This window comes from Sphingomonas sp. SP2 (assembly GCF_058313385.1).
The window spans coordinates 275765-330856 of record NZ_JBZFLD010000002.1 but is presented as its reverse complement, the minus strand read 5'-3'; the positions used below and the strand labels follow the sequence as shown (position 1 = coordinate 330856).

Below are 55092 nucleotides of genomic sequence, written 5' to 3'. Positions count from 1 at the left end.
CAAGGAAGCGCTCCAGATCGCCGAGGCCGCGCTCAACAGCGGTGGCAAGCTGTCGGGCATCACCACCGGTTTCACCGAGGTCAATGCGCGGATGGGCGGCATGCACCGCTCCGACCTCATCATCCTCGCCGGGCGTCCGGGCATGGGCAAGACCTCGCTCGCGACCAACATCGCCTTCAATGCCGCCCGCCGGCTGCTCCAGGATCTCGCCGACGGCATCCCGGCCGAACGGTCGGCGGGCGCAGCGACGGCCTTCTTCAGCCTCGAAATGTCGGCCGACCAGCTGGCGACGCGTATCCTGGCCGAGCAGAGCAACATCCCCGGCACGCAGATCCGTACCGGCAACATGAACATCAACGAATTCCGCGATTTCGCGCGCGTCGCGGGCGAGCTCAACAGCCTCCCGCTCTACATCGACGACACCCCCGGCCTGTCGATCGCCGCGCTCCGCACCCGCGCCCGCCGCCTCAAGCGGCAGAAGAATATCGGGCTGATCATCGTCGACTATCTCCAGCTCCTTTCGGGCACGAGCAAGGGCGGCGACGGCAATCGCGTGCAGGAAATCTCGGAGATCAGCCGCGGCCTCAAGCAGCTCGCCAAGGAACTTCACGTTCCCGTTGTCGCGCTGTCGCAGCTCAGCCGTGCGGTCGAGCAGCGCGAGGACAAGCGCCCGCAGCTGTCCGACCTTCGCGAGTCCGGCTCGATCGAGCAGGACGCCGACATGGTCTGGTTCATCTATCGCGGCGACTATTATCTCGCCGCCAAGCAGCCCGCCGACGACCATCCCGACTTTGCCGAATGGCAGGAAGAGATGAGCCGGATCTACGGCATCGCCGAACTGATCGTCGCCAAGCAGCGCCACGGCGCGACTGGCAAGGTCAAGCTCAAGTTCGACTCGCGGATCACCAAGTTCACCGATCTCGTGGAAGAAGGCTACGCGCCCGAATTCCATTAAAATGGTCGGTTGAGAGCCCGGGGAGGGGCGCGGGCCGGAGCGGCGACGCTTCGGCCCGCCTGCTTTTCAACGCCGGGCGATTGCCGCAAGGGGAGGGGCCATGGCCATGTCCGCCCCCTCGAGCGCCCTCGACGTCGCGATCATCATGTTCGACTTCGGACCGACCGGCGTGGTCCGCAACGCCCTGCGCATCGCGCGAGCGTGCAGCACCGCGGGGCTGCGGGTGGCTTTGTGGGTCGCGCAGGATGCGGGGAGCATGCGCAGCGACGTGCCGCCGGGGGTTGTGGTCGAAGCCTTCGGGACACCGCTCGGCGCCAATTATTCGCGTGGGCAGCGGCGGCGGCAGGGCAAGGCCGCGGTGCCGCGCCTTGCCGCGCTGGTCGGGCGTGAGCGCCCGCGCGTCATCCTCTCGGCAGGCAATCATTTCCATAGCGCCGCAGCGTCGGCGAAGGTCGCGGCCGACGTGCCCGGCAAGCTCCTGCTCCGGATCAGCACGGGTCTGCCGCGGCCAGAGGGTTACAACGGATACGAATGGCTCCGCTACTGGAACAAGCGCCGCAAGGCGATCCGGCGGCAAGCCAAGGCCGACCTCATGATCGCGGTCAGCCGTCAGGTCGCCGAGGAACTGCACGGCGACATGGGCGTCACGCCGGACAGGATCGTCACCATCCCCAACGGCATCGACCTTTCGGCCATCGCCGCGCGCGGGGCCGAGCCCTTCGCGCACCCCTGGTTCGAGCCCCGGCAGCCGCCGGTGATCCTCGGGGTTGGACGGATCGACCGCTACAAGAATTTCGAGCTTCTGATCGCCGCCTTCGCCAGGCTTCGCGCCGAGCGACCGCTCCGCCTGATGATCGTTGGCGAGGAGCGCAACGCCTGGCGCCACCGGCTCGAGGCGCTCGCCCGGAGGCTTGGGGTTGCCGGGGACGTCCGGTTCGAAGGATTTCAGCCCAATCCGCATGCCTATTTCCGCCGCGCCGCCGCCTATGTCTGCTGCTCGCGCTACGAAGGGATGAGCAACGCCATGCTCGAAGCCATGGCCAATGGCTGCCCGGTGGTGGCGACCCGCACGGTGACGGGAGCGGCCGAATTGCTCGACGACGGACGGCTCGGCCCGATCGCCGAGCCCGATGCGAATGCACTCGCGCGGGCGATCGCCGCCCGGATCGATGCGCCGCGCGATAGCCAGGCATTGCTCGACCAGGCCGGCCGCTATTCGCTCGACCGGACCCTCGCGACCTATGTCGACCTGTTGAAGCGGCTCGCGGCCTAGTCCTCGAGCAAGTTGGGGTCGCGCAGCCCCTCGTTGATCGCCGCGCGCGCGATCTCGGCTTCGCTGCTGGTCACCGGATAGGCGCAATAATCGGCCGCGTAGAAAGCGCTCGGGCGGTGGTTGCCGCTGAGGCCTACGCCGCCGAACGGCGCGTCCGAGGGCGCGCCATTGGTCGGCTTGTTCCAGTTGATGACGCCCGCCCGGACTTCGCCCCAGAAGTGGTCATATTGCTCGGGCGAGCCACCGACGAGGCTCGCCGCAAGACCGAAGCGCGTGTTGTTCGCCTCGGCGATCGCCGCGTCGAAATCGGGCACCCGGATGAGCTGGAGCACGGGGCCGAACAATTCCTCGTCGGGCCGGTCCTCGATGTCGGTGACGTCGATCAGCGCCGGCGTCAGATAGGGCCGCTCGGCATGCGGGCGATCGAGCCGGCGGATCACCCGCCCGCCCTTCATCATGAGGTCGAGGAACTGCGCCTGGAGATGATCGGCGGCATCATTGTCGATGACCGGACCGAGGAACGGCTGCGGGTCGGCGAGCGGCGCATCGACGATAAGACGGTCCATCAGCTTGACGATCTCGGCCACCAGTCTGTCGGTCGCACCCCCGTCGCGGACGATGAGGCGGCGCGCTGCCGTGCAGCGCTGACCGGCCGAAAGGAAGGCCGACTGGACCGCAATGGTCGCCGCCGCGGTCACGTCCTTGGCGTCCCAGATCACCAGCGGATTGTTGCCGCCGAGCTCGAGCGCGAGGATCTTGTGCGGCGTGTCGGCGAATTGACGATGGAGCGCCTGGCCGGCCCGCGCCGAGCCGGTGAAGAGCAGTCCGTCGATGCCTTCCTGCGCGGCAAGCGCCCGGCCTTCGTCGGGGCCGCCGATCAGCAGCCGGATGTTTCCCTCGGGCACCCCGGCCTCGCGATAGAGGTCGACCAGCATCGCGCCGGTCGCCGGAGTCTTTTCCGACGGCTTGAACACCACGCTGTTGCCGGCGAGCAGGGCGGGGACGATGTGCCCGTTCGGGAGGTGCGCCGGAAAGTTATAGGGGCCGAGCACCGCCAGCACGCCGTGCGGCTTGTGCCGGACCGCGACCTTTGACCCCAGCGCGCCCTCATGCTTCCGCTGCGGCGTGCGCTGCATGTAGGCATTAATCGAGATATCGACCTTGTTGACCACCGCGCCGACCTCGGTCCGCGCTTCCCACAAAGGTTTTCCCGTCTCCCGCGCGATCAGCTCGGCAAGCTCGTTCTCGCGCGAGCGGACGACATTGGCGAAGCGCCGCAGCGTCTCGGCCCGATAGGTCACGCTCTGCGCGGCCCAGGAGGGGAAGGCGGCCCGCGCCGCGGCGACCTCGGCTTCGGCATCGCCGGTAGTGCCCGACCAGAGCTCGGCCCCGGTCGCGGGTTCGATCGAAATCAGCTGCATGTTGCTCCCTTGGCCTCGCGATGGGCCCGACCCGTGCGCTCCGTCAAGCCTCGGCCATGGCCGCGCCCATCCGGCGGATTGCTGCCACCTTGCCCTCGAACGGACCCCAGTCGTCGCGCTCGGCGATGGCGGCCCAGATCGCCTCGACTTCCTCGATATGGAGCGAGCAGGGCTCGGCATCGCGCCAGTAGGCATGGTCGCGCCGTCCGCGCCGTCCGCCGATGGCCTGCTCGACCGCGTCGAACGCTTCGCCTTGGTAGGGATCGCCATCGGGACGCGCCCCGCCGCGCCAGTCGAAGAAGAAGCGGTCGATACCGACCTCCTGCGCGCCGAGCGCCGCGACGACCGCCCGGGCGAGCGTCCGGTCCTCGTCGGCTCCAGCCGCAGCCAGCCCCAGCCGCCGCGTCACCGCCGCCGCCAGCGCCGCGTGGAAGGCGGGCGCGAAGCCCTGCAGTCGCTCGCTCAGACCTGAATGATCGTCGGTCACGAGCGCAAGGCAGCCCGCGAGCTGTGCGAGGTTCCACTGGATCGCCTCGGGCTGGCGGCCGAAGGCATAAAGCCCCGAATGATCGAAATAGGCCGCGGTGAAGCCCGGATCCCAGGTTGGCGTGAAGCGCCACGGGCCGTAATCGAAGCTCTCGCCGGTAACGTTGATATTGTCGGTGTTGAGCACCCCATGGACGAAACCCGCCGCGAGATAGGCCGCCGCGAGCCGCGCGGTCCGTTCGGTCACCAGTTCCATGAAGCGATGCACCCCGGCCTCCGCCGGCTCGCCGAACAGATGCTCGAGGCAATAGGCCACCAGCCGCTCGATATTCCCGCCCTGTTCGAAGAAAGCGAGCCGCTGGAAGGTGCCGATCCGGACATGGCTATGATTGAGCCGGGTCAGCACCGCCGAGCGGGTGGGGGAGGGCTCGTCGTTGCGCTCGAGGCTCTCGCCCGTCTCGAACAAGGCAAAGCTCCGGCTGGTCGGAACGCCCAGCGCCTCGAGCATCTCGGTCGCAAGCACCTCGCGCACGCCGCCCTTCAGCGTCAGCCGACCATCGCCAAAGCGGCTGTAGGGCGTCTGGCCCGACCCCTTGGTGCCAAGGTCCATCAGCCGCCCCTGCACCTCACGAAGCTGCGCGAACAGGAAACCGCGCCCGTCGCCGAGATCGGGATTATAGGAGCGGAACTGGTGCCCATGATAGCGTAACGCGAGCGGCTGCGGCAGATTGCCAGGCAAAGGCTCGAAGCGGCAGAAATGCGCCACCCAGTCGGTCTCCTCGAGCCCGACCTCGACCGCTGCCCGATGGTTGAGGAAGCGCGGGGTGCAGGCCGGAAAGGCGGCCGGCGCGACCGGATCGTAGAAATCCTCCCCGAGCTCGAGGATCCGCGGATCGGGGCGATAGGGTTGCGAAAGCGTCATCTTGTCCAGATAGAGGGGCCCAACCAACAGGGGAGAGGCCGGTGGCGTCGTTCGAGGACCGTAGTTACAACAGCGCCGACGGCCTCCGGCTCCATTATCGCGATTATGCGGGCGGCGACCATGACCAGCCGCCGATCCTCTGTCTGCCGGGCCTGACCCGCAACGCCCGCGACTTCGAGCCTGTGGCCGACCGCTTCGCCGGGGAGTGGCGGGTGATCGCGGTCGATTTCCGTGGCCGCGGGCAGAGCGCGCCCGATCCCGATCCCTCGCGCTATATGCCCGCGACCTACGCCCGGGACGTGCTGAAACTGCTCGACCAGCTCGGCATCGCCGACGCGGTGTTCGTCGGGACGTCGCTCGGCGGGCTCGTCACCATGCTGATCGGCGCGATGGAGGAGGAGCGGATCGCGGGCGCGCTCCTCAACGACATCGGCCCCGAAGTGTCCCCGCTCGGCATCGAGCGGATCCGCACCTATGTCGGCAAGGCCGCTTACTGGCCCGATTTTGCCGCCGCGGGCGCCGCCTTCGCCGAGCGCGCCGGCGACGTCTATCCGCGCTGGAACGCCGCCGACTGGGAGCGCTTCGCCCGCCGCTGCTGCCGCGAGGAGAATGGGCAGGTCGGCCTCGACTATGACATGGCGATCGCCGAGCCCTTCGCCGCGGCCAACGAGGCGACCCAGCCCAACCTCTGGCCGTGGCTGGCGCACCTCAAGGGCAAGCCCGTCACCGTCCTGCGGGGCGAACTGAGCGATCTCTTCAGCGCCGAGGTAGCCGACCGGATGATCGCCGAGCTCGGCGACAATGCCGAGCTGGTGACCGTGCCCGAGGTCGGCCATGCGCCGAGCTTCGACGAACCCGAAAGCATCGCCGCGGTCGAGCGGCTGCTGGCCAAGGTCCGCGGCTAGGAAGCGATCCGCTTCAGTTTGTCGAGGGCGACGTCATTGCCCTCCTCGAGCGCGATGGTCGAGACGAACTTCCCGTCGCGACCGAACAGCAGCACTTGGCTCGAATGGTCCATGGTGTAGCCGTCGGGCGCGCCCTTGTCGGCGACCTTCTGCTGGTAGACCGCATGCTGCTTCGCCACCGCCGCGACCTGCTCGGGCGTGCCAGTCAGGCCGATGATCGGGGTGCCGAACAGCTGGACATAGTCCGCGATGACCTTGGGCGTGTCGCGCGCCGGATCGACCGAGACGAAGACGATCCGGAAGGCGTCGTCGCCCTTGCCGAGGTCCTTGCGCAGCTTGGCCAGCCGACCAAGCGTATTGGGGCAGACGTCGGGGCAATTGGTGAAGCCGAAGAAGAGCGCATAGGGCTTGCCCGCCAGCTGCGCCGCGCTGCTGAAGGGCTTGCCGTCGGTGCCGGTGAGGGTGAAGGGCCCGCCAAGCGTGAAGCTCGGGCTGCCCGGCTGCGTTCGGCTCCACTGCGGGGCCGGCCGCGCCAGCAGGAAAGCGAAGGCAATGAGCGCCGCCGCGACCAGCCCCCACAGCAGCCAGCGCAGCTTGGTGACCGTACTCTTGCGCGGCGCCTCAGTGTCCATGATGGCCCGCTCCCGAGGGATTGCCGCTGCCGGGCGGAGTGACGGGCAGGCTCACCGAGACCGCCCCGGCCTTCTCGAACCGAAGCGTCAGCGGGAGCCTGGTGCCGGGACGAAGCGGCGCCTTCAATCCCACCAGCATGATATGAATTCCACCCGGCGCCATCGTCAGCATCTTGCCCTCCGCAATGGCGAGCGGACCGGCAGAGCGCATCCGCGACACGCCGCCGACATTGCTGCTGGTGTGGATGGTGGTCGAGCGGGCGGCGCTGCTGCTTGCCCCGATCAGCCGATCCGCGCCGGGGCCGGCATTGTGAATGGAGACATAGGCCGCGCTGCTCGCGATTCCGGCGCTCACATAGCCCGAAACATGGTGCGTGGGCGCCTTGGCGGCGGCCGGGACCGCAAGGGCGCCGAGGGCGAGGATGACAGGCAGGAATTTCATGACCGGCCATCTAGTTAGCCGGAAGGAAGGGGTCCAGTCCCGCTCAGTCCTCGGGCGCGACGGTGACCTCGATCCCGTCGAGCGCGTCGCTCAGCCGGATCTGGCAGGAAAGGCGGCTATTCTCCTCGCGGGCGCCGCTGGTCGAGAGGAGATCGTCCTCGTCGTCACTCATCGGCGGGAGCGCCCCGGTCCATTCCTCACCCACGTAGACATGGCAGGTCGCGCAGGAGCAGCAGCCGCCGCACAGCGCGAGGATCTCCTCGATCCCTCCGGCGCGGAGGTTCTCCATCAGCGAGCGGCCGCTGGTGCCCTCGATCGCCTTGGAGCGTCCGTCGCGGGTCGTCACGTTGATGATCGGCATGTCACTCCACCAGGCTCTTGAGGGGGCGTTCAGGGTCGGTGAGCCAGTCGGTCGGTACGATCGTCCCGCGCTCGATCAGCAGCCGCCCCTGCACATAGTCGCGGACCATGTTGACGCAATCGAGCGCGATCACCTTGCCCTTCCGGCGGTAGAGGATGCTGAAGCGGCCGCTGGCGGGGTCGCCGCGGACCAGTTCCTCATCGTGGTCGTGGCTGAGGCCGACCGTCTGGAGCTTGAGGTCATACTGGTTCGACCAGAACCAGGGCATGGCCGCATAGGGAGCAGGGACGCCGGCGATGGCTTTCGCCACAGTGGCCGCCTGGTCATTGGCATGCTGGACCGACTCGATCCGGATCGGGCGGTCGGGTCCGAACCGGTTGCGGTGGAGCGCGACGTCGCCCGCCGCCCAGACGTGGGGCAGGCTGGTCCGGCCATATTCATCGACCATGACCCCGTCACCGCCCTCAGCCCCGGCGTCGAGGAGGGGACCTGCCTCGGGCTCGATCCCGATTCCTGCGATGCTGAGGTCGAACTCCTCCGCCGCTGGCGCAGACTGACCGAGTCGGATGTCGACGCCTTCGGCGCGGTGACGGGTGACGAGGAAGTCGGACAATGCGCCGCCCGAGCAACGCGCGAGCAGGCGAGGTTCGCGCTCGGCGAGGGTCACCTTCTTGCCCTGCCGGACCAGCACCGCTGCCGCTTCGAGCCCGATCCAGCCGCCACCGATGATCAGCACACGCCCGGCAGCGCCAAGCTCGGCCTTCAGCGCGTCGACGTCGGCCAGAGTCCTTACCGCATGGGCGCCGGGCAGGCGCCGTGCCCGCCCGCCCGCGGTCCAGACGAGTTCGCCATAGCCAAGTTCGAGGCCCGATCCGCAGGTCGCGCGACGACGTTCGGGATCGATGGCGACAACCCGCTCGCCCGGGATGAGCGTCACGTCCTTGTCCGCCCAGAAACCTGCCGGGCGGAAGCGGAAATCGTCGCGCGCCTTGGTCCCGGCGAGATAGTCTTTGCTGAGCGGCGGCCGCTCGTAGGGAAGCTCGCGCTCCTCGCCGAGAAGAGCGATACCGCCCGCAAAACCCGCCTGCCGCAGGTGCAGTGCGGCCGACACGCCGGCATGGCCGGTGCCGACGATCAGGACATCGTAGCTGGTCAGTTGAGCGCCTCGACGATGGTCACGTTGGCGATCCCGCCGCCCTCGCACATGGTCTGGAGGCCATAGCGGCTGCCATGCTTGCGGAGTGCGTGAATGAGGGTCGTCATGAGCTTGGTTCCGCTCGCGCCGAGCGGATGGCCGAGGCTGATCGCGCCGCCGTTCACGTTGAGCCGCGCCGGGTCGCCGCCGATCTCCCGGAGCCAGGCGAGCGGAACCGGTGCGAAGGCCTCGTTCACCTCATAGAGGTCGATGTCCTCGATTCTGCGCCCCGACCGCTCGAGCGCACGGCGGGTGGCGGGGATGGGCTCCATCAGCATGATGACCGGATCGCCCGCGGTGACCGTCAGATGGTCGATCCGCGCCAGTGGGGTCAGGCCATGGTCCTTGAGCGCTTGTTCGCTCACCACCATGACCCCGCTCGCTCCGTCGCAGATCTGGCTGGCGTTGCCGGCGGTGATGACCCCGTCGGGCTTCAGCGTCTTGAGGCTGCCGAGGCCTTCCATCGAGGCGTCGTAGCGAATGCCCTCGTCGCGGACATGGCTGTGCTCGTTGCCGTCGGCGTCGGTGATGGTCAGCGGGACGATCTCGTCCGCAAAGTCGCCCCGCTCGGTCGCGGCGGCGGCGCGGCGGTGGCTTTCGAGGGCGAAGGCGTCCAGCGCCTCGCGGCTCATCTGGTAATTTTGCGCGATCATCTCGGCGCCGGTGAACTGGCTGAACTCGGTGACCCCGTAGCGGTCCCTGATCGACTGCGGCCAGGGCCCGGTGCCGATCCCCGCCTGGAGCGGGAGCATCACCGCGAGGCCCATGGGTACCCGGGTCATGCTCTCGACGCCGGCGGCGATGACCACGTCCTGGGTGCCGCTCATCACCGCCTGGGCGGCGAAGTGGATCGACTGCTGCGACGAGCCGCACTGGCGGTCGATCGAGACGGCGGGGACGCTGTCGGGGAGCGAACTGGCCATCACCATGTTGCGGCCGATGTGGAAGCTCTGTTCGCCGACCTGGCCGACGCAGCCGGCGATCACGTCCTCGACCGCGGCGGGGTCGATCCCGGAGCGCGCGACGAGGCTGTCGAGGACCCTGGCGCCGAGGTCGGCCGGGTGCCAGTCCCTGAGGGCGCCGCCCTTCTTCCCTCCGGCGGTCCGGGCGGCGGCGACGATATAGGCGGCGGGCATGGGGCGTCTCTCCGATACTGGCTCGGCCCGCACCGTGCCAAGGAAAGCCGCCCCGCGAAAGCCTCTAGACGGCCTCGACCGTCTCGACCTCCGGGACATAATGGCGGATCAGATTCTCGACCCCGCGCTTCAGCGTCACCGCCGAGGAGGGGCAGCCGGCGCAGGCGCCCTGCATGGCGAGGAACAGCCGGCCTTCGCGATAGCCGCGATAGACGATGTCGCCGCCGTCCTGCGCGACCGCCGGGCGGACCCGCGTCTCGAGCAATTCCTTGATCTGGGCGACGATCTCGGCGTCGGCGGGATCCTCGTCGAAGCTCGCTTCCTCGTCGGCGGCGACATGGAAGCCCGCGGCCGAGCCCGGCGCGAACAAGGGCGCGCCCGAGACGAAATGGTCGAGCAGGATCTGGACCACGTCGATCTCGAGCCCGGCCCAGTCGACGTCGGGATTGGCGGTGACCGAGACGAAGTCGCGGCCGAAGAAGACGCCCTCGACCTCGCCGGTCGCGAACAGAGCGGCGGCGAGCGGGCTCGCCTCGGCGCTGGCGGCGTCGGGGAAGTCGCGGCTGCCCGCTTCCATCACCGTCTGGCCGGGGAGGAACTTGCGGGTCGAGGGATTGGGCGTGCGCTCGGTCTGGATCAGCATGGTGGGCTATGTGGTGGGAAGGCGAGCGGCGCGCAACCCGGCGGGAAAGCGCAACAGGGGGTTACTGGGCCCCGGCCTGCGCCGGGGAGCCGGGTGGGAGCGAGGGCGAAGTTGACGAAGTTGACACACTCCGCACCTCGGTCGGGGCTTCCTCGAGGCCGCGGCGGGTGAGCCAGCGGTCGAGCTCGTCGACCGGCGCGAAGTTCAGCGGATCGCGCACCCGCAGCAGATAGAGGCCGAGCATGTCGTGGTGGACGGTGCGGGTCGCGACCACCTCGCCCTGGTAGACGACGGGCACCTGGTGGCCGTGGACGGCGCGGTCGAACAGGGTGTCGGCAAGAATTGCGCAGCTGCTCTTCAGCGCCTCGGCGACCGCGGCGGCGAAGGCGGGGGCGCGGGGCATCAACTTGTAGACCGACTGGCGCGACACGCCCGCGGCGCGCGCGGCGGCCTGGATCGAGCCGCATTCGCCGAGCCGCTCGAGGAACAGCACCCGCCGCTCGGCGGTCCAGCCGTCGATCCGCTGGCCGGGCGGCGTCTCGGCGATCACCGCCGCATGTTCGCCCTCGTAGATGCTCGCGCCCATGTCCTCGGGATCGTGGCGGATGTCCTGCGCGGCGAGGAGGTCGCGGGCCTCGGCCTTGCGGCAGCGGCTCTGCGCGGCGGCGATGGCGCGGGCGCGGGCGGCGGCTTCCTCGGCCTCGATCCGGCTGCGCTTGGCGTTGGAGGCGGCAAGCTCGGCCGCGATCCGCTCGGGATCGTCGGGCGGGACATGGGGGAGGGGCGTTCGGTCGGGATGGCCGTCGCCATAGGGCCACCAGCGATCGTCATAGTCGAGCCGGTAGCGATGCCCGCCCGGCCCCACCGCGACATCGCCGACGTCGGCGTCGAGCGGAAAGCGGAAGGGGACAGGCGAAGCGGCCGGCGCGGCGGGTGTCTGTGGCATCGACCAGGGTAGGACATTTGAAATCCTACTAGTCAAGGAGGCGGAGCGCGGAGCGCAGCGGCGGGCTTGCGTCAGCAAGGCCGAGGCAGCGCGAGGAGCCGCGGAGCCGGCCGGCCGACAGGTGGGCGCCAGCCCAGCCTGATCGACGTCACGGATTTACTCCGTGACGGCCCGTTCGCTCTAAACCTTATCCCTGCGCTTCCCGCTGAAACACCGCATCCCCGCCGACGCGGGCGGCGAGATTGCTGAGCCAGACCAGCACCGCGACGGCGATGACGGTGGCGATGATCGCTTAAGTGTAGAGGCCGGCGAGGCTGTCGCCGAGGCTAAGGTAGGCGAGCGTCGCCCTGATCGCCTCATTCCACACCAGCGCCGCAACCAGCCCGAGCGAGGTGGAGGCAAGGGCGATCATAGTCTGAATGGCGGCGCGGGGGTTTACGCGAGTTTTTGTCAGATTGATGGAGTGCAATAGATACGCAGCAGACGAGTATCTGATTTGCTCTTGCACATTACCATACGATTTTGGGCGCCGATGTGCTACGTAAGGCCTCCAAGGCTGACTCTCCCCGCTGAAGAACTTTAGAAGTGCCTCTTCCACCCACCTGCTTGAGCAGAGTCAGTGTACCCATCACTCTCTGCTGCTCAGCCTGAAAATACTCAGGCATCTGTGCAATTGCATGAAACCAACCGCGGCATCCGTTCAAGTATTTGCGTGGAAGAGCAACCGACTCGTCCGCAAGTATTAGGCCCGTCACTTCCTTGATCTGATTTCGACCCATAAACTTTGTCTTATCATCATTTAGCTCAAGGCCGACGCTTGCAAGCTTCAAGCGAATATCATCTACTAGGTGTTCAGGTATGCGTTTATGCGATGAGAATGTAAGGTCATCTGCGTAGCGCGTGTATTTGCAGCCTAGTGATTCGGCGTGCTCACGCATTGCAATATCGAAATCGCGAAGAACCCAATTACTTATCTTAGGGCTTGTCGGTGCGCCCTGCGGCAAGCGACCATCAAGAGTGCAGACCTCGGCTAGGAAGTTCGCTACGGTGGTCTCGTAACCAAGCGACTGAAAAACTGATACCACGCGCAGTCTGTCTATCGATGGAAAAAACTCCCTCACATCAACGTTGAGCACGTGTACGCTGCCATGATGTTGGCGCGCATTCTCAATGAAGTTCTTTCCGCGAGCAAATCCGTAAACGAATTCGAGTTCGTCCTTACAGTTTAGAACTGTATCAAGTATCCACCACTGCGCAACCTTCATGAATGTCCTAGGCGCGTCAATAGTACGAATGCCACCCGACCTTTTCTTTACATCGAAAGAGCGGTAATGCTTTTCTTTACGAGCGACAAAACTTCTTACAAGCAGTGGGCTTACGCTAAGATAATCAGCGAGATCGTACGGTGACCTGATTCTTGGGCAATGAACGGGCACTTCGGCGGCGGGGACGATGTTTTGCGAAGTGGCAACGCGGTATGCGTTTTCAATATGCCTTATGAAAGCGGGATGTGTGATGAGTGGGTAGGTGCGGAGCAGCACTATTTACCAACTTTCCAGTTGCTTTGAGCGCGCATCTGGCTCGGCGACCATCTGGGGCTGCGTCCACAGATGGTCGCCGAGCCAGATGCGTGCCTGTTTACGCCAGACCATAGAGCCTACGATCACTGCGACAGTGACCTATCGCGTGTGCTGCTCCGCATCCGTAGATTGCTACGCCTTGTCTCTTTGAGCAAGTACATTCGGCGAGCCTCGATCAGATAAGCGATCCCTGATGTATTTGCTTGAGTCTCCCCAGCAGCGCTCAAGATGTAGCGTTGACCCTCGTAATCGTTAACAAGGCCAGCATCAAGTAGAGTCTGCAACTCGTTGCGAACGTCTTTCTTCAACTGATCGTAATTCGGATTTGTTGGAAGAATCCTACGGACACCCTCAACTACATCAGCAAGTTTACCGGGCTGTACCAGTTTAATAGCTAACACCACAATGGCGTGTCGGTTAAGGGGTGGAGCCACTCATCACCTTTTGAATGAAAGCCCGCTGCGTGTACGTCTCGATGAAGCTTACGAGGGCAGGCTTAGCTGTCTCAAAGTCATTGTAATCGACCCAACGGATAATGGCTCCGAACGTCGAAGCGAGCGCAAACACACTCGGGTTCACATAGCTTGTTTCATGCTCGTAAGCGTTGTGCCCAAGAATCAGCATCTTGGAGGCGACATCTTTATGATGGGCCCATGCACCCAGTTCACAAAACGATCCGGGACTATCGGGTATGATAACGATACAGTGACAACTGCGAGCAACTAGATAGGTTTCTGTCACGACAGCACTTGGCGTAAGTGGGATGGTCTTATCTGCCATCTCAATCACACCTCTGTGTTCACCAAGTACAACTGAGTGACCTTGACTCTCTATGTAGTCTTTAACGGATAATCGGAGCCTACTCGATGCTCGCTGCTTCGACCACTCTTCTTCAGTCCATGACTTGCTGATGAGCGGGCCGGCAACGAATACTCGAAGCCGTTGTGCTGTCTTCTCTGCAGCGAAAGCCCAATCAGCTTCAGCAATAGGTCGAGTATATGTTTGGGTCACAGCGCTGTGGCCGCGAGATAGGCCAATGAGCAGCCGCACCGGAAATCGTTAAAAGATGACACGCTTCGAACAAATCCGAAACTCTCTAACTGGTCAAGTGAAAGGCTCGCGAAAAGCCTGCCAGACCTGTCCTTGCTACTCCACCCCCTCCACCACTTTCTTCCGCCGCCCGCGCTTGGGGGGGTCGATCGCGGTGAGGGTCAGGGCGGGGCTCTCGGCACCGGCGTCCGTGCGGGGGCGGTCGAGGAGGGGCTTCAGATAGTGGCCGGTGAAGCTGCGGGGTTCCTGGACGACGGTCTCGGGGGTGCCGACGGCGACGATCTCGCCGCCCTTGACGCCGCCCTCGGGGCCGAGGTCGATCAGCCAGTCGGCGGTCTTGATGACGTCGAGATTGTGCTCGATCACGACCACGGTGTTGCCCTGCTCGACGAGGGCGTGGAGGACCTCGAGGAGCTTGCGGACGTCCTCGAAGTGGAGGCCCGTGGTGGGCTCGTCGAGGATGTAGAGGGTGTTGCCGGTGGCGCGGCGGCTGAGCTCCTTGGCGAGCTTCACGCGCTGGGCTTCGCCGCCTGACAGGGTCGTCGCCTGCTGGCCGACCTTGATGTAGCCGAGGCCGACCTCGGCCAGCATCGCCATCTTGTCGCGGATGCCGGGGACCGCCTTGAAGAATTCGACCGCGTCCTCGACCGTCATGTCGAGCACGTCGGCGATGCTCTTGCCCTTGAAGGTGACCTCGAGAGTCTCGCGATTGTAGCGCTTGCCGTGGCAGACGTCGCAGGTGACGTAGACGTCGGGGAGGAAGTGCATCTCGATCTTGAGGAGGCCGTCGCCGGTGCAGGCCTCGCAGCGGCCGCCCTTGACGTTGAAGGAGAAGCGGCCGGGCTTGTAGCCGCGGGCCTGGGCCTCGGGGAGGCCAGCGAACCAGTCGCGGATCTGGGTGAAGGCGCCGGTGTAGGTGGCGGGGTTGGAGCGCGGGGTGCGGCCGATCGGCGACTGGTCGATGTCGATGACCTTGTCGAGCTGCTCGAGCCCGGTGACCTTGTCGTGCTTGCCGGCGAGGATGCGGGCGCCGTTGAGGCTACGCGCGGCGGCGGCGTAGAGGGTGTCGATGGTGAAGCTCGACTTGCCCGAGCCCGAGACGCCGGTGATGCAGGTGAAGGTGCCGAGCGGGACCGAGGCGGTGACTCCGCGGAGGTTGTTCTCGCGGGCGTTCACCACGGTGAGCTTCTTGCCCGAGCCCTTGCGGCGCTTGGCCGGCAGGGGGATGGCGCGACGGCCCGAGAGATAGTCGGCGGTGAGGCTGTCCTCGCGCTCGAGCAGGCCGGCGAGGTCGCCCGAATAGAGGACTTCGCCGCCGTGGACGCCGGCGCCGGGGCCCATGTCGATGACATGGTCGGCGGTGCGGATCGCGTCCTCGTCATGCTCGACGACGAGGACGGTGTTGCCGAGCGACTTCAGCCGCTGGAGGGTCTCGAGGAGCCGGTCATTGTCCTTCTGGTGGAGGCCGATCGAGGGCTCGTCGAGGACGTAGAGGACGCCGGACAGGCCGCTGCCGATCTGCGAGGCGAGGCGGATGCGCTGGCTTTCGCCGCCCGAGAGCGTGCCGCTGGTGCGGTCGAGGTGGAGATAGTCGAGGCCGACATTGTGGAGGAAGCCGAGGCGCTCGTTGATCTCCTTGAGGATCGCGCGGGCGATCTCCTGGTGCTGGGGGGTGAGCTTGGGCTCCAAGGCGCCGAACCAGGCGTAGGCGTCGGCGACCGAGCGGCGGACGGCGATGGAGATGTCCTCACCGGCGATCTTGACCGCGAGGGCCTCGGGCTTGAGGCGCGCGCCGTGGCAGGTCTCGCAGGGATGCGCGGCCTGGTAGCGGGAGAGCTCCTCCTTCATCCACGCGCTCTCGGTCTGGGCGAGGCGGCGGTTCAAATTGCCGATGACGCCCTCGAATGCCTTCTTGACCTCATAGCTCTTGCGGCCGTCGACGAAGCGCAGGGTGATCGCCTTGCCGCCGGTGCCGTGGAGGATGGCATGCTGGTGGGCGGGATCGAGGTCCTTCCACGCGGTCTGCAGCTCGAAGCCATAATGGCGGGCGAGGCTGGAGAGGACCTGCATGTAGTAAGGCGAGGGGGGCTGCGACTTGGCCCAGGGCACGACCGCGCCCTTGGCGAGGCTGAGGTCATGGTTGGGAACGACGAGGTCCTCGTCGAACTCCATCCGCTCGCCGAGGCCGTCGCAGGCGGGGCAGGCGCCCTGCGGCGCGTTGAACGAGAAGAGCCGCGGCTCGATCTCGGCGATGGTGAAGCCCGAGACGGGGCAGGCGAACTTCTCGGAGAAGGTGATGCGGCCCGGGGGCGCGTTGGTCGCGAGGACCGCGCGGTCGGCGGCCTTGTGGAGGACCTCGGCGACGCCGGTGTTCTCGGCGCCCGGGGGGTCGGCGGGCGGATCGGCGGGGTCGAGATAGGCGAGGCCCTCGGCGAGCTTCAGCGCGGTCTCGAAGCTGTCGGCGAGGCGAGTCTGGAGGCCGTCGCGCACCACGATGCGGTCGACCACCACCTCGATGTCATGCTTGTACTTCTTGTCGAGGGCGGGGGCCTCGTCGATCTCGTAGAAGGTGCCGTCGATGCGGACGCGGGTGAAGCCCGCCTTCTGCCACTCGAGCATCTCCTTGCGGTATTCGCCCTTGCGGCCGCGGACGACGGGGGCGAGCAGATAGTGGCGGCTGCCCTCGGGGAGGGTCATGACGCGGTCGACCATCTGGCTGACCTGCTGCGCCTGGATGGGTTCGCCGGTGGCGGGCGAATAGGGAATGCCGACCCGCGCCCAGAGGAGGCGCATATAGTCGTAGATTTCGGTCACGGTGGCGACGGTCGAGCGCGGATTGCGGCTGGTCGTCTTCTGCTCGATCGAGATGGCGGGCGAGAGGCCGTCGATATGCTCGACATCGGGCTTCTGCATCATCTCGAGGAACTGGCGGGCATAGGCCGAGAGCGACTCCACGTAGCGGCGCTGGCCTTCCGCATAGATGGTGTCGAAGGCGAGGCTCGACTTGCCCGAGCCCGAGAGGCCGGTGATCACCGTCAGCTGGTCGCGGGGAATCGCGACGTCCACGCCCTTGAGGTTATGTTCGCGCGCGCCCTTGACGGTGATGTGAGTCAGCATGGAGGGAGTTTGTTCCGTTTTCGTTCTAGAGGCAATCCCTGTCCCGGCAAGGCGCGGGTCGAGCGGGACGGCGTGAAGGGGCGAGATGGGAACGAACGCGCGCGAAGGCAAGGCGGCTCCATGGTCGTGCCGGCCGTCGCAGCCTTGCGCTAAGCTACGGAGAGCGCGGGCTTTTCGCGGATGAGGTCGGCCGCCTTCTCGGCAATCATGATGGTCGGGGCATTGGTATTACCGCTGACCAGGCGGGGCATGATCGAGGCATCGACGACGCGCAGGGCCTCGAGACCCACGACCCGGAGTTGGGGATCGACCACGGCGCCCGCGCCGCGGCCCATCGCGCAGGTCCCGACCGGATGGTAGATGGTCGTCCCGCTGGCCCGGGCGAAGGCGAGGAGGTCGGCGTCGCTCCGGATGTCCGGACCGGGGCTCGTCTCATGGTCGATGTAGGCGGCGACGGGATCGGTGGCGGCGAGCCGGCGGCCGAACTTCAATCCGGCGACGATCACGTCGCGGTCGAGCGGATCGGCGAGATAATTGGGGCGGATCGCCGGATGCTCGGCCGGGTCGGCGGAGCGGAGGTGGACCGAGCCACGCGATTCCGGGCGCAGCTGGCAAGGCGCGATGGTGAGCCCCGGCTCCTTCTCGAGCTCCATCACCTGCTCGTTGGCGAGCTTGTCCGAATCCATCGTCGCCGGGAGGATGTGGAACTGGAGGTCGGGCCCGGCGAGGTCGGGGCGCGAGCGGGTGAAGATGCCGACATGCGCCGCCGACAGAGTGAGGAGGCCGCGGCGGTGGAGGAGGTAGCGGCCGACCTCGCGCAGCAGCCGGGGGCCGCGGGCGAGTTCATTGACTGACAGGGTGCCGCGTTTCAGCCGATAGGTCTCGCCGACGACAAAATGGTCCTGGAGGTTCTCGCCGACCCCGGCCAGCGGGTGGACGACGGGGATCCCGAGCTGCTGGAGGCGCTCGGGCTGGCCGATGCCCGACAGTTCGAGCAGCTGGGGCGAATTGATTGCGCCGCCGCAGACGATCACCTCGCGCCGGGCGCGGACGGTGCGGGGCGTGCCGCGATGGTCATATCCGACGCCGGTCGCGCGGCCGTCGGCGACCATGATCCGACGGGCGAGCGCATGGGTGACGACCGCGAGATTGGGGCGGCCCATGGCGGGGTGCAGGTAGGCGACCGCGGCCGAGCAGCGCTTGCCGTCGCGGATGTTAACCTGGAACCAGCTCACCCCTTCCTGCTCGGGCCCGTTGCAGTCGCGCCTGGGCAGGCCGAGCGCCTCGGCGGCGCGGATCACGGCTTCGCTGACGGGGTGGCTGTCGGCAGGGTCGGCGACGTGGAGCGGGCCGCCCGTGGCATGGTCGTCCGACGCGCCATTGGCCTGGTGCTGGGCGCGGCGGAAATAGGGGAGGACGTCGTCGAAACCCCAGCCCTCGCAGCCGAGCTGGCGCCAGCCGTCATAGTCGGCGCGCTGCCCGCGCACGTAGAGCATGGCGTTGATCGAGGAGGAGCCGCCGAGGACCTTGCCGCGCGGCCAGACATGCTGGCGGCCGTCGGTGCCGGGGTCGGGCTCGGTCTGGTAGAGCCAGTTGACCCTGGGGTCCTTCAGCGTCTGCGAATAGCCGATCGGGACATGGATCCAGAGGTTGGAGAGGAACTGCCCCTTCTCCTTGCCGGGGCGGTCGTCGCCGCCGGCTTCGAGGAGGACGACCCGGGTGGCGGGGGCCTCGCTGAGGCGGGCGGCAAGGACGCAGCCGGCCGAACCGCCGCCGACAATGACATAATCGGCCTCGAGCGGCGGGGTCACGCCGGGCGCGTCGCGTCGCGCACCCAGCAGGCGGTGTCGAGCGGCTGGGTGTAGGGGAGCATGTGGCCGCCTTCGACCATGGTCAGGCGGGCACCGGGGATCTGGCTGACGGTGAGCGCGCCATGGACCTCGGGATCGAGCAGGGCGTCGCCGCGCGGGCTGAGGATCCGGACCGGAAGGTCGAGCGAGGCGAAACGGGTGACCATCTCCTCGGCGTCGCGGCGGGCGAGCTGGAGGTCGGCGCAGGCCGCGGCGACATTGCCCGGGCGAAGCGCGAGCGCCCCGCCGCCGGCGGTGAGATAGTCGGCCGGGACCCGCTCGGGCGCGAACACCGCGGCGAGCACCTTGTCCTGTGTCGCCATGCCGAGCGGGACCGCGATGGTCCGCGCAACGAGGCCGGCGACGGGAAGCGGGACCATCAGCCCGCGGAACACGTCGGGCACGTCATGGACGGGCTGGGTCGCCGGGGCGATGAGGGCGAGGCCGGCGATCTTTTCGGGGTGGCGCTCGGCGATCTGGAGCGCCAGTGCCCCGCCGAGCGAATGGCCGACGATCCACGGCCGGTCGAGGCCGAGCGTGTCGATCAGCGCGGCCATGGCATCGGCCTGGTCGGCGAGATGCTGCGAGCCCGATGGCAAGGGCGGGGAATAGCCCGAGCCGGGGCGGTCGACCCGGACCACGCGATGGTCGCGGGCGAGATCGTCGACCATCGACTGGGCGAAGCTGCGGAGCTGGGCACTGAGGCCATGGATGAGGAGGAGGGACGGGCCCGAGCCCTGCTCGGTGACATGGAGCAAGGTGCCGCCGGCCTCGACCAGCCGGCCGTCCATCGGCACCATCTCCTCGGCCCGGCGGGCGGCGCGCTGGCTGTACCAGCCGGCCCCGAGGAGCCCTGCAGCGAGGGATGCGCCGGCGATCGCCCAATGTCTCATGCCATGCTCCGCTTGAGGATGTTCCAGTAACCGACCGGGCTCAGCCGCTCGATGAGGGCGCCGATCTTCGCGTCGCTGCCGACGAGGATCCGCGGCCGCTCGCGGGCGATGCCCTCGACGATGATCTCGCCGGCCTTGATCGGGGACATGCGGAGGAACTTCTGGAAGCGCTCCTTCTCGCTCGCGATCAGCGCGGCCTCGGCATTGGTGACGTGGCGCGGGGGGCGGGCGTTGCGGGCGATGTCGGTGGCGATCCCGCCGGGGTGGACGAGGCTGACCCCGACGGTCGAGCCGGCCTCCTCGAGCTCGCGGCGGAGCGATTCCGAAAAGCCGCGGACGGCGAACTTGGCGGCGGAATAAGCGGTCTGGCCGGGCGGAGCGATCAGTCCGAACAGGCTCGAGACGTTGACGATCCGCGCTTCGTCGCTGGCCTTGAGGTGGGGGAGGAAGAGGCGGGTCAGGTGGACGACGGCGTGGAAGTTGACCTCCATCAGCCAGTCGAAGTCGGCCTCGTCGACCTGCTCGAACGTGCCGCCGATCGCGACCCCGGCATTGTTGACGAGGAGGTCGATGCGGCCGTGGCGGTCGAGGATCTCGCCCGGAAGCGCGGCGCAGGCGGCGCGGTCGGTGACGTCGAGCTGGTGGGTCGAGACGCTGACCCCGCGGATCATCGCGGCGGTGTCGGCGAGGCCGGCGGCATTGCGGTCGGCGAGCGCGAGTTGGCAGCCGCGGCGCGACAGGGCAAGCGCGATCCCGCGGCCGATCCCGCCGCCGGCGCCGGTGACGAGGGCGAGGCGGCCGTCGAGCCTCATGCCTTGGCCTCGGCAAAGGTGCGGGCGGGGGGCTGGCGCACCGGGCGGCCGGAGAAATGCATCACCCCGTCCTCGAGCTTGCCATATTTGAGCGCGGCGAGGTCGCGGACGTAATTCTGGTGGAGCTTCCACGGCGCGCGGTCCCCCTGCACCGGCAGGATGTCGGCGGCGCGCTGGACATAGCCCGAGCTGAAATCGAGGAAGGCGACGGGCTTCACGTCGGGCTGGACCTCGGGGACGGCGGTGGTCCGGCCGGTCGCGGCGAGGTGATTGAGCAGGCGGCAGAGGTAGAGCGAGGTGAGGTCGGCCTTCAGCGTCCAGGAGGCGTTGGTGTAGCCGAAGCTGTAGCTGAGGTTGGGGACCCCGCCGAACATCATCCCCTTGTAGGTCATCGCCCCGCTGAGGCGCCGGGGGGCGCCGCCGACCGAGAAGGCGACGTCGCTCAGCAGCTGGAGCTTGAGCCCGGTCGCGGCGACGATGATGTCGGCGTCGAGCGTGGCGCCGCTTTCGAGGAGGATGCCGTGGGGGAGGATCCGGGCGATGCGGTCGGTGACGATCGAGATACGCTCGTCGCGGATGCCGGCGAAGAGATCGGCGTCGGGGACGAGGCAGAGGCGCTGGTCCCAGGGATTGTAGCTGGGGGTGAAGTGGGTCTCGACCGGATAGCCCTGCGGCAATTCCTTGAGCAGGCCCTTGCGCAGCATCTTCTTCATGAAGCCGGGGCGCCGCCGGGCGAGCTGGAAGAAGGCCTGCTGCATCAGGACGTTGCGCCAGCGGACCACGCCGTAGCTGGCGCGCGGGCCGAGCAGGCGGCGAAGGCGGTTGGCGGCTTTGTCGACCGCCGGGCGGCTGACCATGTAGGTCGGCGAGCGCTGGAGCATGGTCACATGGGCAGCGCCGGCCTTGGCCATTTCGGGAACGATGGTGACCGCGGTCGCGCCGCTGCCGATCACCACCACGCGCTTGCCGGCATAACCGAGCCCCTCGGGCCAGAATTGCGCGTGGAACAGCGGGCCGGCGAACTCCTCGCGGCCGGGAAAGTCGGGGAGGTGGGCCTCGCCGTAATTGTAGTAGCCGGTGCCCATGTGGAGCCAGCGGCAGGTGAGCGTTCGGATCGTGCCTCCATGCTCGACCGTCACGGTCCAGCGCGCCTTGTCCCGGTCGAAGTCGGCGGCGACCAGCCGGTGGCCGAACCGGATGTGGGGGCGGATGCCATATTTGTCGGCGACGCGATTGACGTAGGCGAGGATCGAGGGGCCGTCGGCGATCGCCTTGCAGTCGGTCCACGGCTCGAAGCTGTAGCCGAGCGTATACATGTCGCTGTCGGAGCGGATCCCGGGATAGCGGAACAGGTCCCAGGTCCCGCCGATCGCGTCGCGCGCCTCGAGGATCGCGTAGCTGTGATCGGGGCAATGATGCTGGAGATGCCAGGCGGTGCCGATGCCCGACAGGCCGGCGCCGATCACCAGCACGTCGACGTCGACGGGGGTGGCGGAAGCGGCGGGAGCGGCGTGATCCATCGCCCGCCATGCTGCCCTTGACAGTCGCTCGCCTGCAAGCGGAAACTCACCCCCGCTGAAGTGCCGTCCCGCCTTGTTCCGGCGGGTGCGCGCGACGGGGGAGACACTGATGAAATCCATGAGCCTGCTGCTGGCCGGAGCGTCGCTCTCGGCCGTGATCCTTGCTGCGCCCGCTTCCGGCCAGACCGTGCCCGACCCGGTCCCGGGCGACGGCAAGATCCAGACCGGTGCCGGCGCGGAAAACGGAGGGGATGCCGAGAGCGGCACGAGCCAGGCCGGAAGCAGCGCCGATGGCGACATCGTCATCACCGCGCAGCGCCGTGCCGAGGCGCTTCAGTCGGTTCCCATCTCGGTCTCGGCCTTCACCGCCGAGACCTTGCAGCGGCAGCAGATCAGCAATGCGACCGACCTCCAGCTGAGCCTGCCCAACGTCACCTTCACCAAGACCAATTTCACCTCGTCGAGCTTCACCATCCGCGGCATCGGCGACCTTTGCGTCGGGTTCAGCTGCGACCGCGCCACCGGCATCCATTTCAACGACATGCCGCTGGTCGAGAACCGCCTGTTCGAGACCGAATATTTCGACCTTGAGCGGCTCGAGGTGCTGCGCGGCCCGCAAGGCACCCTCTACGGGCGCAACGCGACCTCGGGCGTGGTCAACTTCATCACCGCCCGGCCCAAGCTCGGCGAGTTCAGCGGCAATGCCACAGTCGAGTTCGGCAATTACGACAGCAACCGCCTGACCGGCGCGATCAACGTGCCGCTGACCGACGTCGCGGCGCTGCGGCTCGCCGGCTATTCTTTGGTCCGCGGCGGCTTCACCAAGAATCTGTTCGACGGGAGCCGGATCGACGGTCGCGACGTCTGGGCGGTGCGCGGCTCGCTCCGGATCCGGCCGAGCAGCAGCACGACCCTGGACCTCGTCGGCTATCGCTTTGTCGAGGACGACGACCGAAGCCGCGTGCAGAAGCAATTGTGTTCGCGCGATCCGACCGGGATCCTCGGCTGCCGACCCGACCAGCTCGGCTACGACACGCTGAACGGCAATGCGACGCTCGCCGGGATCCTCTCGTCGCGGCAGTTCTTCGCGCTCAACGATCCCTCGCTCGCACCGCTCGGGCTGACCAACCTCTACGGCGCCGATCCCTTCTTCGGCGGCGTGGTCAATCCGGCGGACCTCCGGACCGTCAACACCGACTACAACCCGACCTACAAGGCGAGCGAGACGATCCTCCAGGCGCGGCTCGAGCAGGACCTTGGGGAGAAGTTTAGCCTGACGGTGATCGGCGGCTATTCGAAGTCCAAGGTCGACAGCCGCACCGACTATACGCTGGCGGCGGAAAATTCCGCGGCGGGCAATCCGGGCCTCCTCGCGCTCGCCTTCCAGGCCAGCGTTCCCGGCGCCTTCTTCCCGGGCGGAAGCAATCCCTTCACCGCGATCGCGCAGCGGCTGATTCCCAACGGTCCGTTCGGGCCGGTCTGCACGTCGGAGACCAACCTCAATTACAGCGGCATCTATGGCGGCTTCACCAACCGCTGCACCGCCGGCGGGACCGAATATGATCGCTCGCAGTCGGTCTATCGGCAGAAGTCGATCGAGGCCCATTTCGACAGCAATTTCGACGGGCCGTTCAACTTCATCGTAGGCGGTATCTACACCGATGGCCGCTTCACCAATTCCAACTATTATGTCGCGTCCTTCGGCCTCGACTATGCGGCCGGCGTGCTGGGCGCGGCGAGCACGCTCGGGCAACGCGCGACCAACCCGCTCTTCCCGCAAGTCTATCTCGCGCCGCCCTTCTTCAACTCGGAGGTGAAGGACTTCCGGCTGAAGAGCAGCGGCCTGTTCGGCGACGCGACCTACGAGCTCAACGACCGGCTGAAGTTCACCGCGGGGCTGCGCTGGAGCCGCGACGAGAAAAGGCAGGTGGCGCGGGCGCCGATCCTGTCCTTCCCCGCAATCCTCGGCGTCGCTGATGCCAACAGCTCGCCCTTCCTCCTCACCTACGACGCCGACCCGACCACCGCAGGCAACCAGGATTATGACATCGGCAAGGTCAGCTTCTCGCGCCTGACCGGGCGGGCGGTGGTCGACTATCAGCTGGGCCGCAACAGCCTCGTCTACGCGAGCTATTCGCGCGGCTACAAGGCGGGCGGCCTCAACCCGCCGGTCGACCCCAGCTTCAACATCTCGCCGACCTTCGCGCCCGAGGCGATCAACGCCTACGAGATCGGGACCAAGAACACCTTCCTCGACGGAATGCTCAGGCTCAATGCCTCGGCCTTCTTCTACGACTACAAGGGGCTGCAGCTCAGCCGGATCGTCGGGCGGACCTCGGTCAACGACAATACGGACGCGCAGATTTGGGGCGTCGAGGTCGAGGGCGTGATCCGGCCGACCCGGGACTTCGCGCTCAATTTCTCGGGCTCCTACCTCAAGAGCAAGATCAAGGGGCTGAGCCTGGTCGACCCGCGCGATCCGTCGGGCGGGCGGGCCGATGCGGTGATCATCAAGGACCTCACCAACGCGTCCAACTGCGCAGTCGTGCCGACCACCACGCTGCCGCCGGGCACGGCCGCCGCTTATGTGGGCGCGGTCAACGGGAGCATCGGACTGCAGGCGCCGGTGCCCGTGCCGGGGACCAATGCGACCGGCGCCTACGGCGTCTGCGCGGCGCTTGCGGCGACCGCCGCCAACCCGCCTTCGACGCTGCGCGCGGCCTTCGGGGTGCCGACCGGGCCGCTGCCGTTCGCGGTGACCACTGGGGCCGAGCGCGATCTTACCGGCAACGAGCTGCCGCAATCGCCCAACTGGAAGTTCGCGGCGGGCGCGCAATATACCTTCCACCTCGGACGCTGGACGCTCGTTCCGCGCGCCGACGTCGCCTACACCGGCAGCTTCTATGCGCGCAGCTTCAACACGCCGATCGACAAGATCGACGGCTTCACGGTGGTGAACGCGCAGGTCCAGCTCAATTCGCCGGGCGACCGGTGGAACGTGCGGGCGTTCGTGCAGAACCTCACCAACAGCGACGCGATCACCGGCCTCTACGTCGGGGACCAGTCGTCGGGGCTCTACACCAACGCCTTCACGCTCGAGCCGCGCCGCTACGGCGTGTCGGTGGGGTTCAGCTTCTAGGCTTGAGGTCGAGGCCCGCGGTGTCGACGAAGTCGACGCCGTGGGCATGCGGCTTGGCGTGCCCGTCCTTGCGCAGATAATGGCGGTCGAGCGCGGCGAGGAGACCCTGCGCCTTCTCCCCGCCGACGGCGCGGCGCCGCCGGGGTTTCCCGGGCTCAGCGCTGGAAGAGGATATCGACCCGGCGGTTCTGGATCTCGCGCACGCCGTCGGCGGTGGGGACGAGCGGGTCCTCCTCTCCGGTGCTGCGCAAAGTGATCGCGGTGCGGGCGATGCCGCGGGCGGCAAGCGCGGCGGCGACGGCTTCGGCGCGCTTGAGGCCCATCATTCGGTTGACCGCGGGGCTTCCGGGCCGGTCGCTATGGCCGACGAGTTCGATGCGGATGCCGCCAGCGGCGGACTTGGCGGCATCGTCGAGCACCGGCTCCCAGTCGCGCCTGATCTCGGTCCCGCCGCTGTCGAAGAAGACCATCAGCGGGGGCGGGGCGGCGAGCGCCTGGGCGGCAGCCAGGATCAGGATCATCGCGTCGTCTTAGTCCTTCGGCGGGGAAAGGAAAACGGCCGGGAAGTTTCCTCCCCGGCCGCTCTCTTGCCCGTCAGATCGCTCAGCCGCGCTCGGGAGTGGGCGCGGGCGGCGGCGGCGGGGGCGGCGGCAGCGGGCAGCTGTCGGTCGTCAGGATGACCGAGCCGTCGGGGCAGGTCTGGGTCTGCGGCGGGGCCGGCGGCATCGGCGGGGCCGGCGGCATCGGCGGCGGCGGCGGCGGCGGCGGCGCAGCCGGCTCGGCGAAGTTGTAGATCACGCTGAACAGCAGCGAGTGCGACTTGAAGCGGCTGCGGGTATCGTAGGTGATGCCCGAGCTGTTCAGCGCGGTGATGACATTGTCGAAGTCGAGCTTGCTCGAGCGGAAGTAGCGATATTTGAGGCCGATATCGAGCTGCGGGGTGATGGCGTAGCGGATGCCCGCGACCGCCTGCAGCGCGAGGCCGCTGTCCTTGCCCTCGATGTCGTAGGTGGCGGTGCCGGGGACGATGTTGTTCATCTTGACCCGCGCCCAGCCCGCGCCCGGACCGGCGTAGAAGCTGACGCCGTCATCGTCGCCGAAGTCGAGCAGCAGATTGGCCATCGCCGACGTGACGCCGACATTCCCCTTGCCGTCGACTTCGGTGACCGCGCCGCCGGTGGCGGTGCGAAGGCCGATGCTGTCGACGCTGGCGCGCTTGTAGCCGAGTTCGCCCTCGAGGCGGATGATGCCGAAGTCGTAACCGAGGATCAGGTCGAGATCGAGGCCGGGCTTCTTGAAGTCCATGAGGACGCCGTCGTCGACCAGCGTCGTGCCGACCGGCGCAGTGGTCCGGGTGATGGCGACATTGTGGTCGAGGTCCTTGGCGAAGAGGGCGCCGCCCTCGGCACCGAAATAGCCGCTGCGATCGCGGGCGGCGGCCGGTGCGGCGAGCAATGCTGCCGCGGCACAGCCAAGCAGGATCTTGCGCATGATGGTCGAAACTCCCCTGTCTCATCCGGCGCGAATCCCGGAAAACGGGCCGCGCGGTGGGAGTTAATCTGCCAGATAACGGCGGTTAATGCCAGAAGCGAAACGGATTGGACGATGCGGGCCGCGGTTCAGGCGGCGCTGGCGGCTTCCTCGCAGGCGGCGGCGGCGCGGGCGGCGAACTGGCTGGCGAGCTTGGCATGCCATTCGCGCGCGGCGGCGGTCATCGAGCGCTGCGCCGCCATCCGCTCCTCGGCGGCCCGGCGGGCATAATAGCGGGTGTTCGACTCCACCGATCGGCTCCACTTGCCTGTCACACGTAGGGCGGAGCCTGCGGTCGAAAGGTGGAAGAAGGGTTAATATCCACAGCGTCCCGCTCCGGCACAACTGCGTGGCCACAGGGTGACAGTCGGGCAACGAACACGAATTATCGCTGAAACCGAACGACTCGTCGCTCGTTACAGGGCGTGAACAATCATTGAAGAGAGAGCGAAGGGGACAGCCATGCTGACTTCGAGCCACATGACGGGAAGCTACAATCCGGCGCTGCGCGGCTATCACGCCGTCTATCGGGAGAGCGCGATCAACCATTGCCCCGGCTGCGGCCGGACCCACTGGCTGATCGGCCGCCTGATGGCCGAGTGCGGCTTCTGCGGAACCGCGCTCCCGCTGTCGGAAAGCTATTCGCGGAGCGCCGCCGCGCCGATGTTCCGCCACGGCCGCGGGATGCTGTCCAAGGCAGCCTGATCCCCTCGCGGGAGCGGCTATTTTCTGCTAACAACGGCCCATGCACTGGGCAGCGATGACGATCATCGCGCTATGGAGCGCGCCGGGCCCGTTCACACTGGCGAACGGGACCGACGATCGCCTGCAGCAACTCGAGATCAAGGTCTCCGACGGCCACGCCGCGGCATGGCGCGCGCTTCATCCCGACACGCTCGCGCCGGGTGCGCGCGGCGACATGGCCGGCCCGCCCGAGCAGACCTGCGCGTTCGACATCAGGGCCGTGGTGAAGGGGGCGCCGACGACCTGGTCGTCGGTCAATCTTTGCGACGTGAAGACCGTGACATTGCACCGCCGCCCTGACGGAACGCTCTGGGTCGATTACGACTGAGCATCCGCGCCCGCCGCACCGGCGGCTGGACCGGCGCGCGAACAGGGGCGGGGGCCGCAAGCGCGGGCGCCGGGCGGACGGCATCGAGGAGCTTCGCCCCGGCCAGGAAGACGACCCCGACGCAGGCCGCGAAGAACAGCCAGCCGATCGTCCCCGGATAGATTTCGAGATAATGCTTGCCGCGCTCGACTGCGCCCAGCGCAATCGCCCAGGTCACCGCCCAGGCTTCCCACCGCGTCTTGACGACGAAGAGGCGTCCGAAGCGCGTGAGCAGGGAGGGCTTGGCCATCGACATATGGTTAAGCAACACGCGTGCCATTGGCGGAGTTCCGCCATTTCGGCGTTAACCATTGTCGTTATCTGTCAATTTACCCGACTCCCGGGCGCAATCGTCACTTTCGCGCGGGCCGGGCAGCGCCTAAGTGGTGCCTCGAGACATGTCCCAGCCGCCATCGCCCCCGTTCGACAAGCAGAAGATCGTCGCCGAGAACCGGCGCGCCCGCTACGATTATTTCGTCGAGGAAAGGTTCGAGGCGGGAATTGCGCTTCAGGGCACCGAGGTGAAGGCACTGCGCAACGGCGAGGGCTCGATCGCGGAAAGCTACGCTACCGTCGAGGGCGAGGAAGTGGTGCTGATCAACAGCCACATCCCCGAATATAAGAACGGCAGCTGGATGAACCACGAGCCGCGCCGCAAGCGGCATCTGCTGCTGCGCAAGCGCGAGATCGGCAAGCTGATGGGCGCGATCCAGCGCCAGGGCCTGACGCTGGTTCCGCTGTCGATCTATTTCAACGGCAATGGCAAGGCCAAGGTCGAGCTTGCCCTCGCGCGCGGCAAGAAGAGCCACGACAAGCGCGACACGATCAAGGAACGCGACTGGAAGCGGGAGCAGGGCCGCCTGCTGCGCGCCCATGGGTGAGCCCGCGGCGAGGCCGGCCCGTGACTAGGCCCGGCTTCTTCCAGCGTCTCGCCGACAAGGCCACGCCGACCCGCGAGGAAGTGCTCGAGAGCCGCTGGCTGAAGCCGTTCGGCAAGCGCGTCCGCCGTTCCGAACTGTGGCGCTTCACCCGCCGCTCGGTCCCCGCGGGGGTGTTCGCCGGGCTGTTCATCGGCATCTTCCTGATGGTCCCCGGGCTGCAGATCGTGGGGGCGGCGCTGATGTGCATGCCGCTGCGCGGCAACATCCCGATCGCCGCGGCGATGACCTTCCTCAGCAATCCCGCGACCACGCCCTTCTTCCTGATCGCCGCCATCGCGCTCGGCAACAAGCTCGGCTTCCATGCCGACCTCGCGGCCTTTGAGCGACTCTATTCGAGCGGGGCGGGCGTGTCGCGCTGGGCCCAGTGGTTGCTCTCCGACGCGGCCCCGGCGATGATCACCGGCCTGTTCCTGATTTCGATTGTCTGCGCGTTCGTCGGCTATGGTGTGTCGATCGTCGTCTGGCGCTGGTGGGTCCACCGCAAATGGCGCAGGCGGACGCGTCCGGAATTGTTTGTCCATCCATCCTGAATGCGAAGGTCCGATCAGCGTATGAAGAAGGTCATTCTCACCCTCGTTGCCACCACTGCGCTTGCGGGTTGCGCCACCACCACCGCCCCGGTCGAAGTCGCCGGTCCGCCCAACGAACCGGTCCAGACCGCCGAGGCCGCGCCTGCCGCGCCCAAGCCGCAGATCGGCGACTTTGGCTTCGACAAGGCCGGCATGGACAGCACCGTCCTCCCGGGTGACAATTTCTATTCCTTCGCCAACGGCACCTGGGCGAAGAACACGCCGATCCCGGCCGACAAGTCGAACTACGGCATGTTCACCGCGCTCGACGACCTCAGCAAGGAGCGCACCAAGACGCTGATCGAGGAAGCGGCCAAGGATCCCAACAGCCGCATCGGCCAGACCTATGCGAGCTTCCTCGACCAGGCCGCGATCGAGGCCAAGGGCCTCGCCCCGATCCAGCCCTGGCTGAACCAGATCAAGGGCCTGTCGAACCGCTCGGCGCTTCCGGCGCTCTACGCCGAAGCCGCCAAGAACGGCGTCAGCACCCCGTTCGCGACCTATGTCGGCCAGGACGACAAGAATCCCGACAATTACATCCTCTCGCTCTACCAGAGCGGGATCGGCATGCCCGACCGCGATTATTATCTGTCGGCCGATCCCAAGATCGCCGAGGTCCGTGCCAAATATCTCCAGCACCTGACCAACGTGCTGACGCTGGCGGGCGAGCCCAATGCGGCTTCGCGCGCCAAGGCCGTGCTCGCGCACGAGACCGAGATCGCCAGGGTCCACTGGAACAAGGTCGACAGCCGCGACGCGACCAAGACCTACAACAAGCTGACCCTCGCGCAGCTCAAGTCGCGGGCGCCGGGCTTCGATTTCGCGACCATGTTCCGTGATGTCGGCGCGGGCGCGAGCAACGATCTCCTCGTCGCGCAGCCGACCGCGGTCACGGGCATCGCCCGGATCGTCAGCCGCGCGCCGCTGGGCGTGATCAAGGATCAGCTGATGATCCGCTCGCTCGACGCCTTCGCGCCGGTGCTCCCGAGCGCCTTCGACAAGGAACAGTTCGCCTTCTACGGCACCGCGCTCAGCGGCACGCCCGAGCAGGAAGCCCGCTGGAAGCGCGGAGTCGACTTCACCGTCGGCACGCTCCAGGACGATGTCAGCAAGCTCTACGTCGCCCGCTACTTCCCGCCCGAGACCAAGGCCGCGGCCGACCAGCTCGTGAAGAATGTGGTGGAATCGATGGGCCGGCGGATCGACTCGCTGACCTGGATGGCGCCCGCCACCAAGCAGCGCGCCCGCGCCAAGCTCGCCAACTTCACCACCAAGATCGGCTATCCCGACCAGTGGCGTGACATGAGCGGGCTCGAGGTCGTCGCCGGCGACGCCTTCGGCAACATGCTCCGGTCGAACCGCTTCGACCAGGCCTACAACATGAACAAGCTCGGCAAGCCGATCTATCGCTGGGAATGGGGCATGACCCCGATGACGGTGAACGCCTATGCCAATTTCGGCATGCACGAGATCGTCTTCCCGGCCGCGATCCTGCAGCCGCCCTTCTTCGATCCCAATGCCGATCCGGCGGTCAATTACGGCGGCATCGGCGCGGTGATCGGCCACGAGATCAGCCACCACTTCGACGACCAGGGCTCGAAGTATGATGAGAACGGCCGCCTGTCGGACTGGTGGACCCCGTCGGACCTCGCCGCCTTCAACGCGGCGACGGCCAAGCTCGCCGCCCAGTATGACGCCTATGAGGTGTTCCCGGGCGCGCGGGTCAACGGCAAGTTCACCATGGGCGAGAATATCGGCGACCTCGCCGGTGTGACCGTCGCCTACGACGCCTACAAGCACAGCCTCAACGGGGCCGAGGCGCCGGTGATCGACGGCACCACCGGCGATCAGCGCTTCTATCTCGGCTGGGCGCAGGTGTGGCGGCGCAACTATCGCGAGGCGAACCTTCGCCAGCGCCTGCTGACCGATCCGCACAGCCCGTCCGAGCAGCGCGTGTTCGTCGTCCGCAACTTCGACAGCTGGTACAACAGCTTCAACGTCCAGCCCGGGCAGAAGCTGTACCTCGCGCCGGCCGACCGGGTCCGCGTCTGGTAGGCTGATGCTGCACGCCCGGCTCGCTGCGATCGACGCTGATCCCGTCCCTCGGGGCGAGCCGTGGCTGCTTCCCGTCCTCCTCGGCCTGACGCTCCTGAGCGTCGGGGTGATCGCCGTCGCGGCCGGCTATCCCTGGCTTGCGCTGCCGCTCGGCGCGGGCGTGCTGGTGGCCGCGGTGATCGGCTGGCGACGCCGGGCCCCCGAGGCGCTGGCCGAAGCCGCACCGGCGGGCGAAACCGACTTCTCGCTGGTCGCGGCGGGGCTCGGCCTCTGCCTCGATCCGGCGGCGCTGACCGATGGGGAGGGGCGGCTGCTTGCGGTCAATCCGGCCTATCGCCAGCGCTTTCCCGCACTTCCCGGCCCGCATGCGGTCGATCCCGATCTCGAGGTGGGCGCCGCACTCGCGGTGGCACGCGACCAGGCCTGGCGCGACGGGCAGGGGGCGGTGTCGGGCCTCGTCACCGCCGACGGGCCGCTGGCGGTCGAGATCGCCCGCGTCGGCCACGGCCGCGACCTTCTCCTCTGGCGCTTTCCCCGGCCGCGGCGCTCGGGGCTGACCGTACTCGTCCGCCGGCTCGAGGGGCTCGAAGGCGAGATTCTCGGCCAGGCCGGGGTGCTTGCCGCGGCGGTCGACGGCGACGGGCGTATCGCGGCGACCAATGCCATGTTCGAGCGCCGCACCCGCTGCCGCGAGCGGGGACGCGAACGGATCGAGGATCTGCTCGAAGGGGCCGGTGACGGTCTGGTCCGGCTGGTCGCCGAGGGGCCGGAAGGGCCGATCCTGCGGATGCTCCACATTCCCGCCGAGCCGGGTTCGGGCGATCCCGCCGGCATCACCATGCTGTTCGCGACCGGGGAAGCGCCGAGCCTCGGCGAGCCGGCCAGCCTCCAGGCGCTGCTCGACCTTCTTCCGCTCGGCCTCGCGCTGGTCGACCGAGACGGGCGCTTCCTGACCAGCAATCATGCCTTCCGCAGCGCCGCGGCCCTGGGCGAGGGGCCGCTTCCGGCCTTTCCGAGCGACCTTGTGGTCAAGGAGGACAAGGCGGCCGTGGCCGATGCGGTGCGCCGCAACAGCCGCGGCCCGGCCATGTCGGGCGACCTTGCGGTCCGCCTGTCGCACCAGCCGGGCGAACCCGTCGCGCTGACCATCGCGGGCCTTCGCAACCTCGGCGAGGCGAGCGTGCTCCTCCTGCTCAAGGACAATAGCGAGGAAGCCAAGCTGAAGCGGCAGGTCGCGCAGGCGACCAAGATGCAGGCGGTTGGGCAGCTGGCGGGCGGCGTCGCGCACGACTTCAACAACATCCTCACCGCGATCATCGGCCACTGCGACCTGATGCTGATGCGCCATACGCCGGGCGACAGCGATTATGACGACATCCAGCAGATCAAGTCGAACTCCAACCGCGCGGCCGGCCTGACCCGGCAATTGCTTGCTTTCTCGCGCCAGCAGACGCTGCGGCCGCAAGTGCTGCAGCTGCCCGACGTAATCAGCGAAGTGTCGCATCTCCTGAAGCGCCTCCTTGGCGAGACGGTGACGCTGCAGGTGAAGCATGGCCGCGACCTCGGCGCGGTGCGGGCCGATCCGGGCCAGCTCGAGCAGGTGATCGTCAATCTCGCGGTCAATGCCCGCGACGCCATGGCCGGCGTCGGCGGGGGTAAGCTCACCATCCAGACCTATGCGGTGCGGGCCGACCAGGTGGCCGAGCTCGGCTCCGACATCCTGCCGGTCGCCGATTATACGGCGCTCAGCATTTCCGACACCGGCTGCGGGATCCCGCCGGCGGTGCTCGGCAAGGTGTTCGAGCCCTTCTTCACCACCAAGGAGGTGGGCAAGGGGACGGGGCTCGGGCTGTCGACCGTCTACGGCATCGTCAAGCAGTCGGGCGGCTTCATCTTCGCCGCCAGCAAGGTGGGCGAGGGGACGACCTTCGTCATCTATCTCCCGGTCCACCAGGAGGAGGATGGCGCGCGGGCCAAGGCCGCGGTGGTTGCGCCCAAGCCGGCCGAGGAGACCTGGGGCACCGGCACCGTGCTGCTCGTCGAGGACGAGCCGATGGTCCGGACTGTCGCCGAGCGCGCGCTGACCCGCCAGGGCTATACGGTGCTCACCGCCGAAAATGGCGAGGAAGCGCTCGACATCGTCAATCGCGGCGAGCCGATCGACCTCCTCATCTCCGACGTGGTGATGCCCGTGATGGACGGGCCGACGATGGTCCGCGAAGCCCGCAAGACGCGCCCCGAACTGCCCATCCTCTTCATGTCGGGCTATGCCGAGGAACAGCTCCGAAGATCGATCGACATCGACAATGTTGCCTTTCTTCCCAAGCCTTTCTCGGTGCAGGAGCTCTCCGAGGCAGCGCATAAAGTGTTGGCATCGCGCCGAATTTAGTTGCGCAGCCGTGCCGGTGCCGTAATAGCCCGGGCAGTGAGCCACGGTCGTGACATCCTCGTCGTCGAAGACGAACCCCTCATCGCCATGATGCTCGAGGACTTCCTCGAGACTCTTGGCCATCGCATCCACGCGAGCTGCGACAACCTTCCCGACGCGCTCGCGCGCTGCGAGGAAGGCGGGTTCGACATCGCGATCCTCGACGTCAATCTGAAGGGCGAGCTGGTCTGGCCGGCGGCCGAGGCGCTCCGCGCGCGGGGCGTTCCCTTCGTCATCGCCAGCGGCGGCCATGTCGAACCGCCCCCCGCGGTATTCGCCGACGCGCCGCTGCTCGAGAAGCCCTACACGATCGACCGGATCCAGCCGGTGTTGGAGCAGGCGGGCGCCTGAAGCCCCTTCGTGCGACCATTCGGTCGCACTCCTGCCACGGATCGCCGCCTCACGACTCCACTCGTCGCGGTTCACTTGCCCGTCAGTCGGCTTGGCCTAAAGAGAAGGTCAACCAACTGACTGTACGGGGGTTTACCCAGTGAAGAAGCTTCTGCTCGCGACCTCTGTCCTGACCATGGCGCTGATGCCCGCCGCGGCCGAGGCCAAGAAAAAGCCCGCGCCGCCGCCCCCTGCGCCGGTCGTCCGCGTCGCCCCGTCCGACCCGGTCGAGGCTTATTACTACAATCACGGCGATGCCCCGATCTGGTTCCGCAGCGATGCGACCCGCGCCGCCGCCGGCCGCCTGTCGGCAATCCTCAAGCGCGCGCCGATCGACGGCTTCACCGCCGGCCCGGCGCTCGCCGCGCAGGTCGATGCGGCGATCGCCTCGGCGACCCCGGGCAATGCGGCGGCGGCCAAGGCGGCCGAGCTGACCCTGTCCAAGGCCTGGGTCAGCTACATGCAGTTCCTGCGGACCCCGCCCAAGGGCGTCGTCTATGGCTATGCGCTGCTGAAGCCCGCCGCGCGTCCCGACCAGATCCTGCTGACCACGGCGGCGTCGCCCGACCTTGCCGCACAGATCGACAAGATGGCCGACGTGAACCCGACCTATCGCGCGCTGCGCGAGGCGGCGCTGGCGAGCGGAATGACCGCCGCCGACACCAGCCTCTCGTCAAACCTCGAGCGGGCCCGTTTCCTGCCGGCGAGCGGGCGCTTCGTCATGGTCGACATCGGCAATGCGATGCTGACCATGTACGAGAATGGCCAGCCGGTGGACCGGATGAAGGTGGTCGTGGGTACGCCGCAGCTGCAGACCCCGATGATCGCCAGCATCATCCATTATGTGACGCTGAACCCTTATTGGAACGTGCCGCCCAACCTCATTCACAAGACGGTGGCGCCGGGCGCGCTCAGGGGCGGCGACGGCTATCTGAAGCCGCGTGGCTATGAGGTGATGAGCGGCTGGGGCCCGGATGCGACGGTGCTTCCGGCTGGCCAGGTCGACTGGCAGAAGGTCATCGACAATCCCGAGAGCATCCGGGTGCGGCAGAAGCCGGGCCTTGCGAACAGCATGGGTCGCCTGAAGGTCCCGTTCCCGAGCGGGCAGGACATCTATCTTCACGACACGCCGGCCAAGGAGAAGTTCAAGGAGGCCGATCGCCACCTGTCGAACGGCTGCATCCGGCTCGAGGACGCCCGCCGCTTCGCGCGCTGGCTGATGGGCCGCGAGCCCGCGATGAGCGGGAGCGATCCCGAGCAGATGGTCCAGCTCCAGCAGGGCGTGCCCATCTACCTGACCTATCTTACCGCCGAGCCGGGTGCCGATGGGAAGCTGGCAATGCGCAAGGATGCTTACGGCTGGGACGGTCGCCCCGACCTGCAGCTGGCGGCGTCGACGGCCTATACCAGCGTGGCGCGCCCGGCGCCGTAAGGACCGGCGCCCAGGCGGAACGGCAAAAGGCCGGGGGAGTGATCCCCCGGCCTTTTTCGTGACCCTGCGCAAGGTGGCCCCGATAAGAAAACGGGGCGGAGCCAATGAGGCTCCACCCCGTCTCTTTGCCAGTAGCCGGAGCAGGACCGAAGTCCTGCTCCCGACCGCTTAGCCGCGCTCCGGAGCGGGCGGCGGCGGCGGCGGCGGCGGCGGCGGAACCGGGCACGCGTCGGTCGCCAGGATCACCGAACCGTCCGGGCACGTCTGCGTGGCAGGCGGCGGGGGCGGAGGCGGCGGCGGCGGCGGCGGCGGCGGCGGCGGCGGCGGCGGCACGACGCCACCGAAGTTGAAGGTCAGGCTCGCGAGCAGCGAGTGCGACCGGAAGCGGGCATCGCCATCACCGAACTGGGCGGCGTCGGGACGGAAGTCCACGTCGTCGCTGATGTCGTGATTGTAGAAGCGATACTTCAGGCCGAGGTCGATGTTGTCGCTGACCGGGTAACGCACGCCAGCGAGGAGCTGCCAGGCGAAACCGCTGTCCTTGGCGTCGAGCACCTTGGTGCGGGCGAGGCCGACGCCACCGCCGACGAAGCCCTGCCAGCTGTCATCCGAACCGAAGTCGAGGAGGACGTTGCCCATGACCGACAGCGAGCTCGAGCGGCCGTCGCCGTCGAAGGTCACGCCGTTCAGCAGGTAGCTGTCGTGCGAAGCGCGCTTGTAGGCGACTTCGGCTTCGGCGCGGATCGCACCGAAGTCGTAACCGGCGTTGACGTCGACGTCGTAGCCAGTCTTGTGGTCGATGTTCAGGTAGTCGTTGAACTCCTGGCCGGCGGCGTTGGTGACATCGACATTGATGTCCTCAACGATCATCGGACCAGCGCTGACGCCGACATAACCCGCCTTGTCGCGGGCCATGGCCGGCGAGGTGATGGCGGCCGCTGCGGCGGCTGCCAGTAGGTATTTGCGCATGCTTTCCCCTTCTCGCTCGAAGTTAGTGTTGATGGCGCCTCGAACCTGTAGAGCATGTGCAAAGTTTCGCTCAAGAGAAAGCTGAACGACCGACAGCGACCGAGCGTGACAATCCTGCAACAGTGCGCAACGGCGACTGGCCGCCATTTGCAGTCCCAAGTTGCGGAACCGCAATGACTTTTTGCCGTTTGGCAAGCGGACGAAAGGCGATGCAGATTAAGAAAAGCGGTTTTCGCCCGCTTCGTTTCATCGGTCGGCGGCCGGTCCCGCAACGCGGATTTGGTTCTCGCCAGCCCCGGTGTGTCGGTGTAGAGCCCTGTTACAGGGGAAGCGCGGAGGAGCCTTGATGCTGGCTTCGATCGATGAAGAACGACTGCTCGAAACGGTGGGAGTAAGTCCCATCGCAACCGTGCTCAGCAATCCCCGAAAAGCCGACAATCCGCTCGAGGTCGCCAATCCGGCCTTCTGTGCGCTGACCGGCTATCCCGAGAGCGAGATCCTGGGCCGCAACTGCCGATTCCTGTCGGGCGCGGCGACCGAGCCCTGGCTGACCGAGCGGATCCGCGAAGGCGTCCGCAACCGCAAGGCGGTGCTGGTCGACATCCTCAACTACAAGCGCGACGGCACGCCGTTCCGCAATGCCGTGCTGGTGACGCCCCTGTTCGACACCAATGGCGAGCTCGCCTGGTTCCTCGGCAGCCAGGTCGAGCTTGGCGAGGAGAGCAGCGCGGTCTTCGCCGGTCGCCGCGAGCGTGCGGTGCTGGCGGTGAAGACGCTTCCGCCGCGCCAGCGCCAGGTGCTGGAACTGATCGCCAAGGGCCTACTCAACAAGCAGATCGCGTGGGAGCTGAAGATCAGCGAGAAGACGGTGAAGATGCACCGGGCGCTGCTGATGGAAAGGCTCGGGGTGCCGACCAGCGCCGACCTCATCCGCCTCGCCGTCGAGGCCGGCCTCTAGCACCAATCGCGGGCGACACTGGTCCTAAGACCAGCTTTCGACCAACGCCCTCGCGCCGCATATGCCGAGCATAGCCATTCGTGCGGCCCGCTTCCCCCTTGAGGGCCGCCGGATGATCCGAGGCGCGCTTCCCCGCCGCTCGGAACGCAACGTGCCGGTCGCAAGCCCGCCTGCGGCCGGCACAACGCATGCCTGCGATTCTTGAAAATCAGCCCGCCGCGGCGAGGGCTTCGGTCACCAGTTGCTCGAGCCGGGTCTCGTCGGGAAAGGCCTCGTCGATCCAGCGCCGCTCGATCGCCTTGAGCGTCCGTGCGACCACCGGGCCGGGGGTGAGACCGCGCGCGATGAGCTGCCCGCCGCCGATCGGGAGGCGCGGCGCGATCCATCCCGACAGGCCCGCGGCCTCGTCCGGACGATCGGCGAGCAGGAGCCGGTCCTGCGCTTCCACGGTCCCAATCTCATAAGCGAGCGCGCGCGGCGGCGCGGCGACGTCGGCAGTCGCGGCCGAGGCCATCCGCTTGCGCGCCTTGTTGCTGAGCTTGAGCCTAGCCGCGACCTTGTCGGCGAGCATGGCATCGGCGGGGAGCAAGGCGGCGAAGCGGCGCAGCGCGTCGGGGGCGATCCCGGCCGCCCGCTCGGCCGCGATCAGCCGCTCGAGCCGGGCAATGGCTTCGGGCGCGATCTCGGGGAGGACAGGCTTCAGCACGCCGTTCGACAGCATCAGCGCGATGGTCGGGGCGGGATCGGGGAGGGCGAGCGTCTTCAGCCATTCGTCGGCGATCCGCTCGCGCGACAAAGCCATGAGGTCGTTGGCGCGGGTGGCGCAGGCCGCGAGGCCCTCGGCATCGACGGTGCTGGCGAAACGGGCGGTGAAGCGGAAGAAGCGCAGGATCCGCAGATGATCCTCGGCGATGCGCTGGAGCGGTTCGCCGATGAAGCGGACGTGATGCGCCGCAAGGTCCGCGGTGCCGCCGAAATAGTCGTGCAATTCGCCCGTCGCGGGGTCGAAGTAGAGCGCGTTGATGGTGAAGTCGCGGCGGGCGGCGTCCTCGCGCCAGTCGTCGGTGAAGGCGACGGTGGCGTGGCGGCCGTCGGTGTCGACGTCGGCGCGGAGCGTGGTGATCTCGAACGTCTCGCCGCTGCTGATCGCGGTGACGGTGCCGTGGGCGATGCCGGTCGGGATGGTCTTGATTCCCGCCGCGCCGCAGCGTCGCATCACCTCGTAGGGCGAAAGCGCGGTGGCGAGGTCGATGTCGGCGACCGCCTGGCCGAGGAGGCCGTCACGGACCGCGCCGCCGACCAGCCGCGCCTCGCCCGGGCCGAGCGCCGCGAACATGGCGGAGGCGCCGGGGCGCCCGACGATGGCGTGGAGCGGGCTCAGGTCCATGACCCGAGCCGCTTCGACAGGTTGACCAGCATGGCGGCGGTGGCGCCCCAGATCCGTCGTCCCTCCCAGGGGATTTCGTAATAGGTCCGGCGGCGACCCTCGTAGGTAGCGTGCATCGCGCGCTGATTGGCGGGATCGAGGAGGAAGGCAAGCGGCGCCTCGAACCAGTCGGCGACTTCCTGCTCCTGAGGGACGAGCGGAAGGTCGGGATCGACTTCGCCGAGCACGGGCACGACCGAATAGCCGGTGACGGTGCGATAGGGATCGGCCGGGCCCCACAGGCTGACCGCGGACGGGGGCAGGCCGATCTCCTCATGCGCCTCGCGAAGCGCGGCGGCGGCGGGATCGCGGTCGCCGGGGTCGATCCTCCCGCCGGGGAAGGCGATCTGGCCGGCATGGGTGCGGAGATGCTCACGGCGGACGGTGAGCAGCACGCCGGGCTCGGCCCGCCGGGTGATGGCGACGAGCACGGCGGCCGGGGTCAGCGCCGTGTCGCCATGGCCCTCGACGAGGTCGCCGGCGAGGAGGTCGAGCGGGGGAGGGGCGTCGAGCGCGGCGCGAAGCCGCCCGGCGATGCTCATTCGGCGCCCATCGCGAAGAAACGCCCGTCGCTCCACACACCCGGGGGATCGCTGGCGAGCGCCAGCTCGGCGAGTTCGTAATAGACCGGCCGCTCGAACGAGGCCTCGAGCCCGCCGCGCACGGCGACGAGCGGAAGGCCCTCGCGCTCGCTGAGCGGATGGTCGGGGCCGAGGACGAAGGCTTCGCCGCTGTTGAGCTGGACTGCGATGCGCTGCGTCTCGCTGCTGCCCTCGAGCGTCATGGCGGTTACGCGGAGCGCAGCGAGTTCGACGTCGATGTCGAGCTTTTCGGCCGGGGTGACGAGGACATGGCTGCCGTCGGGCTCGCGCCGCAGCACGGTGGCGAAGAGGCGGACGAGGGCCGCGCGTTCGATCGGCCGGCCGTCGTGCCACCAGCGACCGTCGCGGTCGATCCGCATCCCGCTGTGCCCGCAGTGGGACGGGTTCCATTGCTCGACCGGAGGCCGGCGATGCGCGGCCGCCGCGGCCTCGATCTCGGACAGGGACAGGCGGCTGATGTCGAGGGGAGGGCGGGTCTCTGGCATAAGCGGCGGTGAGATGTGCCCGCCGCCTTGTTTCCGCAAGGCCGCGCGCTAGAGGCGGGAGACGATGAGCAAGGTCGCAATCGTGACGGGCGCCGGCAAGAGGGTCGGCCGACTGCTGGCCGAAGGGCTGCTGGCTGACGGCTGGCAGGTCGTCGCCCATGTCCGCCAGGACGGCGACGACGTGCCCGCGGGCGCCATCGCCGTCGCCGCGGACCTTGCCGACGGGAAGGCGGCCGCCGCGGCCATCCTCGGCGCCTGTCCCTCGGCACCGTCGCTTCTGGTCAACAATGCCGCGCGCTTCGCCCCCGACCGGCTTGGCGACTTCGCGCCCGACGAGCTGGCGGCGCACATGGCGGTGAATGTCGCAGCGCCGGCGCTTCTCACAGCCGCCTTCGCCGCGGCGGGCGGCGAGGGCGACCGGCTGGTCGTCAATATCCTCGACGCCAAGCTTGCCGCGCCCAACCCCGATTTCCTGAGCTACACGCTGTCCAAGGCCGCGCTTGCCGCGCTGACCGCGCTGAGCGCGCAGGAGCTCGCCGGGCAAGGGGTCAGGGTCAACGGGATCGCCCCGGCGCTGATGCTGCTGTCGGAAGGGCAGAGCGAAGAGAATTTCGCGGCCATGCACGGCTTCAACCCGCTCGGGCGGGGCGTGGAGCCCGCCGACGTCCTCCGTTCGCTGCGCTTTCTGGTGGACTCGCCGACGATCACCGGCGAGACGCTCGTGCTCGATGGCGGCCAGCGCTTCTGGCGCCTGCCGCGCGATGTTCAATTTCTTCGACCGGACCAACAATGAGCGATATTCTGCCCTTCACGCCGCGCCTCGACGGGATGGTCCCGCCGGCGCTGGCGATCCGCTCGGCCAAGATCTTCCTCCACGAGCTGGCGGTGATGGCCGACATCGGCTTCCACTATTTCGAGGTCGGGACGCCACAGCGGCTGCTGATCACGGTCGAGGTCTGGCTGAGCGATGTCGAGACGCCCGCGGACGACGCCGCGGCCAACGCGTGGAACTATGATCACCTCAAGCTGGAGATCGAGCGAATCGCCGGTTCGCGCCGTTTCAACCTGCAGGAGACACTCATTCGCGAAATCTATGAATGGATTGCCGCGCGCGACGGAGTGAAGGCTTTGCGGGTGGCCACGTCCAAGCCCGACGTGTACCCGAACGCCCGTGCCGTAGGCGTTGAAATCTCCAGTTTTTCCGGGTCTGCCCCGTAAGTCGCTTGGCAAGCGGTTGCAGAGACGGAACAATATGATTGCACCGCCATTGAGGCCACATTAAGGAAGCGCGCCGACCCCGCCGATGATATGTTGATACGTCGGCCTGCCAGATCGAAGGAGCGTTCCTAACCAGGCGCGAATTCATTCTGGATGATAGGGGCACCCTGAGGAGAATTGCGGCAGGATGTCATACGCCAATCGCAGGCAGATGAGCGGGAACAAGACGGTTTCGATCGTCTTCGTCGCCTTGCTGCATGTGCTGCTCGGATATGCGATCATCACCGGCCTTGCCTACAATGTCGTTAAAAAGGCCGCTGAGGATCTGAAGACTTTCGACGTGGAAGAGGAGCCGCCGCCCCCGCCTGAGGAGCCGCCGCCCCCGCCGCCAGAGACGCGTCAGGAGGTCCCGCCCCCGGTGGTCTCTCCGCCGCCGCTGGTCCGGACCAACACGCCGCCTCCGCCCGTGACCACCACGGACGTGGCGCCGCCCAATCCGCCGATCACGTACACGGCTCCGCCCGCACCGCCGGCGCCCCCCGCGCCGCCGCCGCCGCCGCCTCCGCCCGTCCGGGTGCAGCCGGCCAAGGCACGGGCGAACCTCGCCTCGTACATCTCTGACGACGACTATCCGCAAGACGCGATCCGCAACGAGCAGCAGGGCACGACCCGGTTCCGCCTGGACATTGGTCCGGACGGCCGCGTGACCAACTGTTCGGTGACCGGCTCGTCGGGTTCGAGCTCGCTCGACGCCACGACCTGTCGCCTGATCAAGAGCCGCGCACGTTTCACGCCGGCGACTGACAGTAGCGGAGCCAAGACGACCGACTCGTTCAGCGGAAGCATCCGCTGGGTCCTGCCGGCGGAATAGTAATTACGTCGCTCCTGATCTCACGCTTTCCAGTTAAGGAATTCGCACTATGACTTTCCTCACTCTGATGGCTGCAGCTGCGGCCGCTCCCGCCGGGGACAACCCCTACGGTCTGGTCCAGGCCCTCAAGGAAGGCGGCGTCATCTCGATCGCCACCTTCATCATCCTGGTCGGCATGTCGATCGGCACCTTCTACATCCTGTTCACCAAGTTCTTCGAGCAGCAGAAGATCATCAGCCAAGGCAACAAGGTCCGGGCCAGCTTCTGGAACTCGCCGAACCTGCGTGACGCCGCCGGCAAGCTCGACGCCAAGAGCGCCTACCGCGCCATCGTCGACGACGCCCTCGTCGCCCAGGACCAGCACGGCAAGCTGACCAACCCGATCGACCAGCACGACTGGATGGCCAACAGCCTCGCCCGCTCGCAGGGTGGCATCGGCGCCCGTCTCGGCGAAGGCCTCGCCTTCCTCGCGACCGTCGGTTCGACCGCGCCGTTCATCGGTCTGTTCGGTACCGTCGTCGGCATCTATCGCGCGCTGATCAAGATCGGCTCGTCGGGTCAGGCCTCGATCTCGGCCGTCGCCGGCCCGGTCGGTGAAGCCCTCATCATGACCGCCCTCGGCCTCGTCGTCGCGGTTCCGGCCGTGCTCGCCTACAACTGGCTGATCCGCCGCAACAAGTCGATCATGGAAGACCTCGCGGCCTTCACCAACGACCTGCACGGCTACATCATGTCGGAAGGCAAGGTTAAGCCGTCGGTTCTCGCCGCTGCTGCTCCGAACGCCGGTTCGGCCTCGGTCGCCCGTGGCGCCCAGACCCGCTCGGCCGCCGCTCCGACCCCGGCCGGCACCCAGCCGCTGACCAGCGGTCAGACGTCGACCGGCGCGCAGGCCGGCGGCACCGGCACCACCACGGTGGATCGCCGCTAAGCACTGGTTCAGGAGGCCGGGCGTCTGCTGACGCACATGCCCGGCCCCACCTTCGTCCAGTGTATCCGTTTGAAGAGGGAAATCTGATCCCATGGCAATGAGTGTCGGCAAGGAAGACGGCGACGACGTCCCGATGTCGGACATCAACACCACGCCCCTCGTGGACGTGATGCTGGTGCTGCTGATCATCTTCCTCATCGCCGTCCCGGTGGTGGTGGAGACGGTTCCGATCGCGCTTCCGAAGACTGTTTACGAAGTGCGCGAGACCAAGCCCGAAAACGTCGAACTGACGGTTCGTGGCGGTGCGGGCGATTCCTGCGAAGTCTATCTCGGCATGAAGCCGATCGACTCCCAGGCGCTGCTCGACACGGCGGTGAAGAAGCTCGAGGACGCCATTGCGAAGGCTGGCGGCGCCGAGAACCTCACCGAGGAAACCATGCCGGAAGTGCATATCCGCGGCGACGTGAACACGCCGTACAAGTGCATCGGCGGGACCATCTACCAGATGCAGCGTGCGGGCTTCGCGCGGGTCGGCTTCGTTAGCGAGCCGCCGCCCGGTGCGGCCGTGACCCGTCTGTAAGAAAAGGAACACGCCTCATGGCGATGCAGACGACTTCGAATAACTCCGAAGGCGAGCCGATGATGGAGATCAACACGACTCCATTGATCGACGTGATGCTGGTGCTGATCATCATGCTGATCATCACCATCCCGCCGCAGACCCATGCCGTGAAGCTGGACCTGCCGCAGGGCAATCCGCCGCAGAACCAGGTGATCGACCCGGTCAAGAATAAGATCGTGGTTGCGGCCAACGGCGCGGTCCTGTGGAACGGCGCTCCGGTCAACCTGGTGCAGCTTCGCCAGTATCTCGACATCACGCAGCAGATGAACCCGGTCCCGGAGCTTCACCTGCAGCCTGAACCCAATGCCCGCTACGAGACGGTCGACGAGGTGCTCGTCGTCACCAAGCAGGCGGCGGTGTCGAAGATGGGCTTCGTCGGCAACGAGGCCTACGCCAAGGCCTTCTAAGCCGGTGAATATGACTTTCGGGAACCATCCCGAATGATCCTGGGCGGTCCTTCCACGGAAGGGCCGCCCTTTTTTCATTGTCGCTCGTTAGTGGCGGCGAAGGAGAATAACAGATGACACGATCGACGCTCGCAGGGTTGGGAATGGCCGGGGTCGGCGCGCTGATGCTCGGCGCCTGCGCGACCCCGATGGATGCCCCGGCGGACGCGGTCTCGGTGCCTCTGGTCGGCACGAGCGGCCAGGCGATCGGCACCGTCCGCATGTGGGAGACGCCGGGCGCGGTCAGCTTCCGGATCGAAGGCAATGGCCTCAGCGTGGGGCGCCACGGGCTCCACGTCCACACGACCGGCCGCTGCGATCCGCCGGGCTTCACCAGTGCGGGCGGCCACTGGAACCCGACCAGCCGCAAGCATGGCCTCGCCAATCCCGCCGGCCCGCACGGCGGGGACCTCCCCAACGTGCCCGTCGCGGCCAATGGCACGCTGCGCGAGACGGTGGTGCTGAACGGCGCCAGCCTCGCCGCGCTCCGCGATGCCGATGGCTCGGCGCTGGTGGTCCATGCCGGCGAGGACGACAATGTCACCGATCCGAGTGGCAACAGCGGCGACCGGGTCGCCTGCGCGGTGCTCAGCCCGGCGGGCTGAGGGGGCAGGGGGCGGCGATCGGTTCCACGACCGTCGCTGCCCCTTAGCCCGTAGCGGCGATGCGGCGCACGCTTCGTTGAACGGTGTGGTGACCCCTTCAGGGTCCCAGCCAGTCATGGGAGTCGATCATGCCGCAGCGTTTCGTCGCCACCGAGAATGCCTTCGACAAGGGCATCGAGAATACCAGCGCCAAGCAGGGCGCAAAGCTTGCCGGCGAATGGGCCGAGCAGGTGCGCAAGGCCGACTTCACCGGTTCGAAGGGCCTCGCCTCGGAGCTCGAGCGGCTCGAGAAGCTGCTCAACGATGACGCTCCCGACGGCGAAAAGCTCAAGACCCTGCTCGAGAATATCGGAGCCGATACCGCCAAGGCCGCCGACCGCGCCGACGATCCCAAGGTCGCGGAAAAGGTCCGCAAGCTCGCCGAAGCGATGGGCGCAAAGCAGACCGCCTGAGGAAGGACCTTAAGCTCGCGCCTCCTTGCCGCTCGCGGCGGCGGGGAGGCCGGGCGCCTAGCCTTCGAGGTGCATCCCGAAATGCACCAGCAATTGCCGGTAAAGGTCCCGCTTGAAGGGGACGATGAGGTCCGGCAGCGACGGCGCGTCGACCCATTTCCAGGCATCGAATTCGGGATGCTTGGTGGCGATGTTCACGTCGTCGGTATGGCCGAGGAAGCGGCACAGGAACCAGTCCTGTTCCTGCCCCTTCCATTTGCCGCCCCAGAGCTTGCCGCGAATTTCCTCGGGGAGGTCGTAGCGAAGTCGCTCGGGCGCGTCGGACAGGCGCTCGACCAGATGGGGCGGAATGCCCGTCTCTTCCTCCAGCTCGCGAAGCGCGGTCTCCCACGGCTCCTCGCCGGGGTCGATCCCGCCCTGCGGCATCTGCCAGGCCTCGTCGGTCCGGTCGATCCTCCGTCCGACCCACACCTGGCGGTCGGCATTGAGGAGCATGATGCCGACTCCGCGGCGATATTCGCTGTTGGCCATGGCGCCGCCATGCGCAAAGCAGCGCGCCCGCGCAATCCATTGCCACGCGGCAAGAGCGGTGCGAGCATCGCGCGATGATGTCGCTGCTCCTTGCGGCCGCGCTCGCCGCCGCGCCTCCCGCACCCAACGCCCTTCGGAGCTTCGATGACTGGGTGGTGGGCTGCGACAATGGCCGGGCCTGCACCGCCATGGCCTATGCGCCGAAGAATGAGGACGGCGGCGCCAACCTGTCGATCAGCCGCTCGGGCGCGCCCGGCGCCATTCCCGAAATCGTCGTCAATCCGCTCGGCGAGGAGGCGACGTTCGGGGATCTGTCGATCGATGGCAGGCGCGCCCAGCTGCGCTTCACCCGCTGGACCAACGGTTCGAACCTCGTGACCATCGCGGCCGACCAGTCGTTCGCCCTCGCCCGGGCGCTGCGCGACGCGCGGCAGGCGCGGCTGATCGGGCCCGACGGCAAGGACCTCGGGCCGCTGCCGGTCAAGGGCGCGGCCGCAGCGCTGCTCTTCATGGACGATGCGCAACGAAGGGTGGGGACCGTCGGCGCGCTCGCCCGCCCGGGCGCGAAGGCGAACGAGGCCGTCCCGCCACCGCCGTCTTTGCCCGTGGTAGTCGCCGCAGCCCCCTCGGCTCGCGCGCCCGCACGGATCGACCGCGCCTTCACCGCCCGGCTCATGCGGGCCGAGAAATGCGACGTCGAGCAGGACAGCGATCATGTCAGGATGGACCGGCTCGATGCGCGCCACAGCCTGCTGCTGGTCCGACTCGACTGCATCAGCGGGGCCTACAATATCCTCTATCGCGCCTTCGTCGTCGCCGACGGCGGCCGTCCGGTCGAAGCGCGTTTCGACCTCCTTCCCAACTTCGTCGACGAGGTCGCGGGGCAGCCGATCTACAATCTTGGCTGGGACCCGAAGGAGCGGCGCTTGTTCGCGGGGTTCAAGGGCCGGGGCCTTGGCGACTGCGGGATCTGGTACGACTATGCATGGGACGGGGCGCGCTTCCGGGTGGTGGAAGCGAGCGCCATGGACGATTGCCGGATGGCCTTCGATGTCATCCGGACCTTCCGCGCCCGGGTCGTGACCCGGTAGGCGGGGAGCCCGAAGGCCCCCCGCCCGGATATTGGTCAGTAAGCGGTGGTCGCGGCGCCCGCCGAACGGGCCCGGCTGCTGCTGTGCCCGCCGGCATTGTAGAGAATGTCCTCGGCCTGGTTGCGCGACAGGCCGCTGCGCTCGGTGTCGACCGAGACGAAGGTTCCGCCCTGGCTCACCCGCTCGCCATAATAGTCGCTGTCCTCGCGGCTGACGCCGTGGCTGCTGAAGAGGTCGCTGAGACCACCCGCGGCAGCGCCGAGCGCGGTGCCGGTGACGGCCGCCCCCGGAACCGCGGCAGCGGCGATGGCGCCGGCGGCGGCAAGCGGCCCGACGCCCGGAATGGCAAGCGCGGCGACTCCGAGGAGGGCGCCGATGCCCGAGCCCGCGGCGGCCTTGGCGATGAAGCTGGTCGGCTCGTCGCTATGGCCTTCGGGGGTGGTCGTGGAGGAGGCGGCGGTGTCGCCGTCATGCTGGCCGACGATCGAGATGCTTTCATGGTCCGCGCCGGCGCTGCGCAGTTCCTGAACGGCGCGCTCTGCTTCGCTGCGATTGTCGAAGACGGCCGAGACGATGTTGCCCTGCATATGTGATCCTCCGCTTAAGCACCGGCCTACTTGCCGGCGCTGGTGGAGCGAAGCGCAGGGGGCGCCAGTTCCTCGCCTCGGCGCTTTGTCCGGCAGGCCGAGGCTAGCGGGCGAGCAGCAGCTTCAAATGGGCGACGCACAGTTCGAGGTCGGTCTGCGCGCTCGGCAGCGCCTTCCTGAGGTTGAGGAAGCCGTGGATCGTGCCCTCGCACTCGAGATAGAGGGTGCGGACCCCGGCCGCGGTGCAGGCGGCGGCATAGGCCCGGCCCTGGTCGCGGATCGGGTCGAGGCTGGCGGTGACGACGAGGGTCGGCGGAAGTCCCGCCTGGTCCTTGCGCAGCGGATCGTAGCGCCAGTCCTTGCCGTCGGGGCGATAGCATTGATCGAACCAGGCCATGCTCGCGCGGCTGAGGAGATAGCCTTCGCCGAAGGCATCGAGGCTCGGATAATGCCTGGTGGGATTGCCCGCCGGATACATCGGCCATTGCGCCAGCACGGGCACCGCCGCGGGCGCGTCGCGGAGGCTCAGAGCCGTGACGATGGTGAAATTGCCGCCCGCGCTGTCGCCGGCAAGAATGAGGCCGGTGACCGACAGGCCGAGTTCGGCCGGGCCGGTCGCGATCCAGCGCGCGGCGGCGATCGCGTCCTCGGGCCCGGCGGGGAAGGGATGCTCGGGCGCAAGGGCATAGTCGACGCTGACCACGGGAAGGTCCATGAGCCGCGCGATCTCGGCGCAGAGCGGCTCGTGCGTGTCGAGGTCGCCGAGGACGAAGCCGCCGCCATGGTAGAAGACCAGCACCGGACCCTCGCCGCGCTCGGCCCGCGCATCATAGAGCCGCATCGGGCAGGGGCCGCCCGGGATGTCGCGCAGCACGGCTAGTGGACCCGTTTCGGCGTCGAACATCTTGCGGCTGGCATGAAGCATCCCCCGCGCGCCCTCCAGCCCGACATCGACCGCCCGCTTGGCCCCGGGCCGGTTGGCGATTTCGAGCAGCGCGGCAACGTCGGGACGGACAAAGGGAGAGGTCATGTTTCGCGCCCTATCGTGGTGACGGCGGCAATTCCACGCGCTACATGCGCGTTAACTTCTTTTGACGCGCAGGACTCCTCATGGCCACGGCCACCCATTTGCTTACCCCCGAAGAAGCGCACAGCGATGCGCCGCCCGAGAATGTCGTCGTCCGGTTCGCGGGCGATTCCGGCGATGGCATGCAGCTGACCGGGGGCCAGTTCACGCTCTCGACCGCGCTCGCTGGCAACGACCTCGCGACCTTCCCCGACTTCCCGGCCGAGATCCGCGCGCCGCAGGGGACGACCTTCGGCGTCTCGGCCTTCCAGATCAATTTCGGTTCGGCCTCGATCGAGACCGCGGGCGACCAGCCCGACGTGCTCGTCGCGATGAACCCGGCCGCCCTCAAGGTGAACGTGGCCGCGCTTCGCGACGGCGGCATGATCATCGCCGACGAGGGCGAATTCTCGGCCCGCAACCTCGCCAAGGCGGGCTACGAGCAGAACCCCCTCGAGGACGGCAGCCTCGCGCGCTGGCAGCTCGTCAAGTTCAACATCTCGCAGCTGACCCTCGATGCCGTGAAGCCGTTCGGCCTCGGCAACAAGGAGGCGCTGCGCTGCAAGAACATGTGGACGCTCGGCCTTGCGCTGTGGATGTTCGACCGTGACCGCGGCCCGATCGTCGACTGGCTCAAGACCAAGTTCGCCAAGGCGCCGACGCTCGCCGAAGCCAATATCGCCGCGCTCAACGCCGGCCATGCCTATGGCGACACGATCGAGATGGGCGCGGCCTTCCGTCCGCATCACATCGACGCCGCGCCGGCCGAGCCCGGCCTCTATCGTACCGTCACCGGTGCCGAAGCGCTTGGCCTCGGCCTCGTCGCGGGCGCGCAGCTCGCCGAGCTGCCGATGTTCTTCGGCGGCTATCCCATCACCCCGGCGTCGGCGCTGCTGCACCATCTGTCGCGCCTCAAGGAATATGGGATCACCACCTTCCAGGCCGAGGACGAGATTGCCGCCATCTGCGCCGCGATCGGTGCCAGCTATGCCGGGAGCCTCGGGGTCACCTCCTCCTCGGGCCCGGGCATCGCGCTCAAGACCGAGGCGATGGGCCTTGCGATCATGACCGAGCTGCCGCTGGTCATCGTCAACTCGCAGCGCGGCGGCCCCTCGACGGGCCTCCCGACCAAGACCGAGCAGAGCGACCTCTATCAGGCGGTCTATGGCCGCAATGGCGATGCGCCGATGCCGGTCATCGCCGCCCGCTCTCCCGCCGACGCCTTCGACTGCGCGATCGAGGCGGTGCGCATCGCGACCCGCTACATGACCCCGGTGATGCTGCTGACCGACGGCTACATCGCCAATGCCGCCGAGCCGTGGAAGGTGCCCGACATGAGCGGCTATGTGGCCTTCCCCAAGGCGCATGCGAGCGAAAGCGACGCGCCGCGTGACGAAGGTGGCAAGGTCCAGCCCTTCGCCCGCGACGAGAAGCTCGCCCGGCCGTGGATCAAGCCCGGCACGCCCGGCCTGCTCCACCGCATCGGCGGGATCGAGAAGCGCCCGGGCACCGGCGACATCGACTATTCGCCCCAGGCCCATGCCGAGATGACCAAGCTTCGCCAGGACAAGGTCATGGGTATTGCCGACGACATCCCCGATCAGGACGTGTGCCTCGGCAAGGCTGGCGCGCGAGTCGGGGTGGTCGGCTGGGGCTCGACCTTCGGTCCGATCCACCAGGCGGTGAAACGGCTGTTGGCTCGAGGCGAGGATGTGGCGCACGTCCATGTCCGCAACATCTGGCCGCTGCCGCGCAACCTCGGCGAGCTGCTGCACAGCTTCGACGCGGTGATCGTGCCGGAGATGAATACCGGCCAGTTCAAGACCGTGCTTCGCGATCAATATCTGGTCGATGCGAAGAGCGTGACCAAGATCAGCGGCCAGCCGTTCAAGATCGCCGAGATCGAGGCCGCGATCCGCGACGCGCTCGCCGGCTGCCCGCCGCGCGACCTCGGCGCCGACAGCACCCAGCTGCCCGAGCCCGAGAGCGGCCGCGACACCGGCCACCCGCACGCGGCCGAGGTTCGCTGATGAAGCCGCTCAACCCCGGTGCCCTGATCGCGATGCTGATCGTGGTCCTGGGGCTCGTCTATCTTCTATTGTGGCGCTGAAACCATGAATGACCTGACCACCATCGACAAGACCACCGCCAAGGACTGGGCGAGCGACCAGGAAGTCCGCTGGTGCCCGGGCTGCGGCGACTATGCGGTCCTGAAGGCCGTGCAGCGGACCATGCCCGACCTCGGGGTCGCGCGCGAGAAGACGGTGTTCGTGAGCGGCATCGGCTGCTCGAGCCGCTTTCCTTATTACATGGAGACCTACGGCTTCCACACCATCCACGGCCGCGCGCCGGCGGTGGCGACGGGGGTCAAGCTCGCCAATCCCGACCTCGACGTGTGGATCATCACCGGTGACGGCGACGCGCTGAGCATCGGCGGCAACCACACGATGCACCTCCTGCGCCGCAACCTCGATTGCCAGCTCTTGCTGTTCAACAACGAAATCTATGGCCTCACCAAGGGCCAATATTCGCCGACCAGCCGGATCGGCACGCGCAGCCCGTCGACCCCGTTTGGCTCGGTCGACCGGCCGGCGCGTCCCTGCGCCTTCGCGCTTGGCGCCGGTGCCCGCTTTGTCGCCCGCGGGATCGACGTCCACAAGTCGCTTCCCGACGTGCTCAAGGCCGCCCACGCCCACAAGGGCACCGCCTTCGTCGAGATCTTCCAGAATTGCGTCGTCTACAATGACGACGTCTTCGCGCCCTTCACCGCGCGCGATGTCGCGGCCGAGATGCAGCTGTGGCTGAAGCCGGGCGAGCGGATGACCTGGTCGAACGGCACCAAGGGCCTCGCGCTCGACCTCGAGACGCTGAGCCTCAAGGTCGTCGCCGGGGACGATCCGGCGGTGCTGGTCCACAATCCGAAGAACCGCTCGATCGCGCACATGCTCGTCGAGATGCCGCCGGTCGGCTTCCCGGTCGCCTTGGGCGTCATCTATGACGATCCCGCCCCGACCTTCGAAGCCGCGGTACTCGAGCAAAACGAGAGCGCCGCCGCGGGCAAGAAGGCCGATCTCCAGGCGCTCGTCGCCAAGGGGCAGAGCTGGATGGTCGAGAAGGAGCCGCGGGCGGAGTGATCGGCCTGCTCCTTGCGGCCCTGCTCTCCACCCAGCCTGCCGGGCAGCCAGCCACAGGGGCCGTCGTGATTGCCGACTATGAGAAAGGCGTGTGGGGTCCGGATGAGTGTCCGGCCGACGAAATCTGCATGCGCTATCCGTACCGGACGACATTCACGATCCGGGACCGCGTTGCGGGGGTGACGGGGCCGTCCCGGTTCGAGGGCACGATCTGGATGCATGGCGAGATGGTTCGCCGCCGCCTGGCCCTGCTTGTCGAGCGACGGGCCGGAGGTTGGCACGTGGTGGACTGGTCGCTACCCGGCCAGCCGTGCTTCAGTACCGCCCAGGTTGCGCGGCTCGGACTTGGACGTTCGGGCGAAGCCACCGAGCAAGACCAGACCTGTTTCGCGGCAGCGCGATGATCCCCCGCACCCTCATCGCCTCCGCGCGCATTCCCGGCGGGCCCGAGATGCATCTCTATTCGCGCGGCGCCGACCACATGATCCTGGTCGAACGCGAGGAATTGATGAGCACGCGCATGAGCGGCTCGGAGGAAGCGCTTGCGACCCTCACGGCGGAACGGCTCGGGAGCCGCCCGGGGCAGCGCTGGCTGATCGGCGGCTATGGCATGGGCTTCACGCTCCGCGCGGCGCTTGCCGCTCTGCCCAGGGACGCGGAGGTCACCGTCGCCGAACTGGTGCCGCAGATCATCGACTGGGCGAAGGGCCCGATGAAGGAGCTGACCGCCGGCTGCCTCGACGACCGGCGGGTGAGGGTAGCGATCGGCGATGTCGCCAAGGAGATCGCAAAGGGCGGCTGGGACGCGATCCTGCTCGACGTCGACAACGGCCCCGACGCGCTGGTGCGGCCGGGCAATGACGGGCTCTACGACGGCCGTGGGCTGGCCGAGGCCAAGGCCGCGCTCCGGCATGGCGGGCTCCTCGCCATCTGGTCCGCCGGCCCCGATCCGCGCTTCGCCAAGGCGCTCCAGGCGGCACGCTTCCGGACAGAGGAAGTGGTCGTCCGTGCGCGTCAGAACGGCAAGGGCCCGCGCCACGTCATCTGGTTCGCCAGGGCCTGAATGGACAATCTGACGCACAGCCTGGCGGGCGCGATGCTCGGGCAGATGGGGCTGAAGCGTGCCAGCCGATTCGGGCTGCTCGGCTGCATCCTCGGCGCTAATGCGCCCGACATTGACGTCTTCGCGCCGCTATTCCTACCGGTCGACAATATCGCCTTCCACCGTGGCCCGACCCACGCCTTGTTGTTCGTGCCACTGATGGCCGCCGCGACGGTGGCTCTCCTGTGGATCCTCGACCGCCTGTGGCGAAAGCCCGGGACCGAGCCGTTCCGCGCCGGCCCGCTGTTTCTCGTCGTGCTCCTCGCGACCTTCAGCCATCCCTTCCTCGACTGGCTGACGACCTATGCGGTGAACCTCTACCTGCCGTTCGACCGTGGCTGGTATTCGGGCAATGCGATCTTCATCATCGACCTCGTCTACTGGGTGCTGCTGGTCGCCGGCATCACCCTGTCGTCGCGCCGCTGGCGGAAAGGGAAGCCGAACCCCGGCCGTCCGGCGATCGTCGCGGGGCTGCTGATGCTCGCCTATATCGGCGGCAACCTCGTCTGGAGCATGCGCGCCGAGCGGCTGACCCGCGACGCGCTGGTCGCCCGCGGGATCGAACCGACCGTCATCGTCGCCAGCCCCCCGCCGATCGCCTTTTGGGAGCGCAGCATGGCGTGGCGCAGCGCGACCGACTGGGGGGAGGGAAGCTTCGGCCCCGCCGGTCTCGTCCTGAGCGATGCCCGCCGCCCGCTGCGGCTGGATGATCCGGCCTTCCTGAAGGCCCGGGCCGAGCGGCGACCGGTTCGCTCCTTCCTCTACTGGTCGCGGATGCCGATCGTGGTGGAGGAGGGCGGGCGGACCTATCTCACCGACCAGCGTTACTATCGCGCCTTCACCGACGATCGGATCCCCGCCGCCGTCCGCCGCCGTGCGCCGACCAGCTTCCTCGTTCCGCTCGATACCCCCTGAAGGGCATAGTGACCTTTGGCCCGGGCCCGCGTTCAAGCGGCCATGGCTTCCACGCAAATCGTCTGGTTCCGGCAGGACCTTCGCACCAAGGATAATCCCGCGCTCGTCGCTGCGGCGGCCTGCGGGCCCGTGTTCGGCCTCTACGTCCTCGATGATGACACGCCCGGCAAGTGGAAGCCGGGTGGCGCCTCGCGCTGGTGGCTTCACCACAGCCTCGCCGCGCTCGCCGAGGAACTGGAAAAACTCGGCTCGACGCTGATCCTTCGTAAGGGCCGCTCGGCCGACGTCGTTCGCAAGGTTGCGCGGGAGGTCAATGCCGGGGGCATCCACGCCAATCGCCATTATGAGCCCTGGTGGCGCGAGGCCGAGTGCGAGAAGGGCGACTTCGTCATGCTCCACGAGGGCGACGTGCTCTACGAGCCGTCGGAAATCCGCTCGGGCGCGAACAAGCCGTTCAAGATCTACGGGCCTTATTACCGCGCGCTCCATGCGCATTTCCCGCCGCCCGCGCCGGTCCCGGCGCCGAGGCTGTCGCGACCGGACGCGCTGCCCGAGAGCGACGATCTCGCGTCGTGGAGTTTGCTTCCGACCAAGCCGGATTGGGCCGGCGGCTTCTCGGACTGGGAGCCGGGCACGAAGGGGGCGGAGAAGCGCCTTAGCCATTTCGTCGATCATGCCGGCGACTATGCGGCGAAGCGCGACCTGCCCGCCGCCGAAGCGACCAGCCGCCTCTCGCCGCACCTTCATCATGGCGAATTGAGCCCGCGTCAGGTGTGGCACGCGCTCGGCCGCAAGGGCGGGGACAAGTTCCACCGCGAGCTCGCCTGGCGCGACTTCAGCTGCCACATGATGCTGTCCGACCCGGCGATCGGCGAGGAATCGCAGCGGCCGCTCGGCCTCAGGACCCGCCACGGCAAGGCCGCCGACGCCGACTTCGTCGCCTGGACCAAAGGGCGCACCGGCTTTCCGCTGGTCGACGCCGGCATGCGCCAGCTGTGGCAGGAAGGCTGGATGCACAATCGCGCGCGGCTCGTCACCGCGAGCTTCCTCGTCAAGCATCTGCTGATCGACTGGTGGCGCGGGGCCGAATGGTTCTGGGACTGCCTTGTCGATGCCGATTACGCCAACAACAGCCAGAACTGGCAGTGGGTCGCCGGGACCGGCTTCGACAGCCAGCCCTTCTACCGGATCATGGCCCCGCTGACGCAGAGCGAGAAGTTCGACGCCGCCGACTATATTCGCCAGTGGGTGCCCGAGCTGGCGAAGCTGTCGGACGCCGACATCCACGATCCCTGGGGCCGGGGGAAGGCGCCCGACGGCTATCCCGAGCCGCTGATCGGCCACAAGGAA

Annotated in this window: 55 protein-coding genes and 1 pseudogene (2 of these 56 only partly in view); 28 read left to right on the top strand and 28 right to left on the bottom strand. The window is 67.6% G+C overall.

Features of this window, described 5'->3' with window-relative positions:
- Positions 1-955 carry the 3' portion of a replicative DNA helicase gene (locus tag AC4GYU_RS12255; RefSeq protein WP_491087233.1) on the top strand. The gene continues 536 nt to the left of window position 1, outside the view, so only the last 955 of its 1491 coding nucleotides appear in the window; the start codon falls outside the window, past its left edge; its stop codon occupies positions 953-955.
- Between the two features lie 100 nt (positions 956-1055).
- Complete coding sequence (locus AC4GYU_RS12250) at positions 1056-2228, top strand: glycosyltransferase (protein WP_491087232.1); 1173 nt, start codon at positions 1056-1058, stop codon at positions 2226-2228.
- Here AC4GYU_RS12250 and astD read toward each other — a convergent pair.
- Both astD and AC4GYU_RS12240 read right to left on the bottom strand, forming a co-directional pair.
- A pseudogene (astD, locus tag AC4GYU_RS12245) lies at positions 2225-3697 on the bottom strand (succinylglutamate-semialdehyde dehydrogenase); the annotation flags it as partial. The gene AC4GYU_RS12250 and the pseudogene astD sit on opposite strands and share 4 nt — an antisense overlap.
- Positions 3693-5057, bottom strand: a complete 1365-nt coding sequence (locus AC4GYU_RS12240; protein ID WP_491087231.1) for a protein adenylyltransferase SelO family protein — start codon at positions 5055-5057, stop codon at positions 3693-3695. The gene AC4GYU_RS12240 and the pseudogene astD, both read right to left, overlap by 5 nt.
- 41 nt (positions 5058-5098) lie before the next feature.
- Between AC4GYU_RS12240 and AC4GYU_RS12235 the strand changes: the two genes are divergently transcribed.
- On the top strand, positions 5099-5962 hold the full coding sequence (locus AC4GYU_RS12235) for an alpha/beta fold hydrolase (protein WP_491087230.1): 864 nt from the start codon (positions 5099-5101) through the stop codon (positions 5960-5962).
- Here the strand turns inward: AC4GYU_RS12235 and AC4GYU_RS12230 are convergent.
- The 15 genes from AC4GYU_RS12230 to AC4GYU_RS12160 all read right to left on the bottom strand — a co-directional run bounded on the left by AC4GYU_RS12230 (position 5959) and on the right by AC4GYU_RS12160 (position 22139).
- On the bottom strand, positions 5959-6594 hold the full coding sequence (locus tag AC4GYU_RS12230) for an SCO family protein (RefSeq protein WP_491087229.1): 636 nt from the start codon (positions 6592-6594) through the stop codon (positions 5959-5961). The genes AC4GYU_RS12235 and AC4GYU_RS12230 overlap by 4 nt on opposite strands.
- Complete coding sequence (locus tag AC4GYU_RS12225) at positions 6584-7036, bottom strand: copper chaperone PCu(A)C (RefSeq protein WP_491087228.1); 453 nt, start codon at positions 7034-7036, stop codon at positions 6584-6586. Before AC4GYU_RS12225 ends, AC4GYU_RS12230 begins: the two co-directional genes overlap by 11 nt.
- Before the next feature lie 43 nt (positions 7037-7079).
- Positions 7080-7397, bottom strand: a complete 318-nt coding sequence (locus tag AC4GYU_RS12220; RefSeq protein ID WP_491087227.1) for a 2Fe-2S iron-sulfur cluster-binding protein — start codon at positions 7395-7397, stop codon at positions 7080-7082.
- Between the two features lies 1 nt (position 7398).
- Entirely contained in the window at positions 7399-8601 is a 1203-nt protein-coding gene (locus AC4GYU_RS12215) for an NAD(P)/FAD-dependent oxidoreductase (protein ID WP_491087226.1), read from the bottom strand.
- The gene (locus tag AC4GYU_RS12210) at positions 8550-9728 is read right to left on the bottom strand and encodes an acetyl-CoA C-acetyltransferase (protein ID WP_491087225.1); all 1179 of its coding nucleotides are present in this window, start codon (positions 9726-9728) and stop codon (positions 8550-8552) included. Before AC4GYU_RS12210 ends, AC4GYU_RS12215 begins: the two co-directional genes overlap by 52 nt.
- 64 nt (positions 9729-9792) lie before the next feature.
- Positions 9793-10371, bottom strand: coding sequence for a NifU family protein (locus tag AC4GYU_RS12205; protein WP_491087224.1), 579 nt, complete (start codon positions 10369-10371; stop codon positions 9793-9795).
- Between the two features lie 61 nt (positions 10372-10432).
- Complete coding sequence (locus AC4GYU_RS12200; RefSeq protein ID WP_491087223.1) at positions 10433-11317, bottom strand: hypothetical protein; 885 nt, start codon at positions 11315-11317, stop codon at positions 10433-10435.
- Between the two features lie 292 nt (positions 11318-11609).
- Positions 11610-11825 (bottom strand): DUF5654 family protein, encoded by a 216-nt coding sequence (locus AC4GYU_RS12195; RefSeq protein ID WP_491087222.1) that lies wholly within the window; start codon positions 11823-11825, stop codon positions 11610-11612.
- A 1-nt stretch (position 11826) separates the two neighbouring features.
- On the bottom strand, positions 11827-12753 hold the full coding sequence (locus AC4GYU_RS12190) for a reverse transcriptase domain-containing protein (RefSeq protein WP_491087361.1): 927 nt from the start codon (positions 12751-12753) through the stop codon (positions 11827-11829).
- Between the two features lie 561 nt (positions 12754-13314).
- The gene (locus AC4GYU_RS12185; RefSeq protein ID WP_491087221.1) at positions 13315-13677 is read right to left on the bottom strand and encodes a hypothetical protein; all 363 of its coding nucleotides are present in this window, start codon (positions 13675-13677) and stop codon (positions 13315-13317) included.
- Positions 13678-14043: 366 nt separating this feature from the next.
- Complete coding sequence (gene uvrA / locus AC4GYU_RS12180; RefSeq protein ID WP_491087220.1) at positions 14044-17064, bottom strand: excinuclease ABC subunit UvrA; 3021 nt, start codon at positions 17062-17064, stop codon at positions 14044-14046.
- Positions 17065-17213: 149 nt separating this feature from the next.
- Positions 17214-18875 carry a GMC family oxidoreductase gene (locus AC4GYU_RS12175; protein WP_491087219.1) on the bottom strand — a complete coding sequence of 554 codons (1662 nt, stop codon included), beginning with the start codon at positions 18873-18875 and terminating at the stop codon, positions 17214-17216.
- A complete protein-coding gene (locus AC4GYU_RS12170; RefSeq protein ID WP_491087218.1) occupies positions 18872-19807 on the bottom strand; it encodes an alpha/beta fold hydrolase in 936 nt (311 codons plus the stop codon). Before AC4GYU_RS12170 ends, AC4GYU_RS12175 begins: the two co-directional genes overlap by 4 nt.
- Positions 19804-20619 carry an SDR family NAD(P)-dependent oxidoreductase gene (locus AC4GYU_RS12165; protein WP_491087217.1) on the bottom strand — a complete coding sequence of 272 codons (816 nt, stop codon included), beginning with the start codon at positions 20617-20619 and terminating at the stop codon, positions 19804-19806. Before AC4GYU_RS12165 ends, AC4GYU_RS12170 begins: the two co-directional genes overlap by 4 nt.
- Positions 20616-22139 (bottom strand): flavin-containing monooxygenase, encoded by a 1524-nt coding sequence (locus AC4GYU_RS12160; protein ID WP_491087216.1) that lies wholly within the window; start codon positions 22137-22139, stop codon positions 20616-20618. The genes AC4GYU_RS12165 and AC4GYU_RS12160 overlap by 4 nt, the downstream gene beginning before the upstream one ends.
- Before the next feature lie 109 nt (positions 22140-22248).
- On the opposite strand from AC4GYU_RS12160, the gene AC4GYU_RS12155 reads away from it, so the two are divergent.
- Positions 22249-25278, top strand: coding sequence for a TonB-dependent receptor (locus AC4GYU_RS12155; RefSeq protein WP_491087215.1), 3030 nt, complete (start codon positions 22249-22251; stop codon positions 25276-25278).
- A 155-nt stretch (positions 25279-25433) separates the two neighbouring features.
- Here the strand turns inward: AC4GYU_RS12155 and AC4GYU_RS12150 are convergent, their stop codons facing one another.
- The 3 genes from AC4GYU_RS12150 to AC4GYU_RS12140 form a co-directional block, all read right to left on the bottom strand.
- Positions 25434-25799: an OmpA family protein gene (locus AC4GYU_RS12150; protein ID WP_491087214.1), complete on the bottom strand. Its 366-nt coding sequence runs from the start codon at positions 25797-25799 to the stop codon at positions 25434-25436.
- A gap of 82 nt (positions 25800-25881) precedes the next feature.
- Positions 25882-26769 carry an outer membrane protein gene (locus AC4GYU_RS12145; protein ID WP_491087213.1) on the bottom strand — a complete coding sequence of 296 codons (888 nt, stop codon included), beginning with the start codon at positions 26767-26769 and terminating at the stop codon, positions 25882-25884.
- Positions 26770-26897: 128 nt separating this feature from the next.
- A complete protein-coding gene (locus AC4GYU_RS12140; protein ID WP_491087212.1) occupies positions 26898-27059 on the bottom strand; it encodes a hypothetical protein in 162 nt (53 codons plus the stop codon).
- Between the two features lie 211 nt (positions 27060-27270).
- On the opposite strand from AC4GYU_RS12140, the gene AC4GYU_RS12135 reads away from it, so the two are divergent.
- Positions 27271-27513 carry a hypothetical protein gene (locus AC4GYU_RS12135; protein WP_491087211.1) on the top strand — a complete coding sequence of 81 codons (243 nt, stop codon included), beginning with the start codon at positions 27271-27273 and terminating at the stop codon, positions 27511-27513.
- A 40-nt stretch (positions 27514-27553) separates the two neighbouring features.
- A complete protein-coding gene (locus tag AC4GYU_RS12130; RefSeq protein ID WP_491087210.1) occupies positions 27554-27880 on the top strand; it encodes a hypothetical protein in 327 nt (108 codons plus the stop codon).
- Here the strand turns inward: AC4GYU_RS12130 and AC4GYU_RS12125 are convergent.
- Complete coding sequence (locus AC4GYU_RS12125) at positions 27807-28169, bottom strand: hypothetical protein (protein ID WP_491087209.1); 363 nt, start codon at positions 28167-28169, stop codon at positions 27807-27809. The genes AC4GYU_RS12130 and AC4GYU_RS12125 overlap by 74 nt on opposite strands.
- 148 nt (positions 28170-28317) lie before the next feature.
- On the opposite strand from AC4GYU_RS12125, the gene smpB reads away from it, so the two are divergent.
- From smpB to AC4GYU_RS12095, 6 genes are all read left to right on the top strand, one after another.
- On the top strand, positions 28318-28800 hold the full coding sequence (gene smpB, locus AC4GYU_RS12120; RefSeq protein ID WP_491087208.1) for an SsrA-binding protein SmpB: 483 nt from the start codon (positions 28318-28320) through the stop codon (positions 28798-28800).
- A gap of 20 nt (positions 28801-28820) precedes the next feature.
- Positions 28821-29390: a DUF2062 domain-containing protein gene (locus AC4GYU_RS12115; RefSeq protein ID WP_491087207.1), complete on the top strand. Its 570-nt coding sequence runs from the start codon at positions 28821-28823 to the stop codon at positions 29388-29390.
- A 21-nt stretch (positions 29391-29411) separates the two neighbouring features.
- On the top strand, positions 29412-31484 hold the full coding sequence (locus AC4GYU_RS12110) for a M13 family metallopeptidase (RefSeq protein WP_491087206.1): 2073 nt from the start codon (positions 29412-29414) through the stop codon (positions 31482-31484).
- Between the two features lie 4 nt (positions 31485-31488).
- Positions 31489-33873 carry a hybrid sensor histidine kinase/response regulator gene (locus AC4GYU_RS12105; RefSeq protein ID WP_491087205.1) on the top strand — a complete coding sequence of 795 codons (2385 nt, stop codon included), beginning with the start codon at positions 31489-31491 and terminating at the stop codon, positions 33871-33873.
- A 36-nt stretch (positions 33874-33909) separates the two neighbouring features.
- Positions 33910-34263 carry a response regulator gene (locus tag AC4GYU_RS12100; RefSeq protein WP_491087204.1) on the top strand — a complete coding sequence of 118 codons (354 nt, stop codon included), beginning with the start codon at positions 33910-33912 and terminating at the stop codon, positions 34261-34263.
- A gap of 139 nt (positions 34264-34402) precedes the next feature.
- Positions 34403-35734, top strand: a complete 1332-nt coding sequence (locus AC4GYU_RS12095; protein ID WP_491087203.1) for a L,D-transpeptidase family protein — start codon at positions 34403-34405, stop codon at positions 35732-35734.
- Positions 35735-35902: 168 nt separating this feature from the next.
- On the opposite strand, the gene AC4GYU_RS12090 is transcribed toward AC4GYU_RS12095, so the two are convergent.
- Positions 35903-36703 carry an outer membrane protein gene (locus AC4GYU_RS12090; protein WP_491087202.1) on the bottom strand — a complete coding sequence of 267 codons (801 nt, stop codon included), beginning with the start codon at positions 36701-36703 and terminating at the stop codon, positions 35903-35905.
- A 346-nt stretch (positions 36704-37049) separates the two neighbouring features.
- Between AC4GYU_RS12090 and AC4GYU_RS12085 the strand changes: the two genes are divergently transcribed.
- Entirely contained in the window at positions 37050-37661 is a 612-nt protein-coding gene (locus AC4GYU_RS12085; RefSeq protein ID WP_491087201.1) for a LuxR C-terminal-related transcriptional regulator, read from the top strand.
- 208 nt (positions 37662-37869) lie between these two features.
- On the opposite strand, the gene AC4GYU_RS12080 is transcribed toward AC4GYU_RS12085, so the two are convergent.
- Genes AC4GYU_RS12080 through AC4GYU_RS12070 form a run of 3 tightly spaced genes read right to left on the bottom strand, consistent with a single transcriptional unit; the run spans position 37870 to position 40174 of the window.
- The gene (locus AC4GYU_RS12080; RefSeq protein WP_491087200.1) at positions 37870-39048 is read right to left on the bottom strand and encodes a CCA tRNA nucleotidyltransferase; all 1179 of its coding nucleotides are present in this window, start codon (positions 39046-39048) and stop codon (positions 37870-37872) included.
- Positions 39039-39629, bottom strand: coding sequence for a CoA pyrophosphatase (locus tag AC4GYU_RS12075; protein WP_491087199.1), 591 nt, complete (start codon positions 39627-39629; stop codon positions 39039-39041). The genes AC4GYU_RS12080 and AC4GYU_RS12075 overlap by 10 nt, the downstream gene beginning before the upstream one ends.
- A complete protein-coding gene (locus AC4GYU_RS12070) occupies positions 39626-40174 on the bottom strand; it encodes a DUF1285 domain-containing protein (protein ID WP_491087198.1) in 549 nt (182 codons plus the stop codon). Before AC4GYU_RS12070 ends, AC4GYU_RS12075 begins: the two co-directional genes overlap by 4 nt.
- A gap of 64 nt (positions 40175-40238) precedes the next feature.
- Between AC4GYU_RS12070 and AC4GYU_RS12065 the strand changes: the two genes are divergently transcribed.
- From AC4GYU_RS12065 to AC4GYU_RS12030, 8 genes are all read left to right on the top strand, one after another.
- Positions 40239-40967: an SDR family oxidoreductase gene (locus AC4GYU_RS12065; protein WP_491087197.1), complete on the top strand. Its 729-nt coding sequence runs from the start codon at positions 40239-40241 to the stop codon at positions 40965-40967.
- Positions 40964-41392, top strand: a complete 429-nt coding sequence (locus AC4GYU_RS12060) for a dihydroneopterin aldolase (protein WP_491087196.1) — start codon at positions 40964-40966, stop codon at positions 41390-41392. The genes AC4GYU_RS12065 and AC4GYU_RS12060 overlap by 4 nt, the downstream gene beginning before the upstream one ends.
- A gap of 187 nt (positions 41393-41579) precedes the next feature.
- Complete coding sequence (locus tag AC4GYU_RS12055; RefSeq protein ID WP_491087195.1) at positions 41580-42263, top strand: energy transducer TonB; 684 nt, start codon at positions 41580-41582, stop codon at positions 42261-42263.
- 67 nt (positions 42264-42330) lie between these two features.
- Complete coding sequence (locus AC4GYU_RS12050) at positions 42331-43191, top strand: MotA/TolQ/ExbB proton channel family protein (RefSeq protein WP_491087360.1); 861 nt, start codon at positions 42331-42333, stop codon at positions 43189-43191.
- 91 nt (positions 43192-43282) lie between these two features.
- Entirely contained in the window at positions 43283-43771 is a 489-nt protein-coding gene (locus AC4GYU_RS12045) for an ExbD/TolR family protein (RefSeq protein ID WP_491087194.1), read from the top strand.
- 23 nt (positions 43772-43794) lie between these two features.
- Entirely contained in the window at positions 43795-44220 is a 426-nt protein-coding gene (locus tag AC4GYU_RS12040; RefSeq protein ID WP_491087193.1) for an ExbD/TolR family protein, read from the top strand.
- 113 nt (positions 44221-44333) lie between these two features.
- Positions 44334-44864 (top strand): superoxide dismutase family protein, encoded by a 531-nt coding sequence (locus AC4GYU_RS12035; RefSeq protein ID WP_491087192.1) that lies wholly within the window; start codon positions 44334-44336, stop codon positions 44862-44864.
- A gap of 128 nt (positions 44865-44992) precedes the next feature.
- Positions 44993-45316, top strand: coding sequence for a hypothetical protein (locus AC4GYU_RS12030; protein ID WP_491087191.1), 324 nt, complete (start codon positions 44993-44995; stop codon positions 45314-45316).
- Positions 45317-45373: 57 nt separating this feature from the next.
- Here the strand turns inward: AC4GYU_RS12030 and AC4GYU_RS12025 are convergent, their stop codons facing one another.
- The gene (locus AC4GYU_RS12025) at positions 45374-45847 is read right to left on the bottom strand and encodes an RNA pyrophosphohydrolase (protein ID WP_491087190.1); all 474 of its coding nucleotides are present in this window, start codon (positions 45845-45847) and stop codon (positions 45374-45376) included.
- A 74-nt stretch (positions 45848-45921) separates the two neighbouring features.
- Between AC4GYU_RS12025 and AC4GYU_RS12020 the strand changes: the two genes are divergently transcribed.
- Positions 45922-46938 (top strand): DUF1176 domain-containing protein, encoded by a 1017-nt coding sequence (locus tag AC4GYU_RS12020; RefSeq protein ID WP_491087189.1) that lies wholly within the window; start codon positions 45922-45924, stop codon positions 46936-46938.
- Positions 46939-46973: 35 nt separating this feature from the next.
- Here the strand turns inward: AC4GYU_RS12020 and AC4GYU_RS12015 are convergent, their stop codons facing one another.
- Both AC4GYU_RS12015 and AC4GYU_RS12010 read right to left on the bottom strand, forming a co-directional pair.
- Positions 46974-47525 (bottom strand): hypothetical protein, encoded by a 552-nt coding sequence (locus AC4GYU_RS12015; RefSeq protein ID WP_491087188.1) that lies wholly within the window; start codon positions 47523-47525, stop codon positions 46974-46976.
- A 103-nt stretch (positions 47526-47628) separates the two neighbouring features.
- Entirely contained in the window at positions 47629-48555 is a 927-nt protein-coding gene (locus AC4GYU_RS12010) for an alpha/beta hydrolase (protein WP_491087187.1), read from the bottom strand.
- An 80-nt stretch (positions 48556-48635) separates the two neighbouring features.
- Here AC4GYU_RS12010 and AC4GYU_RS12005 point away from each other — a divergent pair, with 80 nt between their 5' ends.
- The 6 genes from AC4GYU_RS12005 to AC4GYU_RS11980 all read left to right on the top strand — a co-directional run.
- Complete coding sequence (locus AC4GYU_RS12005; RefSeq protein ID WP_491087186.1) at positions 48636-50621, top strand: 2-oxoacid:acceptor oxidoreductase subunit alpha; 1986 nt, start codon at positions 48636-48638, stop codon at positions 50619-50621.
- 84 nt (positions 50622-50705) lie between these two features.
- Positions 50706-51725 (top strand): 2-oxoacid:ferredoxin oxidoreductase subunit beta, encoded by a 1020-nt coding sequence (locus AC4GYU_RS12000; protein WP_491087185.1) that lies wholly within the window; start codon positions 50706-50708, stop codon positions 51723-51725.
- Positions 51722-52129: a hypothetical protein gene (locus AC4GYU_RS11995; RefSeq protein WP_491087184.1), complete on the top strand. Its 408-nt coding sequence runs from the start codon at positions 51722-51724 to the stop codon at positions 52127-52129. Before AC4GYU_RS12000 ends, AC4GYU_RS11995 begins: the two co-directional genes overlap by 4 nt.
- Positions 52126-52788 carry a polyamine aminopropyltransferase gene (locus AC4GYU_RS11990; RefSeq protein ID WP_491087183.1) on the top strand — a complete coding sequence of 221 codons (663 nt, stop codon included), beginning with the start codon at positions 52126-52128 and terminating at the stop codon, positions 52786-52788. Before AC4GYU_RS11995 ends, AC4GYU_RS11990 begins: the two co-directional genes overlap by 4 nt.
- The gene (locus tag AC4GYU_RS11985) at positions 52789-53742 is read left to right on the top strand and encodes a metal-dependent hydrolase (protein ID WP_491087182.1); all 954 of its coding nucleotides are present in this window, start codon (positions 52789-52791) and stop codon (positions 53740-53742) included.
- A 42-nt stretch (positions 53743-53784) separates the two neighbouring features.
- Positions 53785-55092 carry the 5' portion of a cryptochrome/photolyase family protein gene (locus AC4GYU_RS11980; protein ID WP_491087181.1) on the top strand. Its footprint extends 45 nt past the window's final position, so only the first 1308 of its 1353 coding nucleotides appear in the window; it begins with the start codon at positions 53785-53787; its stop codon lies beyond the right edge, outside the window.

What these genes read in the sequence shown, in the direction of transcription:
- AC4GYU_RS12250 (WP_491087232.1), top strand. Translation starts at nt 1,056, where the DNA reads ATGGCCATGTCCGCCCCCTCGAGCGCCCTCGACGTCGCGATCATCATG.
- AC4GYU_RS12240 (WP_491087231.1), bottom strand. Translation starts at nt 5,057, where the DNA reads ATGACGCTTTCGCAACCCTATCGCCCCGATCCGCGGATCCTCGAGCTC.
- AC4GYU_RS12230 (WP_491087229.1), bottom strand. Translation starts at nt 6,594, where the DNA reads ATGGACACTGAGGCGCCGCGCAAGAGTACGGTCACCAAGCTGCGCTGG.
- AC4GYU_RS12225 (WP_491087228.1), bottom strand. Translation starts at nt 7,036, where the DNA reads ATGAAATTCCTGCCTGTCATCCTCGCCCTCGGCGCCCTTGCGGTCCCG.
- AC4GYU_RS12220 (WP_491087227.1), bottom strand. Translation starts at nt 7,397, where the DNA reads ATGCCGATCATCAACGTGACGACCCGCGACGGACGCTCCAAGGCGATC.
- AC4GYU_RS12210 (WP_491087225.1), bottom strand. Translation starts at nt 9,728, where the DNA reads ATGCCCGCCGCCTATATCGTCGCCGCCGCCCGGACCGCCGGAGGGAAG.
- AC4GYU_RS12205 (WP_491087224.1), bottom strand. Translation starts at nt 10,371, where the DNA reads ATGCTGATCCAGACCGAGCGCACGCCCAATCCCTCGACCCGCAAGTTC.
- AC4GYU_RS12200 (WP_491087223.1), bottom strand. Translation starts at nt 11,317, where the DNA reads ATGCCACAGACACCCGCCGCGCCGGCCGCTTCGCCTGTCCCCTTCCGC.
- AC4GYU_RS12185 (WP_491087221.1), bottom strand. Translation starts at nt 13,677, where the DNA reads ATGGCAGATAAGACCATCCCACTTACGCCAAGTGCTGTCGTGACAGAA.
- uvrA (WP_491087220.1), bottom strand. Translation starts at nt 17,064, where the DNA reads ATGCTGACTCACATCACCGTCAAGGGCGCGCGCGAACATAACCTCAAG.
- AC4GYU_RS12170 (WP_491087218.1), bottom strand. Translation starts at nt 19,807, where the DNA reads ATGAGACATTGGGCGATCGCCGGCGCATCCCTCGCTGCAGGGCTCCTC.
- AC4GYU_RS12165 (WP_491087217.1), bottom strand. Translation starts at nt 20,619, where the DNA reads ATGAGGCTCGACGGCCGCCTCGCCCTCGTCACCGGCGCCGGCGGCGGG.
- AC4GYU_RS12160 (WP_491087216.1), bottom strand. Translation starts at nt 22,139, where the DNA reads ATGGATCACGCCGCTCCCGCCGCTTCCGCCACCCCCGTCGACGTCGAC.
- AC4GYU_RS12155 (WP_491087215.1), top strand. Translation starts at nt 22,249, where the DNA reads ATGAAATCCATGAGCCTGCTGCTGGCCGGAGCGTCGCTCTCGGCCGTG.
- AC4GYU_RS12150 (WP_491087214.1), bottom strand. Translation starts at nt 25,799, where the DNA reads ATGATCCTGATCCTGGCTGCCGCCCAGGCGCTCGCCGCCCCGCCCCCG.
- AC4GYU_RS12145 (WP_491087213.1), bottom strand. Translation starts at nt 26,769, where the DNA reads ATGCGCAAGATCCTGCTTGGCTGTGCCGCGGCAGCATTGCTCGCCGCA.
- AC4GYU_RS12135 (WP_491087211.1), top strand. Translation starts at nt 27,271, where the DNA reads ATGCTGACTTCGAGCCACATGACGGGAAGCTACAATCCGGCGCTGCGC.
- AC4GYU_RS12130 (WP_491087210.1), top strand. Translation starts at nt 27,554, where the DNA reads ATGCACTGGGCAGCGATGACGATCATCGCGCTATGGAGCGCGCCGGGC.
- AC4GYU_RS12125 (WP_491087209.1), bottom strand. Translation starts at nt 28,169, where the DNA reads ATGGCCAAGCCCTCCCTGCTCACGCGCTTCGGACGCCTCTTCGTCGTC.
- smpB (WP_491087208.1), top strand. Translation starts at nt 28,318, where the DNA reads ATGTCCCAGCCGCCATCGCCCCCGTTCGACAAGCAGAAGATCGTCGCC.
- AC4GYU_RS12110 (WP_491087206.1), top strand. Translation starts at nt 29,412, where the DNA reads ATGAAGAAGGTCATTCTCACCCTCGTTGCCACCACTGCGCTTGCGGGT.
- AC4GYU_RS12105 (WP_491087205.1), top strand. Translation starts at nt 31,489, where the DNA reads ATGCTGCACGCCCGGCTCGCTGCGATCGACGCTGATCCCGTCCCTCGG.
- AC4GYU_RS12090 (WP_491087202.1), bottom strand. Translation starts at nt 36,703, where the DNA reads ATGCGCAAATACCTACTGGCAGCCGCCGCAGCGGCCGCCATCACCTCG.
- AC4GYU_RS12085 (WP_491087201.1), top strand. Translation starts at nt 37,050, where the DNA reads ATGCTGGCTTCGATCGATGAAGAACGACTGCTCGAAACGGTGGGAGTA.
- AC4GYU_RS12080 (WP_491087200.1), bottom strand. Translation starts at nt 39,048, where the DNA reads ATGGACCTGAGCCCGCTCCACGCCATCGTCGGGCGCCCCGGCGCCTCC.
- AC4GYU_RS12075 (WP_491087199.1), bottom strand. Translation starts at nt 39,629, where the DNA reads ATGAGCATCGCCGGGCGGCTTCGCGCCGCGCTCGACGCCCCTCCCCCG.
- AC4GYU_RS12070 (WP_491087198.1), bottom strand. Translation starts at nt 40,174, where the DNA reads ATGCCAGAGACCCGCCCTCCCCTCGACATCAGCCGCCTGTCCCTGTCC.
- AC4GYU_RS12065 (WP_491087197.1), top strand. Translation starts at nt 40,239, where the DNA reads ATGAGCAAGGTCGCAATCGTGACGGGCGCCGGCAAGAGGGTCGGCCGA.
- AC4GYU_RS12060 (WP_491087196.1), top strand. Translation starts at nt 40,964, where the DNA reads ATGAGCGATATTCTGCCCTTCACGCCGCGCCTCGACGGGATGGTCCCG.
- AC4GYU_RS12055 (WP_491087195.1), top strand. Translation starts at nt 41,580, where the DNA reads ATGTCATACGCCAATCGCAGGCAGATGAGCGGGAACAAGACGGTTTCG.
- AC4GYU_RS12050 (WP_491087360.1), top strand. Translation starts at nt 42,331, where the DNA reads ATGGCTGCAGCTGCGGCCGCTCCCGCCGGGGACAACCCCTACGGTCTG.
- AC4GYU_RS12045 (WP_491087194.1), top strand. Translation starts at nt 43,283, where the DNA reads ATGGCAATGAGTGTCGGCAAGGAAGACGGCGACGACGTCCCGATGTCG.
- AC4GYU_RS12040 (WP_491087193.1), top strand. Translation starts at nt 43,795, where the DNA reads ATGCAGACGACTTCGAATAACTCCGAAGGCGAGCCGATGATGGAGATC.
- AC4GYU_RS12035 (WP_491087192.1), top strand. Translation starts at nt 44,334, where the DNA reads ATGACACGATCGACGCTCGCAGGGTTGGGAATGGCCGGGGTCGGCGCG.
- AC4GYU_RS12030 (WP_491087191.1), top strand. Translation starts at nt 44,993, where the DNA reads ATGCCGCAGCGTTTCGTCGCCACCGAGAATGCCTTCGACAAGGGCATC.
- AC4GYU_RS12025 (WP_491087190.1), bottom strand. Translation starts at nt 45,847, where the DNA reads ATGGCCAACAGCGAATATCGCCGCGGAGTCGGCATCATGCTCCTCAAT.
- AC4GYU_RS12020 (WP_491087189.1), top strand. Translation starts at nt 45,922, where the DNA reads ATGATGTCGCTGCTCCTTGCGGCCGCGCTCGCCGCCGCGCCTCCCGCA.
- AC4GYU_RS12015 (WP_491087188.1), bottom strand. Translation starts at nt 47,525, where the DNA reads ATGCAGGGCAACATCGTCTCGGCCGTCTTCGACAATCGCAGCGAAGCA.
- AC4GYU_RS12010 (WP_491087187.1), bottom strand. Translation starts at nt 48,555, where the DNA reads ATGACCTCTCCCTTTGTCCGTCCCGACGTTGCCGCGCTGCTCGAAATC.
- AC4GYU_RS12005 (WP_491087186.1), top strand. Translation starts at nt 48,636, where the DNA reads ATGGCCACGGCCACCCATTTGCTTACCCCCGAAGAAGCGCACAGCGAT.
- AC4GYU_RS12000 (WP_491087185.1), top strand. Translation starts at nt 50,706, where the DNA reads ATGAATGACCTGACCACCATCGACAAGACCACCGCCAAGGACTGGGCG.
- AC4GYU_RS11990 (WP_491087183.1), top strand. Translation starts at nt 52,126, where the DNA reads ATGATCCCCCGCACCCTCATCGCCTCCGCGCGCATTCCCGGCGGGCCC.
- AC4GYU_RS11985 (WP_491087182.1), top strand. Translation starts at nt 52,789, where the DNA reads ATGGACAATCTGACGCACAGCCTGGCGGGCGCGATGCTCGGGCAGATG.